Source organism: Streptomyces sp. TAA486 (assembly GCF_000426165.1).
This window is the reverse complement of the sequence record NZ_AUEV01000001.1, coordinates 629,550-686,446: the sequence shown is the minus strand read 5'-3', so window position 1 is coordinate 686,446 and position 56,897 is coordinate 629,550. Positions and strand designations below refer to the sequence as shown.

Genomic DNA, 56,897 nt, shown 5'->3' with positions numbered 1-56,897 from the left:
GCGTGGTGCGCAGATTCAGGTCACAGGGCAGACACACACCACCTCGGTCACGTATCGCTTCGATCAGTGGATTCACCACACCGATCAGAGCCACCTTGGCGCCCGGCTCAAGGTCGAGGAGTCCGGCGATGGCGGCGTCCCGCGCCCTCGCCCGTATCTCCGGCGTTCCCGTGGGCAGCGTGACCGGCTCGGCTTCACCGGCCTCCCGGTGCTGGCGAACCCGGGAGAGATAGGCGTCCAGTGCGGCGATGCGCACGGAGGCGGACTCGTTGCGTAGGAGCGTCTCCAGAGTGAAACCGGAGGCGTTCTCGCAGAACTCGGGGCTCAGCTCGCCCGCTTCGAAGGAGCAGGCGCCGAAGCTCTCTCCCACGCGCAGCAGGAGGTAGTGGTTGTGGTAAGTGACGTCGCCGCCCGCCAGCCGCGTCGTGTGATAGAGCCAGAAGGCGCTGGTGACGGTTATGTCCTTCGGATCCGGGCCATAGGCCCCCTCCAGTATTCCCTCGGTCAGTTCCGCGACAGTGTGCGGCTTCGGGTAGGGCATTCTCGGTTCTCTCGTCGAGTGGTGGATGTGATGCTGCTGCTCTGTGAGCCGGAGGCCGACCGTTGGAGGGGCCGGCCAGGTTCTTTGCGGGGCCGTGGCGTCAACTGCCGTGCGCCGGCTGGGATATGTCGCGCCAGGAAGCTGCCGACCAGGGGGGTTTCAGTTCGTCGAGGGAGGCGATCTCGTGCGGTCTCAGGGTCTCGATGCCCTTGGCACTGCGGTGCTGGGCGTAGGCGTCCTCGACGTAGCGGTGGCCGGAGTCGGCCGCGATGAAGACGTACGTGCGCGAGCTGTTCCCGCGCCGTTCCCAAAGACTGGTCAGGTACGCCGCCCCAGCGGACAGGCCCGCGAATATCCCGGTGCTGCGCAGCAGTTCAACGGATCCCGACAGGGCGCATTCGAAATTGACCCAGTGGATCCTGTCGTACAGCTCGTGCCGGACGTTCTTGAACTCGATGGCGCTGCCTATGCCGGCGATGATCATGTCCGGGTCCGGCACGTGCTCCGAACCGAACGTCACGCTGCCGAAAGGCTGCATACCCACCACGGACACGTCCCGGCTGGCTTCCCTGAGGTAGGTGCTGATGGCGCCGGTCGACGCCCCTGAGCCGACACCGCCGACCAAGGTGACCGGCCCCGCGGGGATTTCCCGGTCCATGACGTCGGCGACCTCGCGGTAGCCGTAGTAGTGGATCTCGTCGTGGTACTGCCGCATCCAGTGGTACGACGGATTCGACTCGAGGATTTCCGCGATCCGGCATACCCGCAGTTCCTGGTCGAGGCGGAGGTTCTTCGACGGCTCGACCTGTTCCAGGGTGGCGCCGAGAATCTCCAGTTGCACGCGGAGTGTCCGGTCCACGGTCGTGGAGCCCACGATGTGGCACTTGAGCCCGTAGCGGTGGCACGCGAGCGCGAGGGCCTGCGCGTAGATGCCGCTGGAGCTGTCGATGAGCGTGTCGCCCGGATTCACGGCCTCCGAATCGAGCAGATGGCGAACCGCTCCCAAGGCCGAGTAGACCTTCATCGTCTCGAAACGCAGGCAGATCAGATCCGGCTCGAGACGGATCAGGTCGGGCTGCTTGATCGCTTCCGCGATATGTGAGTGCATCCCCGGCGCCGTCAGACCGCTGCACTCGGGCGCAACTTGAACAAGAAGGTCTGCACGTCGTCCGTGTCCCACGTCTGATGGTGGATCACCTCCGGGAAGAACCCGGATTCGATCGCGTACGCAACGATGTTCCGCAGCTCGGAGGTGTTGGAGACGATGAAGTAGATCTCACCGTCCTTCGCCAGCAGGTTGCGCTGCACGACCTGGTCGAAGAACCGCCGCACAATGCCTATGCCCACGCACACGTTCCGCACGACGGCCGGGTCCTCGCTCACCGTCTCCCGCACGGCGGGCGGGTTGAAGGTGATCACGTCGAACCGTGCTCCGTCGGGCACGCTCTCGAACAGGTCCGAAACCCGGGGGTGGAAGAGGGTTCCGGGCCGGTCGCCCACGATCCGCTCGTAGGCATCCGTCATCGCCCGCACGCTCTCGGGGTCGATATCCATCGCGTGGATCTCCTTCGCCCCGCGGAGCCCGGCGACGACCGCCTCGACACCGAGGCCGACGCCCATGGCCCCGTAGCACCTCCCGCCGACGGGGATGGTCCCGTCCAGGATCCGGTCGTGGATCATCCGGCTCGTCTCCCCCGGCGTGAAGACGCCAGGGGGCATGTCGAACGTCCAGTCCCGGTAGGCGTACGTGCGCCACGTGTGCAGGTCCGCCTTGGGGGTGTTGAGGGCGATGATCTCGTCCGCGGGAAGCGTGTGCGGAAGGGTTCCGTGGAGGTCCCACGCCCCGGCCACTGCCGGGTCGTCGGCGGAGGGTGCTGTCCTCGTACGGTTCTGCTCGCCCATGGCTCCTCCTGCTGGGGTTCTTCCTGCGGGTCCCGTCCCCGCCGGCTGCACTGCTCCGTCATGACGCGCGCCTCCCGCAGGAGGTGAACTCCGAGACATCCCGCCGCAGTTCTCGCGGCCCGGAGCGGCGCACACCCCGATACGGCACGGCTGAATCCGGGCGGCTGCCTCGCGTCAGCGAGCATCAACCAAGTGGAAATGATTGTCAAGACCACTATTGGCCACCGCGCACCGCCGGCAGCGCAGCGAGGCCACTCGACCCCGAGGACACCAATGCGCACAGGCAACGCCGGCTTGCCTCATCGCATCCGGATGAGTTAGAACGATTATCAGTTTCATCTCCACCCACGACATCCGGCGTGGGCCCTCGATGCCGGCGTCGCAACAGCCGTCAACTGACCTCACGCGTACGCGAGAAGTCCCGTCCCACATGGCCCTTCAGCCGGGTCCCGTATCTGGTGCGGTCCCCTGAACCCTCAGCTGCCTTCACCGTGATGTGACATCGAGTCGGCCGCCGGCAGGTGTCCGGCGGATCTCGGACACACGCACTCGTGCGGTCGCAGAGCTACGGCTACGAGGAGGCGGCGCAGGAAAAGAGAGGAAACACGTGAAGCGCTCCCACGATGTGACCCCGCGACAGGGGCTGACGGGCACTGGCACGGCCTTCGGCACCTTCGGCGAACTGCTGCAGGGTGTGCTGCCGGGGGATGGTGGCGACTTCCTCGTGACCCTGCCGGTCGCCAGGTGGAGCATGGCGACATTCCGTCAGGACCCGGGGGCAGACGGGATCACCGTACGGCCCGTGCACAAGAAGAAAGCACTGCAGTTGGCGCACTTGATCGCCGAAGAGGAGCGCCGTCCCGTCAGGGGCGTACTGACCGTCAGCAGTGTGATCCCCGAGGGCAAGGGGCTGGCCAGTTCTTCGGCGGACCTCGTCGCCACGGCCCGAGCCGTGGCGAAGACCCTCACAACGCCGATGCCGCCCGGCCGGATCGAGCGATTGCTGGCCCGGATCGAACCGACGGACGGCGTGCTCTACCCGGGGATCGTCGCGTTCCACCACCGGGAGGTGCGGCTGCGCGCGGTCCTGGGATCCCTCCCGGCGATGACCGTGGTGGGGATCGACGAGGGCGGCGCCGTGGACACCGTCGCCTACAACCGCATACCCAAGTCCTACTCCACAGCGCAGGGTTATGAGTACGCCCGACTGCTGGACAGGCTCGCTGACGCCATCCCGCGTCACGATCTGGTGGAAGTGGGCAGGGTCGCGACCCGGAGCGCGCTGATGAACCAGCCGCTGCGGTACAAGCGGTCGCTGGAGCCGATGCGGGAGATCTGCCGTGAGGTGGGCGGTCTCGGTGTGGCCGTGGGGCACAGCGGCACGACTCTCGGAGTCCTCCTGGACTCCCGGGATCCCTCATGTACGCGCAGGGCCATGGAGGCGGCCCGGGCGTGCGCGGAACTGGCTGACGGTGTCGCCGTCTACCGCACGCTCAGCTTCTCCGGCGTGCGAGCCCCCACCGCCGAACCCCTGCTCACGGTCTGAGGAAAAGGGCCGGGGTGGGAGCGTCGCGTCGTTTCAGGGCAGTTCGAAGGGCAGTGTCATCCCCTGCGTCGCCCGTGCGCACGGCAGTTCCTGGACACTCTCGGGCAGGAGCTGTACGGCCTGGAGGACGATGCGGCGCAGTCGTTCGACGTTCTGGGCGAACAGCGCGAAGACATCCTCCTGGGCGACGCCGTCCTCGGGGCCGATACCGGCATCCAAGTCGGTCACCAGGGCCAACGACGCGTAGCACATATCCAGTTCACGAGCGAGCACGGCCTCAGGGTGACCGGTCATATTCACCAGCGACCAGCCCTGCGAAGCGAACCACCGGGACTCGGCGCGGGTGGAGAACCTCGGCCCCTCGACGACGACCATCGTCCCGCCGTCGACGGCTTCGCCGCCCATGACGGCAGCTGCCTTGAGGAGCGCCGAGCGTCCCGGCTCGTAGTAGGGGTCGGCGAACGAGACGTGCACGGCACCCTCGTCGTAGAAGGTCTGGACGCGGCCGCTCGTACGGTCCACGAGCTGGTCCGGCACCACGACCGTGCCCGGCCCCAGATCGCGGCGCAGTGACCCGGCGGCACAGGGGGCGAGTATCTGGCGGACGCCCACGGAGCGCAGTGCCCACATGTTCGCCCGATAGTTGATCTTGTGGGCGGGGAAACGGTGCCCCCGGCCGTGTCGCGGCAGGAACGCCACGCGACGTCCCCCGGCCGTCCCCACGGTGACCGCATCGGCCGGTTCACCGAACGGGGTGTCGACCCGGAGCTCTTCGGCCTCGGAGAGCAACTCGTAGAATCCGCTGCCGCCGATCACCCCTACGTCGGCCGCAGGGAGTCGGGGGTCGTCTGTCATCGCGGCCTCTCTGCAGGGGAGTTGGGGACGTCCGCTGTCCGGCGGACGGTTTCCGTGGTCCGGGAGCCGCTCAGCAACCGGAGCTCGTCCAGCGAGGAGACGACCCGGTGGCCGTCCACTCGGACTCCCCGGGGGTCACCGGGGCGCCGTACGGCCACCGTCTGCCAGCCGGCCGTCGCTGCGGCATCCAGCTCGCGGCACTCGTCGCTGAGGAAGAGGATTTCGCCCGGCGGTGTGCGAACGGCCTCGGCGATGTTCCGGTAGGACTCGGCATTGTGCTTGTTCCCTGCGTCGAGGAGGTCGAAGTGGTCGCATACGAGGCCGCTGAGGTCGCCGTGATTGCTGTGCGCGAACCAGTCGCGCTGGGCCGCGCGCGAGCCCGAGGAATAGATGAAGCAGTCAATGCCGGCGTGCCTCCAGAGGGCGAGCGCTGATGGCACGTCGTCGTAGACGTGGCCCGCCAGTTCGCCGCGTGCGTAGCCGTCGGCCCAGATCAGGCCCTGGGCCCTCTTCAGCGGTGGAGCCTTCAGGTCCTGGTCGGACCAGCGCTCCAGGGCCGTCACGGCCTCCTCCTCCCCGAGCGCGGCGTCGCCGGTGAAGTCCCGTATCTCTCGCAGGAGTTCCGCGTGGGCGCGCTCGCCGCGATGCGCCGCCAGCCAATCGGCAAAGCGCTTCCTGGCGTACGGGAAGAGCACGTCGTGCACGTGGGAGGCCGAGCCCGTGGTCCCCTCGATGTCGAGGACCACGGCCCGCACCGGCGTCGTCTCCGCCGTCATCATGCCGCCCCGGCCTTGAGAAGAGCGTCGAGGCGGGGGAAGCGCTGTCCGATCGGGTCGCCGGTGAAGTCGCCCACCCATCCGTCGGCCTTCTCGAAGAAGCGGATCGCGGTGAATTCGGGGCGCGGTCCCATGTCGAACCAGTGGCGTGTGCCGGCAGGTACGGAGAGAAGATCGCCCGCCGTGCACACGGTCGCGTAGACGCGTTCGCCGATGTGGAGGTAGAAGCAGCCGTTTCCGTGCGCGAAGAAGCGCACCTCGTCCTCGCCGTGCCTGTGCTCCTCGAGAAAGGCCGAACGAGCCTTGGCTGCCTGCGCCTTCCACTCCTCGGTGTCCTCGGGGTGCAGTTGGGCGACGTCGACGAGGCCGAGCCCTTCGTGCGCGCACAACTCGTCCACCTCGGTCCGGTAGCGGGAGAGGACTTGTTCCTGGCTTGTGCCACGGGTGACGGTGCCGCGCACGGGCCAGCGGCGCAGCGTCACGGAGGAATCGCCCAGCGCTTCGGTGATCCGCCCGTGGTCCTCGGTGCGCAGCAGCACGTTCTGCGGGTCGTCCTCTGGCATGACTTGCAGCAGTGTCATCAGATCACTCCCTCTTCCATGGTTCTGCGAAATCGGTTCCCGTGAGGAGGAGCAGCTGGCAGATCGACTCCAGGCACTCCAGACGGTTGCGGGCCTGCCGAAGCTCGTCCCCCCATGTGGTGATGCCGTGGTCGGTGATGAGGAGGCCGGGCGGCGCGTCGGCGGTGGCGCCCAGGTGACCGGCGACGTCCGCCGCGATCCGGGGCACCTCCCGCCAGTTGGGGAAGACGGGGAGATCGCAGGCGGCGGGGTGTTTCAGGCCGAGGCCCTTGAGCAGTTCGAAGCCGGTGAGGGGCAATGTCCGGGTCCGCGCCGGGTCACCCGCGCGGCAGGCGACAGCGGTGGCGTAAGGCGAGTGGACGTGCACGACGGCCCGTGCCCGGGTGGTGCGGTAGACCGCCGCGTGGATGGTGGTCTCCGCCGAAGCCCGTGGCAGGCCGGGACTCAGCTGCCCGCCCGTGCCGGTGTCCACGAGTGCCATGTCGTGCCGCGTGAGGGTGCCCTTGTCCCGGCCGCTGCCGGTGATCACGGCATGCCCGTCCGGCAGCCGTACGGAGAGGTTGCCGGCCGTGCCCGGCATCCACCCGCGTTCATACAACTGCCGTGAGAGCGCGGCGAGTTCGTCTGCGACCTCCGTCTGTTGCCCGTGGGCGAGGCCGCCGCTCACGGTGCCACCGGGCTCGGCAGGTCGGCTTGACTGGATCGGGGCCGGAAGTTGCGGTGTTCGGAGACGACGGCCGTGACCAGTTCAGCCGGGGTGACGTCGAAGGCCGGATTGTGGACCGCGGCGCCGGCGGGTGCGACGCCGGTGCCTGCCAGCGATGTCACCTCGGTCGCGTCACGTTCCTCGATCACGATCTGCGAGCCGTCGGCCAGTTCCTCGTCCCATGTGGACCGCGGCGCGACTACCACGAAAGGGATGCCGTGGTGTGCCGCGGACACGGCCAGTCCGTAGGTACCGATCTTGTTGGCGACGTCGCCGTTTGCCGCGATGCGGTCCGCGCCCACCAGTACGCAGTCCACCATTCCGCGCGCCATGGCCGCGGCGGCGGCAGAATCGACGCACAGCCGATAAGGGACGCCGGCCTCGCCGAGTTCCCATGCGGTGAGCCGGGCGCCCTGCAGCAGCGGTCGGGTCTCGCCGACGAGCACTTCGCTGACCCGGCCGCGTCCGTGCAGGGCCACGATCGCACCGAGGGCAGTGCCGACGGCGGCCGTGGCAAGTCGCCCTGTATTGCAGTGTGTGAGAAGACGCAGGGGCCCGTGTGGTACCAGCGATTCCACGAAATCGGCGCCCCGTTGCGCCGTGGCCGCGTTTGTTGCCGCGTCCTCATCCAGCATGGCAAGAGCTTCGGCCAGCACGGCGCCGGGCCCGCCGTCGAGACGCGCCGCGGCCCTCCGCACGCCCCAGGCCAGATTGACGGCCGTGGGGCGAACCGCGCTCAAGCGTGCGGCATCGGCCCGGACGGCCGCGTCGTCGACCCTCCCGCCTGCAGAGTTCCGGTGGGCGGACAGCGCCACGCCGAGGGCTGCCGCCAGCCCGATGGCTGGGGCACCGCGGATCGCCAACGCCCTGATGGCTTCCAGAAGTTGGTCAACTGTGCTCAGGCGGAGCAGGCGGTGTTCATGCGGCAGCGCCCGCTGGTCGACGGCGAGGACAACCCCGTCCTCCCAGCCCAGGGAGTGGTCCGGTTGAGGTGATTGCACCAGGTCACACCCCCGTCATATCGCCACGGCCGACGGGTGGGCCGGAACCGGGGCCGTGCTCGTGCGGCGGGGCGGGTCGTGCGCGTACTGGCAGACAGGCAGAAGGCGGAACATGGATCTCCTGTACGTGAACCGGTGGGTGTCAGCGAGGCGATGGTGGGCGAGTGGCATCACCGGGACGCGTCCTGCCGAGCGCTGAGCCGGCATCATCGGCGCGTACGGCGGATGTGACGCGGCACAACGTGCCGGTGCCGATGAGGACGGTGACCTCGAAGGTCTCCCTCCGTTCGGCGAGCAGCACCTGAGCGAACCGCCGCCGCACGCACGCCGTGGCCGCCGGAGACAGTCCATCGAGCAGCCCCTTCAGGCGTGTCCGGAGCAGTAGCGGCCAGAGCAGATCCGGGTCGGCGGGCAAGGTCAGACGGTGAGTGCGGACGTCAGGGAAGGACAGCGAGCGCGCGGCCAGCCACTCCCTCAACTCGGCGGGCGTCCCCGTGGGGCCGTCCACCGCGGTGGGCCACGAGACCGAACCGGGCAGCGCCTCCGCCAGACTGATTGCCTGCAGGAGCGTTTCAGCGAGCGGTTCGAGCACTGCCTCGGCCCAGACGCTCACCGTCAGCCGCCCACCAGGGCGCAGCAGTTGGAGCAGCCGCTCTGTCGCCGAGACCGGATCACGGAAGACGTCCGTGCCTCCTGCGCAGAGGATGGAGTCGTAACCACCTCTGCGCGGGGGCCATGCAAGGACATCGCCCTGCACGAATTGCACGTTGCCCAGCCTGCGCGCGGCGGCCTCGCCACGTGCCCTGACGATGAGAGGGCCTGAGGGGTCGACAGCGTCGACCGTGCCCACCGGGCCCGTCCGTTCGGCGGCGGCCAGGGCGGTGGCTCCCGATCCGCAGCGCAGGGCGAGGACGTGGGCTCCCATGCGCAGTTGCGCCGCGTCCGCGGTAGCCGCGCCGACCGGCGTCCAGAAGAACTCGCGCAGCCGTTCATCAGCCGCTGTTTCGCAGCCCACTTGCTCAGGCGCCAGTTCGTGCGTCTCCGTCTCCATGCACCGTCCTCCCAATCGAGCGACGAACCGGAAGCGTATATGAAAATGAAAATCAATCCAAGGTCGGCTGTTCATAGGTACTGTTGCGACGGCGGCCGACTGGACCGACCAGGCCACCTGAGGTCGGTGGGGACGGCTCCGCCCGCGGATCTGCGGACCCACGGACGGCGAAGACCCGGTACTGCTTGAAGGGATACGAACAGCAATGCAGGAGATGCTCGCGGCCCCGGCCGAAGCCGGACTGGTCCCCGAACGGCTCGACATGGGGTGCGCCGACGCGGTCTCGCGCTGCCTCGCGCGGGACGGGGCCGTCATCCTGACGGGGCAGGCTCCGTCGCCGCGGGCCCTCACCGTCGCCGCAGCCTTCGCCCTCGGCGAGCAGCTGCGGCAGCTCTTTCCGCAGCGTCAGCGGCCCTCGTCCGAAGGTTCGCCGGTGCACCTGCACGCGGACAGCTTCGACGTAGTGGTGGACGTGGCCGGAGTGCCCACGAGGCGGCGCCACCCCGATGAGGACTACGCCCTCGTGCAGCTCACACGGCCGCCGCTGTCGGGGGGAGAGTCGTTCGTGGCCGACGCTTACCGTTTCGTGGACGCTCTGCGAACCGCGGACCCGGAGTTGTGGGAGTTCCTGACGGGCACCGACGTCGACTTCTACGGAGCCTGGGCCGGCTTGCGGGGCCTGCCCTCAACTCCTCGCGCCGGCAGGCATGTCGAGTACACCCGAGGGGGACGTCGGATCGTGCGCCGCAGTGACGGCACCGTGCCCCTGCACCGGGACCCGGACATGGAGCACATCGAGGCCATGCTGCGGCACTTCGAGGAGAAGGTGCGCGAACTGGAGAGCACGCTCCCCCGGTTCTCACTTGAGGAGGGGGACATCCTCATTCTCGACAACTACCGCTGCTGGCACGGCAGGGACGCGCACACGGGCGACCGCACGACCCGCATCCTCACCCTGCTCAGCGCCGAGGCACGCTGACCTCCCGGCGACCCCTCCTCAGCGAGCTGCGATACCCCCCGAACAAACATTGCTAATGGAACCCATTTTCATCTAACCTGCGGGGACACCCACTCGTCACGGAGGTGCCTCATGGCCGTCCCCAAGCGGAAGATGTCCCGCAGCAACACCCGCCACCGCCGCGCCCAGTGGAAGGCCACCACGCCGCAGCTCGTGCCCGTCGTGATCGACGGAACCACGTACCAGGTGCCGCAGCGGCTGGTACGTGCGTACGAGCGCGGACTCCTGCGCCCCGAGGGCTGAACCGGCATGGCAGGCACGGCACATGACCGTCTGCCGGTCACCGTGCTCTCCGGGTTCCTCGGCGCCGGCAAGACCACGCTGCTCAACCATGTCCTGGGCAACCGAGAAGGGCTGCGCGTCGCGGTCATCGTCAACGACATGAGCGAGGTCAACATCGACGCCGCGCTCGTGCGCGGCGGTGAGGCGGCCCTGTCGCGCACCGAGGAGCGTCTGGTCGAGATGACCAACGGCTGCATCTGCTGCACGCTGCGCGACGATCTCCTCGAAGAGGTCGACCGGCTGGCTCGTGAGGGACGCTTCGACCATCTCCTCATCGAGTCCAGCGGAATCTCCGAACCGATGCCGGTGGCAGCCACGTTCGCCTTCCCCCGCGACGACGGGGCCGTGCTCGGGGATCTCGCACGCCTCGACACCATGGTCACGGTCGTCGACGCCGCGAACTTCCTGCCGGAGCTGACGGGCGGGGACGGACTGGCCGAGCGCGGGCTCGATCAGTACGAGAATGACGAGCGCACCGTAAGCGACCTGTTGATGGACCAGATCGAGTTCGCCGACGTCATCGTGCTCAACAAGCTCGACCTGGTGGACGACGGCGCTGCCGCCCGCCTCCGGGCGGCCCTCACGCGGCTCAACCCCGCAGCCCGGATCCTGCCCGTCTCTCATGGCCGCGTGAACCTCGAGGACGTGCTGGGCACCGGCCTGTTCGACCTGGAACGTGCCCAGCAGGCTCCGGGCTGGGTCATGGAGCTCAACGGCGACCATGCCCCGGAGACCGAGGAGTACGGAATCTCCTCGACCGTCTTCCGCTCCGAAGTGCCGTTCCACCCATACCGGTTGTGGCAGTTCGTGACGGAACAGCTCGACGACGGCTCCTTCGGACAGGTCCTTCGGTCAAAGGGGTTCTTCCGGCTGGCAAGCCGCCCCCAGGTGACCGGTCTTTGGTCGCAGGCCGGCGCCGTGGCCCGGTTCGAACCCTCCGGCGCCCACGACCCCGTCGCCCCTCAAGGGCAGGAACTGGTCTTCATCGGCTGCGACTTGCGGCCCGTGGCACTGCACGAAGCCTTGTCCGGCTGCCTCATGACCAGCCACGAGCGCGCCCCGTCCGTCGACCCCTTCCCGGAGTGGGACACCTTCGGCATCGACGACGACTGCGAACACGACCACCCGGAGCAGGTACCTGCCGTGCACAGGTGAAGTCGCCGGGCTGGACAGTGGCCGTGGGGGCCCTCCTGTCCAGCCCGGTCTCCACCGGACCGGAAGCTCCGGCTGAGTTCCCGTCACCCGGTATGCCAGGCGCGAGAGAGGGAGAACCAGTGACGAAGCACAGTGTGCGGTTGGGGACGGTTCAAGAGACGCTGCTGATCCCTCTGTACGGCCGGGCGGTGGAGAATCGCAAGGCGGAGGCCATCCTGCGGGACCCGCGAGCGGAGGAGATCGTCGCCGCGATCGACTACGACTTCTCACGCTTCGATGACCTGCCGAGCCTGACCGGCGCGGTACTGCGCACCGCCTTGTTCGACCGGTGGGTGACGGACTTCCTCACCGCAAACCCCTCGGGCACGGTGGTGGAACTCGGCTCCGGCCTCAACACGCGTCACGAACGCGTCGACGACACACAGGCACGCTGGTTCGACCTCGACCTTCCCGATGTGGTCGGCCTGCGACGCAACTTCTTCACCGACACCGCGCGGCGAACGACGATCGCGACGTCCGTGACGGACGATTCCTGGCCCGCGATGGTCGAAGCGGATGCGGTGGGCCCGTACCTCTTCTGCGCCGAGGCCGTACTCCCCTTCCTGAACGAGACAGACGTCCGCCACGTCCTCGGCATGATCGCCGAGCGCTTCCCGGGCTCCCTGCTGGCCCTGGACACCGCCGGCCCAGGGATCGTCGGCACGCAGGACACCCACGACGCGCTGAGCAAGGTCGAGGCCCGCATGCAGTGGTCCTGCACAGGGCCGGCCGAGCTCGCGGCGTGGCAGCCGGGCACGGACGTGCTCGCCTCGCACACGCTCAGCAGCCTGCCGCCCCGCATGTACGAGCAACTGCCGGTCACCTACCAGGACATGCTCAGCCGCCTCGCTGAACAGGGCCTCCCCCAGGTCGAGGAATACCGGCTCAACCTCGTCCGGCTGCCGTAGTCGCGCGTGTGGGTGCGGGTCATGTGGGATCAGTGCCCCCGAGGAGCGAGTCCGGGACAGACGCCCAGAACTCCCTTCCCTGGGCCAGTTCTTCGTCGGTGAGCAGGACGGCGTCCAGCACCGCGTGGATCCGTCGCTGATCGAGATCGACGCCCGTGAAGGCGATCTCGTTGCGTCGCTCACCGTAGTAGTCGTGCCAGAACCATGAGGCGAGCGCACGCCGTTGCGGCGGGGCAGCCTCCCATGCACGGTCATCCTCCGCCTCCAGCCAGCCTCCCGCCTCTCTCAACTCCAAGTGGGCGCCTGCCGAGTGCCAGGTCACCACGGCGTCGGGGCGGCTGGAGAGCCACAGATGGCCGCGGCTTCGTACGACGCCGGACATGACGTCGGCCAGCGCGTCGGCCAGCCTTCCGGCATGTACGGGGCGGCGGGTTCGCCACAGTACGGTCCGCACCCCGTTCTCGACGCCACGGTGCGCACTCGGCACGGTCACGGGCTCCAGGCGGGCGCGCCGCTCATCGACGGCTCCAGGGGGCAAGCGGCATACGAGCGACGGGCGGGACTCTGTCCCTGGTGTGCCTGCCCGGGTGAACGGCATCTGATGGGCTCGCGTGTTGAGATGCCGGATCAGCGATGCGACGCCCGCGGTCCTGGGGCCGTCACTCTCGTCCGATGTGGAGGACACGACCAGGATGTCGGCTGCCTCGACCTGACGGGCCGCGGCTTCGGCGACCGTCAGAGGGTCGGCGTGCTCCGTCCCGTTCCGCAGACGTACGGCGCGGTGAATACAGCTCATCTCCGCCAGGAACGAGGCGGGGTCGATCCCCACCACGACAGGCCCCGGATCGAAGTGGTCCGCCAGCGAGCTGCCGCCGACCGGAACCTCCCACAGCTCCACCACGAAGGGCAGAACATCGAGGTCCTCCGGAAGAGCAAGGACGATGTGGGGGCATCGGGCGGCGTGACGGATGGAGAGAAGAGCCTGGCGGAGGATCACCACCGGGTCGCCGGTGGCTGCAAGGGAAGCCGACTCCCGCAGGGTCGGGTCCACGCCGGAGAGAAGACGCTGCACCACCGGATACTTCGCGTCCCGAACCTGGATGGAGACCGCCAGAACGGCGGCGTCCGGGGACGCGCTCAGCAACTCGTCGACGACGGCACCCCGCACGGCAGGGCTGTTCCCCACCACCACAGTCAGCAGACACTTGGACACGGTGCAGGCGCCCGTCAGTTGAGGTGGGCGCTGTGATGCGGCGACGGGCCCGCCCGGAGGAGCCCTGGCAAGGTGTCATCGTCCGGCATCCCGGCCAGCAACCACGCGACTACCGCCTCCGCATCCGCCTCGGTCCGAATCGGCCCAAGCCGCGTCACGACACCTCTCGGCTCGCGGTCCTCCGAGCACGGCTGGACAGCGGCGTGCAGCCCGTGTGAACTGCGGCAGCGCAGCAGACCGCGCAGGCAGCGAGTGGCAACCATCACCCCATGAGGACAGCGGCTGACTCCCTGACGCAGCCGGTGCACCACTTGCTCATCAGCGCAATCTCGGCAGTCGGTACAAGCGACGAGTGTGAAAGGACGGTTCCTGGGGGCGGGCGCCGGGCCGTTCATGGATCAGCCTCGCGATCTTGACGGAAGTGTTCCCCGTTCGGACGGCATGCCGCACCGGACCGCATGACCCAAGACTGGGCATGTGTGGTGCCGGTGCATCCGTTCTGCGACCGAGCGGAGTTCGTCCGACGGACGTTGTCCGTCGGGTCCACGGGCGTTATTCTACAGAAACGACATCCATTTTCATTAGGGGGTCCGCGCTATTGCAGTCACCTGCACCTGTCAGGCGTGCGCAGGCCCAGTTAGAGACGCCCGCCCCGCAGGGAGGCTGGGCCTCGGCCGGGCACGTTTTGACGGTGAGAGGCGACTGCATCGCTGACAGCGCCACCCGGGACCACTGCACGCAGGACTCGACATCCCCTGGCCCCGCAGTGATTACCCACCGGCTTCCTCGCTGGCGTCCGCCCCCATCACCTCGACACGAGGAGGGCTGCGTCCACCGTGAGTGAGACCCGCGACAAGACTCCGCTCGGTGCCCGGCGCACCCGGCAACGCCTCGACATCCTTCAACACCTCTCGTCCTCCCCCGACTTCATCTCCGCCCAGGGACTGCATGCGCGCCTCGCGCAGGCCGGGACGCTTGTGGGACTGAGCACCGTGTACCGCGCACTGAGAGACCTGGAGAGAACAGAGCAGGTCGACGTCGTACGGAACGAAGCCTCCGGTGAGCGCCTCTACAGGAAGCGCTCCACGGAAGAGCATCAGCACTATGTGATCTGCCGCCTATGCGGACGAAGCGAAGCCGTCGACGCGCACACCGTCGAACAATGGGCCGCTCACCTCGACCAGCTCACCGGCTTCTCCAACGTGACGCACACGCTGGAGCTCAGCGGTGAATGCAGGGACTGTCACCTCGGAGGCGCGGCCCACCAGCGCCCGGTTGGCGCCTCCGCAGGGCAGCCTGCCGACGGCCGATGAACGGGTGGAGCCAGAAGTGCACACAGGCGCAAGCCTTCGAGCGGCTGCACCGCCGGACCACAGAGCGGGCACGAGTTCCCCTTCCCACTCCTTGCGGAGCCCTGCCCGACGACAGCGGTGAGCAAGGGCCCGTGTCCGCAAGGGGCTTGGCAAGGGTGTAACGACAATCGTTGTCGGATACAGTTGCGTTCATTATCCAGTTGCACTTGATATGCAATAGACGGAGGACCATGTCCAAGGGCATAGGCATCACGATCGTGCTGGCACTTGCCCTGGGGGCGACGGCGTGTTCGGACGCGTCTCACCCCTCGGCCGGCAAGAAGAAGGCGGGCACGGTCGTACGTAGCTGCGGGCAGTCACTTGCGGTGCCCGAAGCGCCCCGCCGGGCCGTCACCCTCGACCAGTCCTCGACCGAGACCTTGCTCGCGCTCGGCATGGCAGAACGTATGGCAGGGACCTCGTATCTGAAGACGAGCATCGCGCCCCGGTACCGGGCCGACTACAAGAAGGTGCCGGTGCTCAGTCCCAAGGCCCTCACCAGCGAGCAGCTCCGAGCAGCCAATCCCGATCTGGCGGTTGCTTCCTTCGCCGAGCTCTACAGCAAGGACCGGGTCGGCACGCGCGAGGAGTTGAAGGAATCGGGCCTGCCCACGTACGTGAGTGCCGTGGACTGTCCCCGGCACAACAGGCCGGGCATGACTCCCTTCGATCTTCTCTTCAAGGACTACGAGAACCTCGGTCGCATGTTCCGGACGGAGAATCGCGCTCAAGAGCTGATCGACAGGCAGAAGAAGGAGGTTCAACAGGCAGCGTCCGTCCGGAAGAACGTGAAGGACAAGCCATCCGTCGTATGGATCTACTCGGTGTTCGAGGGGGCTCCGTATGTCGCGGGCAAGGGAGGTCTGCCGAGTGAGATGAGCAGGCTCGTGGGCGCCGAGAACGCGTTCGACGACGTCAACGAGCAGTGGCCCGAGGTGTCGTGGGAAGCGGTGGCCGACCGTGACCCGGATCTGATCGTGCTCGGCGACCTCTCCGAACTGGGACAAGCGGGCGACAGCGCCGGTGACAAGCTGCGCATGCTGCGCGAGGACCCTGTGACGTCGAAGCTCTCAGCGGTACGGAACAAGCGGGTCCTTACCGTGCCGGGCATCGAAATGGATCCGTCGGTACGCAGCACCCATACCCTCGGCCTGCTCGCGGACGAAATGAAGGACCGTGGGTATGCCCGCTGACCGTGTCGATCAGGGGGAAGCCGCACCGGATTCCACAGCCGCGTCGAAGACCGCCCACATCACCGCGTCACTGCTCCACCCGTCCCACCGCGATGCCCCGGTCCGAGGCGGGACCTACCACGGCCATCGACCCCGACGGGCGGAGGTCGGCCTCGGGGTGCTCCGGCCTGCGCTCTTCCTCAGCGGCATCGCTCTCCTCGTGATTTCGATGGCGGTCTCCGTACGCATTGGCATCAGCGACATCGGATACGCCGACCTCGGCAGGGTGCTGGGCAGCCGGCTCGGTCTGGCTGTCGAACCGCTGCCCCCGCTCGTCGACTCCCTCATCTGGGATCTGCGCATACCCCGCGTCCTTCTGGCGGCTTTCGTGGGCGCGACTCTGGCGTCCTGCGGAGCGGTCCTCCAAGCCGTGACCGGCAACGCCCTGGCCGATCCCTATCTGCTGGGGGTCTCCTCGGGCGCCTCCAGCGGCGCGGTATCAGTAGTCGTTCTGGGCATCGGCGCCGGTTCGCTCGGGGTGACGGGCGGGGCCTTCGCGGGCGCACTCGTATCGTTCGGCCTGCTGATGCTTCTGCTGCGCCGCAGCGGTCTGGACTCCGTGCGGATTCTGCTCACGGGCGTCGCCGTGGGGCAGTTGTTCATGGCGCTCACCTCGCTGATCGTCATGGCGTCCGGTGATGCGGAGACGACGCGGGCGGTGGCCCACTGGCTCCTCGGCTCTATGGCGTCCGCACGGTGGGACGGCGTGGCGATCAGCGCAACCGTCACAACGGCCGGACTGTTCGTCCTGTGGTCATGCTCCACCGCACTGGACGGCTTCGCCTTCGGTCAGGACACCGCCTCGTCGCTCGGCATCAACGTACGGGCGATGCAGAACGTGCTGCTCGTGGCGACCGCGCTGCTCACGGCGGTGGCCGTCGCGTTCGTCGGTGCGATCGGGTTCGTGGGGCTCATCGTCCCGCACTGCGTACGGTTCCTGGTCGGGCCTCTGCACCGGTCCCTGCTGCCGTTCTCGGCCCTCGGGGGTGCGGTATTCCTGGTGGCCACGGACGCGGTGGCAAGAGTCGCGTTCGCCCCCCAGGAAGTACCGGTCGGCGTCTTTACGGCTCTCATCGGTGCCCCGGTCTTCGCCGTCATCCTCCGTAAGCGGGGAGGACTATGAGAATCGACGTTGCACAAGTCGGCTGGACCGTCCGGAACAAGACCATCATCGAGGGGGTCGACGTCACGGTCACGTCCGGGGAGACAGTCGGGCTCATCGGCCCCAACGGCTCCGGAAAGTCGTCGCTGCTGCGATGCGCCGCGGGGCTGCTCAAGCCGACGCATGGTGCAGTCCGCTACGACGGGCACGACATCCGGACATACGGCCCTCGCAGGATCGCCCAGCACATCGCCTTCGTCGGGCAGACCTCCCACACCGCGGGCGAACTGCGGGTCGCGGACGTGGTCGCTCTGGGACGCACACCCTTCCGCGACCGGTGGCGTGGCCTCAACTCCAAGGACCACCTCATCATCGACGCCGCCCTCGCACGTATGGGCCTGACCGGTCTCGCAGCCCGTACATGGCGGACCCTCTCCGGCGGAGAACAACAACGAACCCACGTCGCGCGTGCGCTGGCTCAACAGCCCTGGGGAATTCTGCTGGACGAACCTCTCAACCACCTGGACATCCGGTACCAGTTGGAACTCATGGAGATGCTGGCCGCCACCGACCAGACCGTTATGGTCGCCGTCCACGACCTGGCTCTCGCTGCCCGATTCTGCGACAGGCTTATCCTGCTGGACGAAGGCGGGGTCACCGCGGCAGGAATACCGCACGACGTACTCACGGCCGAGAACCTGAGGAACGTCTTCGGAACCGACACAGAAGTCACCCGCGACAGCCGGGGACGACTCACCATCAGCCACCGAGGTGTCGCACCCGGGCCCGAATCTCCCTCCCACTGCTGACCTGTGCAAAGCGCAGGCCTCCGTGCGTACTCGTCGGCGCAACTGTGCCCCTCGCGAAGTGGGTGAACGGCGCACCCGGTCGACGATGAATGGGCGGGAGAATTCCACATCCTTTCCGGTTGGGCGCCGGGAAGCAGAAGGTGATTCCGATACTCACTGTCGAGTTTTCGACACGTTTGCAAATTGTTGTTTCCGGAGCAGCTGCGTGGCACGCTTCCGTGAAATCCCCTCGCGGGATTCACCCTCTGCCCGCCAGCCCATTCAAGCTGGCTCCAACCTCAACGTCGGGAAAACCGACGGGAGTTGAGAAAAATGACAACAACCCAGCATCGAATCCACGACAGTCACAGCCACATGCACGGCGAAGGATGCGGACACGTCGCCGTGCCACACGGCGACCACGTGGACTACGCACACGACGGCCACCTGCACCGCCCCCACGAAGATCACACCGACGAATGCGAAACGCAGGAGCACCGGGAACACCCCGGCCATGACCACATGCACGGCGAAGGATGCGGACACGTCGCCGTGCCACACGGCGACCACGTGGACTACGCGCACGACGGTCACCGGCACGCCGAACACCAGGGCCACTGGGACGACCACTGACATCGGGACCCACACATCCGAAGAGTCGGCGATTCACGCTTCGACTGGACGCAACCCGGGGGCGGGGCTCACCAAAGCCGTAGTACTGGTCCGGTGAGCCCCGCTTCCGGTCTGGATCAGGTGCACGAAATGGATATCGCCAGCGGAACATACTGACGCCGGCCCAGGGTCACCAGGAGGACTTGGTCACTCCTGGCAGGTACCCCTGGTGGGCGAGCTGACGCACGCGTACGCGTGAGAGCCCGAAGGTCCGCAGATGACCGCGTGGCCGTCCGTCCACCGCGTCACGGTTACGGACCCTGGTGGCGCTGGCGTCGCGGGGCTGACGACGCAACTCACGCAGCGCGGCTTCCTTCTCCGTCTCCGTCGAGGAGGGACGGCGAAGGATCTCCTTCAACTCGGCCCGTCGGGCCGCGTACCGCTCCACAACGGACTTTCGCTTCTCGTTCTTGGCGATCTTGCTCTTCTTCGCCATCAGACCTTCCCTCCCCGGGCTCGGATCCTCGCGACGGCCTTTTCGATGCCGATCGCGTCGAGCGTCTTGATCCCCTTCGTGCTGAGGGTGAGCCGCACATGGCGGACCTCGCTCGGCAGCCAGTAGCGCCTGCGCTGGATGTTGGGGTCGAAGCGCCGGCGGGAGCGTCGGTGCGAGTGGGAGACGGTGTTGCCGAACCGGGGCTCGGCGCCGGTCAGTTGGCAGCGGGCGGACAAACGGTGACCTGCCTCTCGGAGTCAGCGGTTTTGTTAATGGAAATCATTTCCATATACTACACGCATGCCAAGGAACGACCTACGCCCGATCGTCAAGCTCCGCTCCACGGCCGGCACCGGCTACACCTACGTGACCCGCAAGAACCGTCGGAACGACCCCGACCGCCTGACCCTGCGCAAGTACGACCCCGTGGCCCGCCGCCACGTCGACTTCCGCGAAACCCGCTGACCCCGCCAACGCAAAGGACACCGCCATGCAGCCGGGCATACACCCCGCCTACGGTCCCGTCGTCTTCCGGGACAAGGCCGCGGGATTCGCCTTCCTCACCCGCTCGACCGCCACCAGTGACACGACGATCGACTGGGAGGACGGCAACAGCTACCCCGTCATCGATGTCGAGATCTCCTCCAAGAGCCACCCCTTCTACACCGGCACGGCCCGCGTCCTGGACACAGCAGGCCGGGTCGAGCGCTTCGAGCGCCGCTACGGCCGTCGTGAGGCCGGCTGATGGAGGGCCTGCCGAAGCTTCCCGTCGTCATCGTCTGCGGGCTGCACGCCGAGGCCCGGACCGAGGTCGTCCAGCGGCTGCTGCGGTCCGTACCCGGCAGCGTCGCACTCCACCACGACCACTCGACCGCCGCCCGGGGAACGGTACGCCGGACCATACGCAGCGACTCCGGCGAACTGAGCGCCGCGGAAGCCCCGTTGGTGAACGACTGCGCCTGCTGTGCCCTGCGTGAGGACCTGGTCCCCGAGCTGGAGAGGCTGGCCGCGGACGGCCTGACACGGCTCGCCGTCGTGGAGCTGTGGGACTCGGTCGAGCCCCAGGCCATGGCCGAAGTCGTGGCCGTGCACGGCGAAGACGTGGTCCTCGCCAATGTCGTCACGGCCGTCGATCCCGCGCTGGTTCTGCCCTGCCTCGGCAACGGCGACGACCTGGCCGACGCGGGACTCGCCGCCGCCCCCACCGACCAGCGGACCGTCGCCGACACCTTCGCCCGGCAGCTGGAGTACGCCCCCGTACTCGCCCTCGTCGACAGCGAGGACGCGGACGAGGAGGACGCCGCCCTGCTCAACCAACTCCACCCCACCGCCTGGCACATACACCCCGCTTCGCAGGAACTGGCAGCCGCCGCCTTCGCCGGATTCGACGTACGGGCTGCCGCCGCGGCCCAGGAACCCGCTTGCGCCCTGCTGCCGCAGGAGGCCGACGAAAGCGGAGTGACCACCTACGTCTGGCACCGCGACCGCCCGTTCCACCCCGAACGGCTCTACCAGGCGCTGGAAGACCTGACGTGCGCCGCTGCCCGCAGCCGGGGACGCTTCTGGCTCGCCGACCGCCCCGACACCCTGCTGGCCTGGGACGCCGCCGGCGGCGCACTCAGCGTCGAGAACGCGGGCCCCTGGCTGGCCGCACTCCCGGACGCCGCCTGGGAGATGGTGCCACCGGAGCGCAGAGCCGCCGCCGCACTCGACTGGCACCCCGGACACGGGGACCGCTGCCAGCACCTGGTCTTCACCTCACCGGCCCTCGACCGCGACGGACTCGAGGAAGTCCTGGAGTCCTGCCTGCTGACCGACGCCGAATACGCCGAAGGCCCCGAAGGATGGCGACGACTGCCGCGCGCCTTCGCTCCGCTCCTCGATCACGCGACCTGACCCCACCCGAACAACCCGGCGCCCGCACCCCACCCCTGGAGATCCCGTGCCCCGTCCCAACTCCCCCCGCAAGCCCGCCAAGCCCCGCCGCAACCCGCTGGACGCAGCCGGCATCACCTACATCGACTACAAGGACACCGACCTCCTGCGGAAGTTCATCTCCGACAGGGGAAAGATCCGAAGCCGCCGCGTGACCCGGATCAACGCACAACAGCAGCGGCAGATGGCACGGGCGATCAAGAACGCTCGCGAAATGGCACTGCTGCCTTACGGGAGCCGGTGAACGCGACTGCGCCGACGGCCGGAGGAGTAGTGCCCGCCGCAACAGCAAGCCTTCTGGCTTGTAACAACCGCCCCGCTTGTCGTGAGCATTGCCTGCGAGAAGCGGGGCGGTGGGCTGGATCGCCCGGTACGTGCGTGCCTCGGGCAGTCGGCTCACCAGTCCTCGGACGATGCTGCATTCTTCGGCATGCGGCATCACTCAGGACGCGCACTACAGTGAGACGGCGGCGGAACAGTCGTGGACGACGAGATCGGTCGTTCCAGGGCCGCGTCCGTTCCGGCGTGGCCAGGGCGATCCTGTGCGGGACGTGTACTCATGGCGGAGACAATCCGGCGCCGCACTCCTGAAAGCGTTGGGAGGATCAGGGGGTGACCAGAACTCCTCCGTTCCTCAACGGCAGGCAGGCTCCGGGCTCAGCGGGCTCCCAGCGGGTTCCGGGCTACGGCCATGCCCAGGAGCGTCGTGAGGAGCCCCCCGCACCGGGCCACGCACTGGAGCACGGACATGCGCACGGTCATGGGCCTCCGGCTCCGGTGTCGCGCCGGCTGCGCAAGGTCATCGCGGCGGTCCTGATCCCCTTCGCCGTGGCCGTCCTCGCCGGGCTCGTCGCGCTGTGGCCCGGCGGGGTGCCCGAGAAGGGCGGACCCAGCGGCGTCGGATTCGACCGGCCCACCCTCCCGGCACGTGTCACGGCGGTCCGGGTCGTCGACTGCAAGGACGTGAACGCGCAGCCGTCCCCGGAGCAGCCGGGCCAGACGCAAGGGCAGTCCGCGGGCGCCGGTGGCGGCGCGGGCAAGGCCGGCGGAAAGTGCCGCAAGGCGACCGTCGAGGTCACCGGCGGCAAGGACAAGGGCAGCACGTTCACCGAGGTCATCACCCCCGACGCCACCCGCACCTACTCCGCCGGACAGGACGTCGTCGTCGCGTACGCCGCGAAGGCGCCGCGCGAACTGCGCTACAGCGTCATCGACGTCGACCGGAAGCTGCCGATGGTCCTGCTCGCGGGCGTCTTCGCGCTGTTCGTCGTGCTGGTGGGGCGGCTGCGCGGCGTGCGGGCGCTGGTCGGTCTCGCCCTGAGCTTCGCGGTGCTGAGCCTGTTCATCCTGCCCGCGATACTTCAGGGTTCGAATCCCCTGGTGGTGGCGGTCATCGGGGGCAGCGCCATCATGCTGGCCACGCTGTATCTGTGCCACGGCCTCTCCGCCCGTACGTCCGTGGCCGTCCTAGGCACCCTGATCTCACTGCTGCTGATCGGCGTGCTCGGCTCCCTCTTCATCGGCTGGGCGCATCTGACGGGCAACACCGACGACCAGACGGGACTGGTGCACGGCCTCTTCCCGGGCATCGGCATCCAGGGTCTGCTGCTGGCGGGTGTGCTGATCGGCTCGCTCGGCGTGCTCGACGACGTGACGGTCACGCAGACCTCGGCGGTGTGGGAGCTGAAGGAGGCCGATCCGGGCGCCGGCTGGCGCAAGTTGTACGGAGCGGCGATGCGCATCGGACGGGACCACATCGCCTCGGTGGTCAACACCCTCGTGCTGGCCTACGCGGGCGCCGCACTGCCGCTGATGCTGCTGTTCTCCATCGCGCGCAGCGGCGTGACGACGGTGGCCACGAGCGAGGTCGTCGCGGAGGAGATCGTCCGCACCCTCGTCGGCTCGATCGGGCTGGTCGCCTCGGTGCCGGTGACGACACTGCTGGCCGCCCTCGTCGTCGCCTCCGACCGCCGCCGTGCGCCCGCAGAGGGCGCCCCCACGGGCACCCCCGCACCGAGGGAAGCGATGAAGCCGGCCGTTGTCAGCCACCGCGGCGGGAAGAGGAGAAGGCCCAGGTGAGCCACAGGGCGGCAACAGACGCTTGACGCCCGATGCGCGGCACGTCAGGCGAGTTCCAGGACCCTTCTTCTGCCTCCGGACTTCCTGGTCCGGAGGGTGCCCGCCAAGCGGCAGACGACGTAGATCACGAACGAGATCGTGGTGACGTACGGGCTGATCGGAATGCTGCCACCGAGGGCGAGCAGGATGCCGCCTTCGATCGAGGCCATCGCGAAGACCACGCTCAACACGGGCAGCAGCACAGGTGAGGCGGTGATTCGGGCCGCGGCAGCCGCGGGGGTGACGACGAGTGTGAGGACCAGCAGCGCTCCCACGATCTGCACCGACAGGGCGACTGCGAGCCCCAGCACGATCATGAAGGCGAATGCCAGCGCCCGTACCGGCACGCCCCGGGCCTCGGCCACCTCGGGGTCGGCGCTGGCGAACGTCAGCGGTCGCCACATGACCGCCAGGGCGATGAGTACCAGGGCGGAGGTGCCGAGCAGCCATGACATCTGCGGGGTGTCGACGGCGACGATCTGTCCGGTGAGGATGCCGAACTTGTTTGCCGCCCGGCCCTTGTAGAGGGCGAGGAAGAGGACACCCAGACCGAGGCCGAAGGGCATCAGAGTGCCGATCAGGGAGTTGCGGTCGCGGGCGCGCGAGCCGAGCAGGCCGATCGTTCCGGACGCGATCAGTGATCCGACGATCGAGCCCGCCACGATGTTCGCCCCCAGCAGCAGTGCCGCCGAGGCGCCGGCGAACGACAGCTCGCTGATGCCGTGCACCGCGAACGGCAGGTCCCGCCTGATCACGAAGACACCCACAAGGCCACCGACCAGCCCCAGGACGGCACCGGCGATGAGCGAATTGCGTACCAGGACGAGCAGTTCTCCATAATTGTCGAAGTTGAAGATCTGCTGCCAGACGCCGTCAGCAATGATCAAGACCGTGCTCCGTCCGGCAGTTCGGGGTGATGCGACGAATCCGCCATCTCGTCAGGGGCTCCGACGACCATGACCCGGTCCCGGACGCGGATCACGTCGACTTCGGTGCCGTACAGCTGCGAAAGTGCGGCCGAGGTCAGCACCTCCTCCGGTGTGCCGGCCCGGTAGCCACCGCGGGCGAAGTAGACCACCCGGTCCGCCAGTTCCAGCACGGGGTTGATCTCGTGGGTCACGAACACCACGGCTGTGCCGTGTGACCGGCGCCTGCCATCGACGAGCCCGGTAACGGCCCGCTGGTGATGCAGATCGAGGGAGAGCAGCGGCTCGTCGCACAGCAAGATCCGCGGATCGGTTGCCAGAGCCTGGCCGACGCGTACGCGTTGCCGCTCCCCACCGGACAGAAGACCGACGGGGACGTCCGCGTAGGCGGCGGCCCCGACCGACTCGAGGGCGTCGTCCACCCGGCGGCGGACGGTGCCGGAGCGCAGCCGCGGTCCGAAGAGATGTCCGTCGATGCCGAGCCGGACCAAGTCCCGTGCGCGGAGCGTCGTGTGGGCGGGCAGTGTGGCCTGCTGCGGGATGTAACCGATGTGCCGACTGCCCCTGTGAGGTCGGCGGCCGAGGACCGCCAACTTCCCGGCGGACAGCTGCTGCTGGCCCAGCACGGTGCGGATGAAGCTGGTCTTCCCCGAGCCGTTGGGTCCGAGCACGGCCAGGAACTCCCCCGGCCGTATGTCGAGGTCCAGGCCCTGCCACAAGACGCGCTCCCCGTAGGACAGAGCAGCGTCGCGGAGGCTGATCACGGGGTCGTCAGCGGCATCCGCGCCGCGTCCCTCCGTCCTGCCCTGCCGTCGGCCGGGTATTGGCACCAAGGTTCCGCTACCTCACTTGTTCAGCGCGCTTGAGAGCGCGTCGACGTTTGCGGTCATCCAGGCGATGTAGCCCTTGCCCTCCGGGAGGGTCTCGGTCACGGGGACGACGGGAATCCCGGCGGTCTTGGCCGCCTGCTCGGCCTTCTTGGTCTGCGGGCCGGAAGTCTGCTCGTTGTAGACCAGGGCCTTGACCTTCTTGCCGGTGAACAGTGCCAGCGTGGCCTGCAGGGTCTTCGGGGAGACGTCGTCTCCCTCCTCGATGGCCTCGCTGAAGGCGGGGGGCGTCGCGTTCTTGAGCCCGCTCGCCTCGATGAGGTACAGCGGCACGGGCTCGGTGATGGCCACGGCCTTGCCGCCGTGGTCGGTCTTGATCCGGGCTTCCTTCGCCTGCAGCGGCTTCAGCTTCGCCTTGAAGGCTTTCGCGTTCTTGGTGAACGTGGCGGCGTGATCCGGGTCGGCCTTGGCCAGGGCGGCGGCAATACGGTCGGCGACCTTGCCGACCGTGGGGACGTCGTACCAGACGTGCTCGTTGAGTTCCCCGCCTGCCGGAGCGGACTTCCCGGAGACCTTGACTGCGTTGATCACCTCGGGGGACGCGTTCTTACCGCCCTTCAGCATCCGGTCGAGGAAGTCGTCGTAGCCGCCGCCGTTTTCGATGACGACCTTCGCCTTGGACAGTGCCAGCTGATTCCGGGTGTTGGCCTCGAAGGAGTGCGGGTCCTGGCTGGGGTCACTGACGATCGAAGTGACCTTCGCCCTCCCCGCACCTACCTCCTTGGCAATGTCGCCGTAGACGTTCGTGGAGGCCACCACCGGGACGGCAGATGAGGAAGCAGCATCCTGCGAGGCGCCGGAGTCGTTTCCGGAATCGGACGAACTGCTGCAGCCGGTCAGAACGGCCAAGGACGCGACGGCTATCAGCGCTGGATGCCGGGACCAGGACGTACGCATGGTTTTCCTCCGCAACAAGATGGCAGGTACGCCGAGCTGGACCTAGCCTCGGCCTCAGCACCGAAGCTAGATGGAAACGGATGTCAACACCATCTCCATGCCATCAAATATGAAAATCGTTGCCAAGTATTGACTGACGGGCCCCGGAGGCAGCCAGGATCAGGCGGTCCACGGAAGGGCAACCCGCTGCGAACCATCAGTAGGTTTACGGCGTCGATGACGGAGAGTTGGGCACGGTTGACGGGCCCTTGCCACCCATGAGGGGCCGGTGCGCGGAAACGACCAGGGCTGCCAGCAGTGTGGTGATGGGCACTGATGCGACCAGACCGATGCTCCCCACAAGCGTCCGCAGGATCTCCTCCGCCACGATCTCGCTGTTGGCGACTCTTCCCAGGCTGCTGCGCGCGACGGAAAAGAGAAGGAGGAGGGGCAGCGCTGCTCCTGCGTAGGCGAGCACCAGCGTGTTGACCACCGAGACGATGTGGTCTCTGCCGATCCTCATGGCGGCCTTGTAGAGCTGCCTGGCCGACATCGTGGTGTTTGCCTTTCTCAGCTCCCACACGGCCGAGGTCTGCGTGACGGTCACGTCGTCCAGGACACCGATTGCGCCGATCACCACACCGGCCAGCAGCAGACCGCGCATGTCGATCCCCGGGTAGAGATCGTGGATGAGTCCGGTCTCCTCCGAGGTATTGCCGCTGAGCACGGCCCAGTCGATGAACTGCGAGCCCAGCACTCCGATGAGCAGCAGCGACACGAGCGTGCCGAGCACGGCCACTGATGTGCGCGCGGTGATGCCGTGGCACCCGTAGAGCGCGACCAGCATGATGGCGCTGCTGCCGACAACTGCGACTGCCAGCGGATTCGAACCGTGCAAGATGGCCGGGAGGATGAAGAAGGAGAGGACTGCGAAACTGACGGCGAGAGTGGCCAGGGCCAGCAGCCCGCGCAGTCGACCGACGGCCACGACGACCAGGGCGAAGATCCCTGCCAGCAGGGTCATCGGCAGGCTGCGGTCAATGTCGGCGACCCGGAACTGCGCCTCACGCGGAGCACTCGGCTCGTAGGCGACCACGACATCCTGGCCGCGCTGAAGTTGCCGAGGTCCATCGGCCTGCACGTCCTCGGTGAACCTCCGTCCCTTGTGAGGGCCGGACGTGACCTCGACGGTTGCCCTCCTGCAGGTATCGCGACGTCTGTCTGTCTCTCCTCGTCCCAGGCCACTCGAGCCGCTGGACTCCGAGAGCGATGAGCCGGAATCCGGCTGCGCGCAGTCCCGGGTGTCGACGTTTACAACGCTGCCGCTCTCGGTCTGCTGATCGAATCCGACTCCGCTGCGCTTGCGATCAGGCACCCCGTCAGGCCAGAGCACGAGAATCCCGACCGCGACCGCCACGATGAACGGGATCACGACCGCCGCGATGACCTTGCCCAGGTGCCTTGGACCGGTTTCGGTAGGTCCATCGCCCGGCGAGTGCCCATGCGAGTGCGGTGCGGCCATCATGGCCTCGTCATCACAAGCGACCTTGCCCGACGGGCGGGAGAAGCAACGCACCAGATGGTGCGGCCGCCTCTGTTGTTCCGACTCCCGCTACCGAACCCGGAGTTTGATCTGATCAATTCACTTGGCAGCGTTCTGGACAAGACGCTCTTCTCACATGGATGACGTGTGATTCCGTTTCCGCAAGTATGCATTGGGCCGCGGACTCCAAATGGAACTACACGCACAACAGGCCGTCCTGGCGGCCTCACTGTGAGAACGAGGCTGAATGTATCTTGCCCTGAGCCTGGTCAGGGAAATTGATTCTGCGGTGACGTAACTCATCCACAGTCGCCGACCGGGCACTTCGGATTCCGTCGACCAACTAACTCCGCCTGCGCACGCTCCGGTAACTCATCGGGCACTGCGGTTCCCGCTACTCAAAGGGGGCCCGGGTCGTTGCCGACCGACACTTCCGGTGTCACGCCACGGTCCTTCAGGACCGGTGACTCAGGACGCGTCTTGCGGTGTGGAGTCGGAATACGGAGCCGCAGGGCGCGGAATGCGTTTGGTGCTCGCCACGTCGAGTGCGGGCTCGGTCGCGTGAGGACGCATGCGGCCGGTGACGGTCACCCAGGTGTCCGGGCGCGGGGCTGTTTCCCCGTGCATTCGGATCTTCACCGTGGTGGAGTCTGCGGCACAGCAGTTCACGATCATGCGCGTCAGGAACCACTCGCCGTGCTTGCCGGGTGTGGCGAAACCCGTCATCAGGACAGTGCGCCGTTCCAGCGACTCCCCACTGTCCTCACGTGCACGAAGGGCGAATTCGGTGAGGGAGAGTGGTGCCGGATTCTTCTTCGGCAGCGGAGACATCCGGGGATGCTGGTCTGCCGGCTTCGCCACTTCTCCGCTCTCCCGTGCGGCGGTGTACGAACCAAGCGCCGGCGGCGCGTACAGCAGCAAGGCCAGCACCGGAAGGAAGAGCAGCCAGGCAATACGGGGACCGCTGCTGTGATCATGCCCGTGCATGTCCTCGCCGGTACCTGTATCGGGAGCACGAGAAGACCCGGAAGGAGTGACGAGCGGGAAGCCGTCGAGCATGGCACCGAGCGTGCCGAGCAGCATGAGCAACACTCCTGAGCCGATCAGGAAGGGGCGCATGCCGTCCTTCACGTAACGCAAGGACAGATCGGTCATCAGGCACGCGTGCAGCAGCGCGACACCGGCGAGGACGAGCAGCAGCGCCTGGGTACTCCGCTTCACAGCAACACCCACCCGACCAGGAAACTGAATACAACGGTGGTCACCAGAGTGACCGCGGAGAAACGGACGGCGAACGACCGGCCGAAGGTACCCATCTGCAACGCGATGAGTTTGAGGTCGACCATCGGGCCCACCACCATGAAAGCCAGCCTTGCGGTAGGAGAGAAACCGGTCAGCGACGCGGCGACGAAAGCATCGGCCTCCGAGCACACCGCGATCACGACGGCAAGGACTGCAAGGAAAAACACGGACAGCCACGGCGAACCCGAGAACGTCTCGTGACCGACCGAGGCACCACGACATTGAAGGTCGCTGCCGCCATGGCGCCCAGGACGAGAAATCCGGCAGCGTGGAGGAAGTCATGCTGGACTCCCAGCCGGAACTCCTCCCAGCGACTCTGGCCCTCCTGATGCCCAGTGTGCCGGGAGGGCGCCCGCAACCACCGGTCCTTCCCCCATCTCAGCCACAGCCACCCCATGGTGGCTGACGCGGCGAGGGAGGCGACAAGACGGGCAGCCACCATCTCGGGCCTGCCCGGAAAGGCGACGGCCGTCGAGACGAGCACCACGGGGTTGACTGCCGGGGAGGACAGCAGGAACGCGAACGCTGCGGCCGGAGCAACACCGCGGCCGATCAGACTCCTCGCGACCGGCACGGAAGCGCACTCGCAGCCTGGCAGCACGACACCCGCAGCACTGGCGACGGGAATCGCGACAGCCGGTCTGCGGGGCAGCGCTTTGGTGAAGAACCCTGCGGGGACAAAGGCATTGACCGCGCCCGAGATGACAGTGCCAAAGAGCAGGAAGGGGACCGCCTGCATCGTGATGGCCACACAGATGGTCTGCCAAGCCCGGAATCCCGGATGTGTCAGCCAGCCGCCGGCGCCCAGGGCGGCAGCCGCGAGAGCCACAAGCAGAAGGCCCGAGAGCCAACGAGCAATGCGTTCGCCCTTGGGAGTTGGTTCAGTGGGCACGCCTGAGGTCGCCGAGCCGGTGGTCGCGCTTCCCAGCGTCTGCATGCCCACTCCGTCCTTGCACAGCGTCTCATCACAGGAAACGCTGCAGTCTCCTGAGGTCCAGCGAACCTGCTGTGCAGACGCTCCAATGCCCGGGCCCCGCGTACGTCCCCCGACCTCGACCACATCGACTGAACTACGGCCAGCGGATCAACACGGTGTCCCTATGTGTACCGCAGCGACGCGCTTGGCGCAGGCAGCACTCATACAGCACACACGGCCGGGTCTGCTGCCGGTTCGGGTGACATGTTCGGTCACGACCTTGACGTGCTTGTTTGGCCGTGACGGTTTCGTATTCGGCCGGTGCCCAGCGCCCAAACGTGGGCTTCCAGTGCTAATACAGGTGAGCCCGGATGTGCTCCCGCCGGTGACTCTCGACAGCGCACGCTCGACAGGAGCTCCATGGCAAGGAGTTGACGAAGGATTGACCGGCCGAAGGGAAACGTCCACGAAGGGGAGCCTTAGGTTCTCCCGCATGCCCCCACAATCTTCGAAACTCCCGGTCTTGCCTTACCGGAAACCCACACGCGGACGCGATTATTGGTTGCTGGACAACGCCCTTCCGAACATCGACGACGTCCGCACCCGTTGCCTCGCCAAGGAAGACTGGATCGAGGGTTACCCACACAGGCGTGAGAGCTGGCCGGGTTTGCGCACGATGCCCGGACTCGAGCCGGCTGAACTCGCCCGCATCGAAGGCCTGGTGAGGAAGGCGACGGGCGCGAAGAAGTTGTGGCAGGAAGTCGCACCGGGTGGTGGCACTCTCAACCACAATTGCATCCAGGTCGTAGGCAAGGACGAGTGCGAGCCCCGGCCGCATACCGATTCGCGTAATCTGTGCCGTTACGCGGCAGTGCTCTACCTGAGCCCTGAGACGCCGAAGGACTGCGGGACGAGTTTCTACCGGCAGAGTCTTCCGGGTGGCCTCCTCGGCGGCAATATGGTGACGGCGCCGCACAACAACATGGTTGACGCCCTGGGCACGCGCTTCGTTCCGCCCGACTCCTTCACCGAGGACGTGCGCGTACCGCACCGCTACAACCGGCTGCTCCTCTACACGGCGAACATGATGCACACGGCCACCGGCTACTGCGGCAGCACCCTGGCAGACAAACGCATGACGGCCGTCTTCTTCTGGATGGCGTGACCGCTTCATTCGCCTCGGAGTCACCTTGCGCAACGCCGAGATCCACACCCACTTGACCACTTCGCCGAACGCGGCCACATGATCGTCCCGAGCCTCCACTGCCCGCCGCCGGCCACTATGACCGCAGGCAAGGTGACGATCGGCATCACGGCGTGGACTGGAGGGTCGAGCGCAGTGTGTCCGCAGGGACGAGCCTGCACGACGATCGGCTCGTGGCGGCACTGACCGATCGTGTCGTCGGCCTCGGTCTGCGGGTCCTCAAGCAAAAGTGCGCGCCGGAGTGCTGCACCGTGCAGCTGGTGCCGGGCGCGGACCACGACGACTGGGCCGGCACGGCAAACTCCTTTGCGAAGAGGCCCGACTCGAGGCCCCTCAGTCCACGGAGCGTCAGGTCCGTCGCCGGAGCACGTGACGCATTTGGGACGCCATTGGCTCGACAGGCCGTCAGGGAAGACGCTGACCTGCAACTACGGCTGGGAACCCAACGGCCTCCGGAGCCGTGTGCGCAGGTTCGAATCCTGCCGGGGGTACTTCCGATCAAGGCTCTGACCAGCAGTAGTACAGGTCAGGGCCTATTGTGTCCATGCCAAAAGGCAAACGGTTCTTGGACCGTTTGCCTTTTGGCGGCGCGCGTAAGTCGCGGCCCGGCGGCGACGTTTCCTCGTGGCATCCGTCCAGCTCAGAGCGGTCGATGACGCCAGCAGAAAGCAGCCACTGTCCGGCAGCCGCGAGGATTACGCATCAGCTGCTCGAAAAGCCATCAGTGGCTTGACCAGCGCATCTTCGTCGGCTCTGCGGGAAACGCGCACGGTTTGGCGGGTCACTGCTCAGACGGAGCAGCGACTATTTCGTCGTCCGGAGAAGGCGGATCGTAGGCGCGTAGGAGGTGCTCGATGCGCTGGTTGGTGATGGACTGCCGGCCGTAGAGGCACTTCGCGTAGCGGGTGAGGAGGACCTCGACACTGTCGCCGACGCGCTGGGCCACCTCAGCTGGATCTGCTCCTGAACACAGCCACGTGGACATGGCCGAGTGCCGCACATCGTAAGGCTTCGCGGCGAGCGGGGACGTCACGAGTTGCGGCGGTAGTGCGAGCGTTCGGGCTTCGCTCCAGACCTTGTAGTACGAGGTGGGGCCGATGATGTCCCCGCGCTCGGTGAAGAACAGGCGGCCGTCCTCAGCGACCCCGAAGGTGTTGATGCTCTCGCGCCACAGGGCGACGAGGTGCGGTGGAAGGGGCACGACCCTGGTCTCGCCTGCCGGGCGGTTCTTCAGTCCCCGTTCGTCGTGGCGGCGCCCGTTGTCGGTCCACTTCTTGCCCACCTGCGGCAGGGCCCGGTTGACGACCAGCCGGCCCCAACCGCTGGTGGGCAGCACGCAGTCGGTCACGACCACCCCCGCTGCCTCTTCCGGACGCAGTCCGGCGTAGTACATGCCGGCGAAGAAGCCGACGAGCCGGCGACCACGGGCCCGGTGATAGGTGCAGACGTAGAGACGGCGGTGATCAGTGTTCGCGCCTGCTGAGGATTGACAACAACACGGGGATCGACGGTGGTTACTTGCCGCGAAATTCCTGCCCGGATGTTATCGAGCGGATGACTGCCCAACTCGCCCTGTTCGACGGCGTAATACAAAGCGCTCACCAGCACCTTCCGTTTGCGCCGCCAGGTCTCCCGCGCCGCGGCGGTGCCGTCGCGCTTGCGGCGGAGTGCATCAAGTACGCCGCGGGCCACCGCCGGGTCATGCAGGTCGATCAACGGCCGGGATGCCTTCGCCACCCAGTACCAACCGTGCCTGTGCGGGGACTTCGCGTTCCTGGGGCCCAGGTACAACGAATGCCCGCCCCTGCAGCGAACGGTGCTAGAGCGACTCCTCGGGCGACCCGGCAGGTCAAGCAACATCGCCCGCGTGATGGCCGCCAGCGCCTCGCTGTTCTCCCGCCGGGTGTGTGCCGCCCGCCCCAACCAGTGCGCCTGAGCGTAGTTCACGGCGAACGCGTACCAACTCGGCCGCGACGGCCCGCGCGAACCGTATGCACCGGCTCGGCCAGGTGCCAGCCCCGCACGCCAAGCCCGCACAAGCTCCGCCCCGAACTCCCCAGCCAATGTCGCCGCCTACCACCAGAGCGCCGATGTCGCGCCAGAGCGGTATACGCCGAGCGCCTTGGGCCGCGAGGTCACGCGGCACTTGATAAGGCCGACGGCGGCGAAGGCGAGACCCTGGTCGGTGAACAGCAGTGAGGTCGACCAGTTCCACTGGGCCCTCTCATCAGCTGCGGAGGCCGGGAGCCGAGGGTGAGCGGGATCACCTTCGTGGGTGCGCTGGCGCTCCAGCGTCACGGTGTGGATGATCAGGATCTCGCTGGAGGTGGAGGATCATGCGTGCTGTGTGGAATGGTGCGGTGCTTGCGAAGGCGGAGCGGACAGTGGTGGTGGAGGGCAACCACTGCTCTCCGCCCGAGTCGCTCAACCGCGGGTACGTCTCTGGGAACCGCAGGCGGTCGCTGTGCCTGAGGAAGGGGATCGCCCGCTATTACGGGGTGACCGTCGACGGGCAGGATTTCGCGAACGCCGCGTGCTGCTATCCGCATCCCGTCCCGTTCGCCATGAAGATCAAGAGCCATGTCGCCTTCCCGTACGGCGGCACCGTGCAAGCCGTACCGGAAGCCGGACGATGACCGGCGCACGCCTGGCACGGATCGCCGCGTGGGCCGTCGGCATCGGAGGTGTCCTGGGCGGTACCTACCTGGGGCTGGTGACCGGAGCGGTGCCCGTCGACGTGGGCGCGGGCCGCCGCACCCGGCCATTGGGCCCGCAGACCGTGGACATCGCAGCGTCCCGGGAGGTGGTCTTCGACGTGGTGGCGCAACCGTACCTGGGCCGCACCCCGCGAGCCATGCGCGAGAAACTCAGCGTGCTGGAGCGGGGCAGTGACCTGGTGCTGGCCGAACACTTCACGCCCGTCGCGGGCGGGAGGCTCAGGGCCGTCACGGTGGAGACGGTGCGATTCTCCCGGCCCGAGCGCATCGACTTCCGGCTGGTGCGGGGCCCGGTTCCGCAGGTGACCGAGTCCTTCGTGCTGAGCGGGCACGCTTCAGGGACACGACTGGTGTACGAGGGGCAGATGGGCACGGACCTGTGGCGGCTCGGACAGTGGTGGGGCTCTGCGGTTGCCGCCCGCTGGGAGGCGACCGTCGCGGCGTCGCTCACCTCTGTCAAGGAGGAAGCGGAGCGCAGAGCCCGGAGTTGAGGCCGCGTGCCGGTGCGCCGGATCGCATGGATCACACCGTCGACCCGCCGAGCGCGTCGAGCGCTGAGGTCACTGTCTTCCTGAGGCGGCGTGCGTCCGCGCCGGCGCGCGATCGCAGATTCACCCCGTGTGCGAGCAGCGCCAGCACCTCGGCCGCGGCGGCGGGATCGCTGCCCAGGGCCAGTTGACCGCGCTCCTGGGCCGCGAGGAGGGCCCCGTGCAGCGCGTCGCGCAGGCGATCGTGCTGCCGGTCGAGGATCGACCGCACCTCGGGGTCGCCGTTCTCGGCGCCCGCGTGCGCGTTGGAGACCATGCAGCCCCACTGGGCGAACTCGCCCCGGCAGCGCGTCTCGATCAGCCGGGTGAAGAAGTCGGCGACGGCGGGCAGTCCCCGCTGGTCCTCCGTGAGGCGGTCGAGGACCGGCCGCGTGCGGCTCTCGGCATAGCGCTCCAGAGCGGCGTGGTAGAGCTCCGTCTTGCCGCCGAACGTGGCGTACAGGCTGGAGCGATTGAGTCCGGTCGCGTTCACGATGTCCTGGATGCCGGTCGCGGCCACGCCCTGACGCCAGAACAGGCGGACCACCGTGTCCAGGGCCGCGTCCGGATCGAAGTGCTTGATGTCCGGCATGGTCGTCCCGTCATCTTGAACTGAGAATTCCAAGATACCGCTCCCGATGGTGACGGAGCTCGCTCGTGAGACTATCTTGGAACAGTCATTTCAAGTTCTAGGTCTGTGAGGGGTCCCGATGAGCCTCAGCGCCGAACTGCGCGCCTTCTACGACGCCCGGCAGGAACAGATTCCCGCCGACATCCGGGAGATCATGAACCGCGCGGGACGGGGCCTGGCCGAATCCGGCCAGGCCGACCGCGCGCTGTCCGTGGGTGCCCAGGCGCCCGGCTTCAGCCTGCCGAGCGCAACCGGACGGACCGTCACGCTGGACGGGCCGCTGGCCGAAGGGCCTGCCGTGCTGACCTTCTATCGCGGCGCATGGTGCCCGTACTGCAACATCGCCCTGCGCTCCCTCCAGCAGCACCACGACGCTATCGCCGGGCGCGGGGCCCGGCTGGTGGCCGTCGCCCCGCAGATCCCCGACGAGTCCCTCTCCCTGACGGAGAAGCACGGGTTGGCCTTCGACGTCCTCAGCGACATCGGCGCCGACACGGCCAAGCAGTACGGACTCGCCTACGACCTGCCGGGCGACCTGGCCGGGGTCTACGACAGGCTCGGCTTCGACCTCCAGCGGGTGAACGGGGGCCACGCACGCACTCTGCCGTTGCCCGCCACCTACGTCATCGACGAGGCCGGCACCATCCAATGGGCCTTTGTCGACACCGACTACACCAGGCGCGCCGAACCGGCCGACATCATCGCCGCGCTCGACTCGCTGGGCTGACCTCAAGTCGCATGGAGGGCTTTTCGGTGAGCGTGCTTACAGTTCCGGCCGCTCTCGCGGGCCTAGCGTGCGGGACATGACGCTGCGGATCGCGTTCGGTGCGCTGTATGCCGCGATGGCGGCCGGGCAGCTCGCTTCCTTCGGGCAGATGCCCGCGATCGTAACGGCCTACGGGCTGGTCACCGATATGGGTGCCACCGCGCTCGCAGTGGCGCTGATCGCGGGCGAACTGGTCAGTGGACTCTGGCTGCTGGCCCGTCCGCGTTCGCGAGCGATCACGCCGGTGTGGGTGTTCACAGCGGTCGCGGTGGTCTGGGCGCTGCTGGCCGTCCAGGCCTATGCACGCGGTCTCACCGTCACGAACTGCGGCTGCTTCGGGATCTACCTGGCCCAGAGCCTGAACTGGGTCGTCCTCATCCAGGACGGGCTCCTGCTGCTCTATGCGGGGTTGCTGCTCCGCGCGGCGCGGCGCCCGGGAGAAACCAGGTCGCAGGAGGCGGTGAGTGAAGCCCGCCGTAGGTGATCGCTCCGAGGAGGGAACGCCCACTTCGATGACCACTGCTGTGGTGATGGAGCCGTGCCGAGTGGCCGGACGCGCGCATCCGACACGCCGCTCCCCAATTGAGCCGCCCGCTGATGCCCTACTGCTCCCGCTGCTGACGACCAGGAAGGCCCGCGCATGACTGAGACGCCCCAACGACCCCGGCAGGACGAGACACGGCGCAAGGCCGATCGCGACGAGGTGTTCCTCGAGTTCACCAAGTCGATCTGCCCGCTGTGCAAGACGCCGGTCGACGCACAGGTCAACATCCGTGACGGCAAGGTCTACCTGCGTAAACGCTGCCGCGAGCACGGAGAGTTCGAGGCCCTGGTCTACGGGGACGCCGAGGAATACCTCTCCTCGGCCCGGTTCAACAAACCCGGCACAATTCCCCTCGCCTTCCAGACCGAGGTGAGGGAGGGCTGCCCGAGCGACTGCGGACTGTGCCCGGAGCACAAGCAGCACGCCTGTTTGGGGATCATCGAGGTCAACACCGGCTGCAATCTCGACTGTCCGATCTGCTTCGCCGACTCCGGACACCACAGCGACGGCTACTCCATCACGCATGAGCAATGCGAGCGGATGCTGGATGTGTTCGTGGAGTCCGAAGGCGAGGCCGAGGTGGTGATGTTCTCCGGCGGCGAACCGACCATCCACAAGCACATCCTCGACTTCATCGACCTCGCTCAGAGCCGCCCGATCAAGAACGTCACCCTCAACACCAACGGCATCCGCCTCGCCTCCGACCAGCGGTTCGTCGCCGAACTCGGCCGGCGGAACCAGGTCCCCGGCAAGTCGGTGAACATCTACCTCCAATTCGACGGCTTCGATGAACGCACCCACGTGGAGATCCGCGGCCGGGACCTGCGTACCTTCAAGCAGCGGGCGCTGGACAACTGCGCGGAGGCCGGCCTGACCGTCACCCTGGTCGCCGCCGTCGAGCGGGGTCTGAACGAGCACGAACTCGGCGCGATCATCGAATTCGGCATCGACCACCCGGCCGTCCGTTCCGTGGCCTTACAGCCGGTCACCCACTCCGGACGGCACGTGCCCTTCGACCCGCTGGAGCGGCTCACCAACCCCGACGTCATCCAGCTGATCAACGCCCAGCGCCCGCAGTGGTTTCAGAAGGGTGACTTCTTCCCCGTGCCCTGCTGCTTTCCTACCTGCCGCTCCGTTACCTACCTGCTGGTGGACGGCGAGCCCGGGGACCGCACCGTCGTCCCGATCCCGCGTCTGCTGAACGTGGAGGACCACCTCGACTACGTCACCAACCGGGTCATGCCCGAGGCGGGCATCCGCGAAGCACTGGAAAAGCTGTGGTCCGCCTCGGCCTTCATGGGCACCGAGACGACCGAGGAGAAGCTGCGAGCGACCGCCGAAGCCCTGGACTGCGCGGACAACTGCGGCATCGACCTGCCGGGGGCGGTCAAGGACCTGCGCGAGAAGGCCTTCATGATCGTCGTACAGGATTTCCAAGACGCCTACACCCTCAACGTCAAGCAGCTGATGAAGTGCTGCGTGGAGGAGATCACTCCGGACGGCCGGCTGATCCCCTTCTGCGCGTACAACTCCGTGGGCTACCGCGAGCAGATCCGCGCACAGATGTCCGGTGTCGCCGTCGCCGATGTGGTGCCCAACGCTCTGCCGCTGGCAGCACAGCTCACCGACACCGCCTACGGCTCCAAGACCGCCCGTCACACATTCGCGACCGCCGGCGAGGAGGACACGGAATGACCGACCAGAGCCCCGGCCCTTCCGCCGTATCCGGTGACGGGCTCAAGGACTGTTGCGCGGCCGCATACTCCTCCGACGTGGTCGCCCTGCTCCTCGGCGACTCCTACCACCCCGGCGGCACCGCCCTCACCCGGCGCCTTGCCGAGGGCCTTCGGCTCACGAAGTCGAGCCGCGTACTCGACGTGGCCTCAGGCCGCGGCACCACAGCTCTGCTCCTCGCCGACTCCTACGGCGTGCGGGTGGACGCCGTGGACTACTCCCCGGCCAATACCGCCCTCGCCCAGGGCGCCGCCTCCGCCTTCGGACTCGGCGACCGCGCCACCTTCATCACGGGTGACGCCGAGGGCCTGCCCCATCCGGACGGGGTCTTCGAGGCAGTGGTGTGCGAGTGCGCTCTGTGCACCTTTCCCGACAAGGCCCAGGCCGCCGCCGAGTTCGCCCGCGTGCTGGTCCCTGGCGGCCGGGTCGGAATCACTGACGTCACCGCCGTCCCCGACCGGCTCCCGCCGGAACTGACCGGTCTCGCCGCGCGGATCGCCTGCATCGCTGACGCCCGCCCGCTGTCCGAATACTCACAGATCCTGGCCGCCGCGGGATTGCGTACGGTGAGTACCGAACGCCACGACCAGGCGATGACCCGCATGATCGACCAGATCGAGGCGCGGCTGAACCTGCTGCGGATGACCGCCTCGACAAGCCTCACCGCCGCGGGCGTCGACCTGGACGCGGCACCAGCCGTCCTGGCCGCCGCCCGCACCGCCGTCGCCGACGGCACCCTCGGCTACGCCCTGCTGATCACCGAGAAGTCCCCCTGAGCGGCAAGGCAAAGCAGGGAATCACTCGGGACTCCTCGCCCGGTCATGCACCCGACGGCCTCCCTCGAAGACCCGGTGCAGTGCTGTCTGACAGTGGAATTTGACGCCCCGCCAGTCCGGAATGGGACGCCGCACACCCGCCCCGGGCCCTGGGCGACGCGAGGAGAGCATCCACATGATCGAACCCGACGACGCAGGGCTGACCTTGTGCATATCCGAAGTCGACATCTTCCGCGACCTGTCCGAGCCGGAGACGGCCGCGATCGCGGCCGCAGCACCGATGAAGACCTACGCCGTCGGTAAGATCCTCCACTTCTCGCAGCAACCCGTGAAGTGCTGTTCATCCTCAAACGCGGCCGGGTCCGCATCTTCCGCGTCTCCGCCGACGGATAGCGCTGACCTGCGCCATCATCAGCCCCGGCACGATCTTCGGCGAGGTGGCCCTGCTCGGCCAGCGCATGTACGACAATTTCGCCGAGGCCCTCGACGACGTCACCGTCTGCGTGATGAGCCGTGCCGAGGTGCACAAGCTCCTGCTGTCCGATGCGTGCATCGCAGTCCGGATCACCGAGATCCTCGGCCACCGCCTCGCCGACCTCGACCAGCGCCTGTCCGACAGCGTCTTCAAGTCCGTCCCCCAGCGCATCGCCACCACGCTGAGTTCCTTGACCAACCGCACCGAGAGCCCGGCGGGCAGACTCCGCGCCGGCTCCCACCATCCGCAGATCGTCCTCACCCACGAGCAACTTGCTGCCCTCGCCGGCACCTCTCGGGAGACCACCACCAAGGTTCTGCGCGAATTCGCCGACCGCGGCCTGCTTCGTCTGGCCCGGAGGCGCATCACCGTCCTGGACCCGGCACGCCTTCAGGGGGAAACCGGATAGCCATAGGTGCGGACTGAGGCGCAGACCGACGCGACTCCCTTCCCGCAAGTAGTTCGGGGTCTCCTTGCCGCCGTGCGAAGGGCGATCAGCAGCCAGCACCGAGGGCACGGTGCAGCTGGTCCCGCTCCGGGAGCCCGGCGAGCCCGTGCGACGTCCGGTAGACGCGGCAGGCCAGCCCTGGCGCGAGACCGGGTTCAGCGAACGGATCGCGACCGTCGAGCAGGAACGTCGGCGAGCCGGCGCGACCGAGCCGCTCCGCCTCAGGCAGATCAGCGATCACACGCGTGACGACCTGGGTGTCGTGCAGCCCGACGTCGTCCACTGCCCGGCACATCAGCTCGACCGCTCCCTAGTGTTCGGACAATCCTGCACCATCCGAATCTCGATCCTCATGACTCCAGCATCGCTCCTGACCGCAGCGGCGTTCCGCGTACGCCCGTCACCACGTCCACGGCTGCGCGCACGCTGATGTGAAAGCCGGGGGTCGTAGATCCGAACCCGTCGGCGAGGCGCCTCGCACACTCTCGAGCAGGCCTCGGGGGATCTCCCGATGACGCGCTCTGCTGGGCGGAGGGGCTGTGCTCCTCGCGGATTCAGGCCCGCAGCACACGCCGCACCCAGCGTCCGAGTATCTCGACGGTGAGGCTGACCAGCAGCGAGGCCAGCGGGGAGTCAGACCTTACGGAACGATGACGACACCTTGCGACCACCCGGGCCGGACCCCACCGGCCTACCATGGGAAGACATGACCGACAACGGTGCAGTACGCCCCGAGGACCCAGCGTCCCGAACTGAGTTCTGGGAAGGCGTCCACCACAGCAAGGACGTCGACGGCGTCTCCTGGTGGCAGTCGGTCCCGGGACTCTCCCTCGACCTCGTCGACGACGCCGGGCTCGGTCCCGACGAGCCGATCATTGACGTAGGTGCCGGCTGGTCGACGCTCGTGGACCACCTGCTCGAACGGGGTTACCGCGACCTGACGGCCATCGACCTGTCGGTTACCGCGCTCCAGACGGTCCGCGACCGGCTCGGCCCCGCGGGCAAGGACGTCCAGCTCACGATGGCTGACGTACTCGACCTGGACATGGGACGGCGGTACGCGCTGTGGCACGACCGCGCCGTCTACCACTTCCTCACCGAGCCCGAGGAACGCGACGACTACCGCGCCTCGTTGGAGCGTTCGCTGAGACCGGGCGGTTGGCTCGTCGTGGCAACCTTCGGCCCGGACGGCCCGACCACCTGCAGCGGACTGCCGATCGTCCGCTACGCCCACACCCAACTCGCCGCCGAATTCCCTGACTACGAACTCATCGACACCGCCGGAGAAGATCACCTCACCCCGTGGGGCAGCTCCCAGCAATTCACTGCGGTTCTGCTACGCCGCCCCTGGACCACTCGCTTGTCGAGGCGCGGTACAACTGGCTGATCCTGATCAACCCAGTCGTGATCGGCCCCGGTCACCGAGTCATGAGCCCGATGCTGTCGTCACCAGGCAGAGGGCTGCGAGGACCAATCGGGCCGGGCGTCGCCGCTCGCGACGAGGAGCGGCGCACACCGGTGACGAAGTGGCCGGACGGGCAGCGCCCTTCGCCGCGGCGGCCAGGACCATCGAAAGGGGCCAGCAACCCGCACTGAATGACGAGAAGAGCATTCGGTGCGGGGCGTGCCCCGCGCTTGACAGCGGCAGCCCGGTGAGGCCGAGCAGCCTGGAGCCGACCTGCATCCAGGCGCCGACTCCTCCCACGACCGTTGGCCCCAGGGAACTCAGGGCCCATCAGGGAAACGGCACTTGATCCGAAACTCGTGGTCCACTGAAGGACCACCAAGGCCAGCCGATCTCTGCCTCACCACCTGCCCCGACACAAGACACTCATTCGAGACACGCAGTCCACGAGGAACACCAGTGATCGCCACGAGGTGGGTGAACGCGTACTGCGCCGGGACTACTCGCTCATCAAGTGCCTAAACGCCCTGTGACCAGCGTGGATGCTGGGAGCGGGGCGTTGTTGCGTGCGGGTCAACCCCTTGGACACACCAGGTCCCGTACCCGCTCATCACGAGCGGGTACGGGACCTGGGTGTTCACAGCCGATGGATCGGCGGCAGGTCAGTCCCTGGCCGCGTTCCTGCGGCGCAGCCACCACACCTGGGCGCTACCGGCAGCCACGATTGCCGCGGCGATCCCGACGATCAGGCCGATCGGGGTGTTGGAGCCGGTACCGGCGAGGTCACTGTCCTGCTTCTTCGCCAGCTGGGTCGAACGGTCCGGTGCCGACTCCGGGTTGTCCCGGTTCACGGCCTCCGGTGTGGCGTTGCCCAACGCCTCGTCCGACGCAGCGGAGGACTTGTCCTGCTTCCCGTCCGACGCGGCGGAGTCGTCCGACTTCGAGCCCGAATCAGCGTCCGGCTTCGAGTCCGGCTTGTCCCTGTTCACATCTGACGGGGCAGAGTTGTCGGAATTCGAGTCCGGCTTGTCCTGCTTACCGTCCGACGCGGTGGAGTCGTCCGAATTCGAGTCCGGCTTCGAGCCCGAGTCGCCGTTCGAGCCCGAGTCGCCCTTCGAGTCCGACGGCTTCGAGCCGTCCGAATTCGAGTCCGGCTTGTCCTTGTCCGAGTCCGACGGAGTGGAGTCGTCCGGCTTCGACGGCGCAGGCTTCGAGTCCGTGCCCTTTCCGCTGTCGGAGTCCTCGGCCTTGCCCGGGCACTCCTCGTTCTCGTTGATGCAGTCCACGGCTTCCTTCATCAGCTTCTTGGGCATGACGTTGATGAAGTCGCTGTGGTCGGTGATGGCCTTGTGCAGCTGCTCCGGGAAGGAGTCCACCGCGAACGGCGTGTCAGTGTTGAGCAAGTTCTGCTGCGGGATGTCGTACTTGATCGTCTGCTGCACCTGCGGGATGTTCTGGAATCCCTCGGGGCAGTTGCCCTGGTCGTCCGAGAACTTCATGTGGTCGCGGTGGTTGCCGCTGTCCGTGTTCTGACCGTCCCAGCAGTTCTGGAACTTGAACGTACGGATCATCTTCGTGCCCTCGGGGCAGAGCGGGTACTTGTCCGTCAGCTGACGGTCCTCGAAGCCCTCGCAGCTCCACGAAGCGTTGGCGTTCTCGTCGCCGTTGGTGAAGGACTTGGCGTCACCGGTGATGATGCGCAGGAAGCGCGGCATCTCGATGACCTGGTCCGCACCGCCGGAGGTCAGCTTGATCGTGGGATCGGGAGTGAGGATGGTGCCGATGTTGAGGTCGTTGGCACCGCCGTCACCGGGCTGGGCCTCGGCGCCTTGGCCGCCGCCGACCTGGTCTTCCTCGCCCTCACCCTGACCCTGGTCCTGGCCCTGGTCCTGACCCTGGTCCTGACCCTCGGCCGGGGGCTCTTCCTCGGCCGGGGGCTGCTCCTGACCCTGGTCCTCCTCCTCAGCCGGAGGCTGCTCCTGGCCCTGGTCCTGACCCTGGTCCTGACCCTCGGCAGGGGGCTCCTCCTCAGCCGGAGGCTGCTCCTGACCCTGGTCCTCCTCCTCAGCCGGAGGCTGCTCCTGACCCTGGTCCTGGCCGGCGTCATCACCGGTCCGCTGGCCCTGGGGCTGTGCCTGCTCCTTCGAAACGTCGCCTTCCTGCACGGCGCCCCGCTGGTCCTCGTTGCCGTCCAGCGAACGGATCACGGGCCAGTAGTGCGTCGACTGGTCACCCTTGGCGCACGTGGTGTTGGCGGCGGCGAGGGATTCGTCGCTGGACGCCTGGTTGGTGTCCTCGTTGCCCACGTAGTCGTGCACGTGGTGGGCACCGTTCAGAACACCGGGAGCGGCGATGACGTTGTCCGAGTTGAAGTGCTCGTTCTCGTTGTTGCCGCACTTCGTCTCGAAGCTGCCGCCCGGGTCCTCCTCCTTCGAGGCGTTGGGCTGGACGTCTTCGATGTTGACGAAGTCGGCGGCGACCGGGCCCTGGACCTGCTGACCGTCTTCGGCCCCGCCGTCCTGGCCTTCCTGGGTCGCCTGATCCTGCATCATCTGGCACTGGGCCATGGACTCCACGTCACCGGGGGCCTGGCCGCCGGCGTTCTGGATGTCCTCCCCCATGCTCCGGATGGTCTCGGCGCGCTGCTGCTTCAACTGGCCGAGGGCCTCTTGGGAGCTCTGCTCCTGGGAGTTCCACTGGCCGTAAGCCTGCGCGACCTGCTGGTCCAGAGTGGCGAGCTTCTGACCGACGGGCTCCTTGGCGCCCTTGGGTATCTGGCCCAGTGCAAGGCTCACATCAGGACAGTCGATCGTGCTCGCGGCAGGAGCGGGGGCTTCGTTCGACCCCGCGAAGGCGCTCACACCTATCGCCGCTGCGCCACCACCCCCAACCACCAGCGCTGCGACGACAGCTATCGTTCTGTTCGCCTTGCGCGAGCGTCTGTGGCCTTTGCTTCTCATATTGACTTCACTCCACTCATTTCGCGTCATTCAGCGCCTCGCATTTCACGAGCCCGGTCTCCTCCAGGGCTGTGAGATGATCAAGGGAAATGGTGTTGGCCCTGGTCGTTGCGAATGACAACACCATTGAATTGCGGGTCTGATCGCGTACAAGGCCTAGACCTACGAGGCCTAAAGACGGCGCTGAGCCTAGCGCAGGCGGTCCGCAAGGATGGCGTTCTCGTGCTTATGGAACAAGTTTGTCGTGGGCGCGAACGCTCCCCTGCGGCCGTCCTCCATTCTTCTGAGTGCACCACGAGTGGATTGAATGGTGTCGCGGCAGATTTGCGGCGAATTGTTGAGAGATTCCCACGAGATGACGTTCTGGCCCTTCCCAGCGCGTCGATGCGCTGGTAGTCGGCCGCGCCGCCGCCGGGAGCGCACAGCAGGATGACTCCGGTCCACGAGAACGCTTCGGGACGAAGCGCTCGACGTACCCCCGAATCCCACGTACGGGCTCCGCACACGACGCCCGTCCCGGCGGCAGCGCACCCGCAACAGGTGGGACACGAAAGACGTTTGGCCGTATGGACCCGGCGGGCCTTGCGGACCGGCCACCGGGTTCGCAGGCTTTGCCTGGGCGTACCTGGCGCGCGTGCGCGGCCTTGGGCGCAGGCGATTGCAAGCACCAGGAGCGCCGATCATGATCCTTCCGAAGGTCCGGGACCCTCGCTTCGTGACGATCCGCCGCGGTGGGACTCTCACGGACTCGGATCACCACCTCCTCGCTCTTTGGGCGGCATCCTGCGCGGAGCACGTCCTTGACCTCTTCGAGTCGGCTCGGCCGGAGGACCCGCGGCCGCGCCAAGCGATCGAGCATGCCCGCGCCTGGGTGCGCGGCGAGGTCACGATGATGGAGGCTCGCGCGGCGGGCGGCCATGCTATGGGTGCGGCCAGGGACCTGCACGGGGCGGCACGGCATGCCGCATACGCCGCCGGCCAGGCCGCGGTGGTCGCGCACGTCGCCGCGCACGAGCTCGGTGCGGCCGCCTATGCGATCAAGGCCGCACGTGCTGCCGTGCCGGAAGGTAAGGACGAGGCCGCGGGGCGAGTCGAGTGCCAGTGGCAGCGCGACCAGCTCCCCGAGGCGATTCGCGAACTCGTCCTTGACGACCAGCGGTTGCGGAACGATATCTGCTGGTCGGTGTTCAACTGCTGAGCGTGTGTCGCGGCGCCGGTCTCCGGGAGGCAGCGGGAAGAGCAACGTCCTCTGGACTCGGCAGAGTTGACGATCACGTCGGTGTAATCTCTCCGGCCATGACAACTCCAGTACGCAGCGCCGGGTCCGTCGCCTGCATCGTTCTCGCAACGCTCAGCATGCTCGCGGCGCTGATCACGGCCATTGTCGCTCTGACCGCGACCTCTCATGTGTCGGACAAGCTGGAGCCCACCGTCTCGCAGGGCTACTACAAGAGCGTCACCGAATACGAGCCTTTCGAGGACTCGGCCTGCCCCTACCAGTCCGAGGACGACCCGCCCGATCAGGGCTTCTGGAACTGCATCCAGAAGGATTCCGTGGCGTGGTCCGCTCAGGTCGCGGCGCGGCAGGCGGACGTCCAGGCGAAGGGCAACTTGGCGCTCATTTTCGGCTTGTCCGGGCTGACCTTCGCGGTCTGCGCCGTGGCGTTGAACCCGCGCTGGAGGTCCGCGCCACAAGCCGCTGCCCCGTCGAATGACGTGCTTCCTCCCGGCGGAGGTCAGGCTCCGGTGCCGGCCCAGTCACGGCCCTCGCCCGGTGAACAGCGGCCCGGGATACCCGGTGAGCAGCAGCCCGAGCCGCCCGAGTCCCTCTGATCGATCAAGGACGCGCGGCAACTCCCCTGGAACCACGCCTACTTCACTGCGCGTCTACGGCAGGATCTCGACGTAGCCGTTTGTTCCGTTCACGCGGATCCGCTGCCGGTCCCGGATCAGCCGGGTGGCATTGTCCACGCCCACGACGGCCGGCAGGCCGTACTCCCGGGCGATCACTGCGCCATGCGTCATCTGGCCACCCACCTCCGTCACAAGGCCTTTGATCGCGACGAACAGGGGTGACCAGCTGGGGTCCGTGTAGGCCGTGACCAGGATGTCGTCCCCCTGGAGATCGGCCTCGGCCATGTCCAGGATGACGCGGGCACGCCCCTCAACGCTCCCGCTCGAGACCGGCAGGCCGACCAGCGCGCCTGCCGGCATGTCTTCCCGTCGGTACGTCCCGGCGATCGCCTCGCCGTCCGACGTGAGCACCCGGGGCGGCGTGAGGGCCTGATACGCCCTGAACGCCTCCCTGCGCTCCCGGATGAGCTCGTCGTCCACCTGTCCCGTGCGTACAACATCGTGGAGTTCCTGGAACCTGAGGTAGTAGATGTCCTCCCTCTCACGAAGCAGCCCGGCCCGCACGAGACGCCCGGCCTCTTCCAGCAGAGCTTGCTTGTAGACGAAGTAGCGGCTGACCATGCCGTACTTCGGGTACTCCCGGTACCCGGCGAAGGTGCGGAGGCGGTCGATCATCCCCTTCGTTTCTTCGGCCTTCTGCTCTCCGTCCGGCAGGGACCGCAGGCGCTCCAGCAGTTCCTGCTCCTTTCTGCGAGCCTCCTCCCGCCCCTGTTCGAAGCGCCGCTCCCCGGCGCCCGGCTCGAAGTTCTCGATGTTGCTGAGAATCATCGGCACGAGCGTGGTGGGGAGTTCGCTCCACCGCGGCCTCGTGATGTCGATCTCGCCGACGCAGCGCACGCCGTATTTGTCGAGGTAGGCCCGGATCGCGTCTCGTGCCTCCCGGCCACCGGCAAGGTCTGCCATCTCGTCCAGGAAGCCTTCGTCCTCGACGTCCTGCAGAAAGGCGACCACCTCGGGATGCGGGCGGATCACATCTGCGACGTCCAGGAGCGCGAGCCCCATCTCCGAAGTGACGTTGTTCGGGGCGGACTGCGTGAGTGTGTCGGCGGCGTTCTCCTCGCCCAGCCACGTGTTCAGCTGCTCGTTGAGCCACCAGGCCGCGTCCATCCCCGCCATGATCGCCGGAAGGCTCTGCGGATCGAACAGGAGCCGCCGCAGCTCCTGAAGGTCCTCCCGGATGAAGTCGAACAGCTCCGGTCCGGACTTCGTCCGGATGTCGCGCTTGGCTGCGGCGATGGACTTCTGGGTGCCCGCGATCAGCCCGGTGACAAGGTCCGGGTCGGTCCCGATGGGAGCCGGCGGGCCGCCGGGAGGCGCCCCGCCGGGACTCTTCTCCGGGAGCGACGGGACGAAGTCGCCGAGGTCAAGGACGGTTTGGAGTGCGTCCCTGACCAGCGGATCGGACTTCCCCGACACCTCCAGGAGTTGGTCGCGGCTCGCCGGCGATCCCAGGCTCTTGGTGACATCGACGAACAGTCTCCCGGCCGCCTCGGCCATGGGCCGTGGGGTTGTCAACTGCCAGAAGGAGAGACCCAAGGGCTTCATCGGGTCGGTCATCATCTGCTGATGACCGACGGAGATGTAGACGTGGTTGTCCCCGTCCTCCGTCACCGGGACGGGGAACAGCGTCGTGATCGGCCGGCTCTGGACGATCTGGAAGTCGCCGTCGACCAGGCACCATTCGATGTCCTGGGGGCGGCCGAAGTGCATCTCGATCCGCCGGCCCAGCTCCTCCAGCCGCACGACCTGCACGTCGGTCAGCGCCGGCTGCTCCTGCAACTCGGGCTCGATCGCCCGTTGTTGCGTCCCGCCTTGTGGCAATCCGTGGATGGCCAGCTGCTTCTTGGCGACTGTCTTTTCGACGACTTCGCCGTCCCGGACCTTGTAGACGTCCGCGTTCACCAGACCGGAGACCAGGGCCTCGCCGAGGCCGAAGCCGGCCTCCACGGTGGTGACCTTCCGGTTCGACGTGACGGGGTCGGCCGTGAACAGGATGCCTGCGGCTTCGGAGGAGACCATCTGCTGCACCACGACGGCCATGTGGACCTTGCGGTGGTCGAAGCCGTTGCGCAGACGGTAGGTCACGGCTCGCGCGGTGAAGAGCGAGGCCCAGCATCGGCTGACGTGCTCGAGGATCGCCGCCCGCCCGACGACATTCAGGTACGTGTCCTGCTGGCCCGCAAAGGAGGCCGTCGGCAGGTCCTCCGCCGTCGCGCTTGATCGGACGGCGTAGGCGGCTTCCCCGTCGGGCCCGGCGAGCGGACGTGTGATGGCTGCTGCCAGATCGTCCGGGATGAGCACCCGTTTGATGCTGCTGCGGATCTCCGCGCTGAGCACGCGGATCGCGTCCCGGTCGTCCGGGTTCAGCTGCGAAAGATGGGCGAGTTGATCGTCGATCGATGGCGCCTGCGCCATGACCCGCCGGAAGGCGTCAGTCGTCACGCAGTAGCCGGCCGGAACGTGGATGCCCTCGACCCGTGAAAGCTCCCCCAGGTGCGCGCCCTTGCCCCCGGCCAACGCGACCTGCGTCTGGTCGATCTCCTGGAGATCGAGCACGTAGCAGTCGGACGCGAAAGGCCTCGCCGCATTGCTGTCGGTATCAAGCATTCGCTGGTTCCCCCATGTGTCGGTTTTGGCTGCGACCGGAGGATTCTGCAGTACGATCCGGGTCTTGCCGCAATCCCCCCTGTCTGCTATACATTCAGCATGGCAGGGAGTGAACGACTCCTTGCCATTGTTGTTTTCTCGCCCCTGGACGGGCGATTCCCACCGCGAAGTCGCACGAGCGCTGAACTCGACCGAGGCTGCCGCGAATTGCTGGCAGGGTGCCACGAGCGTGCCGGAACGCAGACAGGAGGGCCGGGAGATCCGGCCCTCCTGCTCGAACTGCTTGGGGACGTAGGTGAGTTATCGAACCCGCTCACTCACGGCATTGTCAGAACCCGCCGCCGAAGTCACCCCCGCCGCCGCCGGAACCCAGATCGCCACCGCCACCGAAGTCACCGCCGCCACCGCCGGAACCGAAGTCGCCACCGCCACCGAAGTCACCGCCGCCGGAACCCAGATCGCCACCGCCACCGAAGTCAGCAGGAGCTTCAGGCGCGGGAATCTCAGGCGCAGGAGCCTCAGGCGCAGGAGCCTCAGGCGCAGGAACCTCAGGCGCAGGAGCCTCAGGCGCAGGAACCTCAGGCGCAGGAGCCTCAGGCGCGGGAACCTCAGGCGCAGGAGCCTCAACTCCGCCAGGAGCCTGGGCAGTCGGCGTACCGGTGGCGTTGTCCGGAGGGACAGGACCGTCGGTCAGACCGGGTACCTGAGTGCCTGGGGTGGTACCTGGGGTGGTACCTGGGGTGTTCTGGGCGTCGTCCAACGGGACGTTGGCCGTCACATCGGCCTCGATCCGCCCCTCCACCTTGAAAGCCCTGTCGTCGGCCGGTCCGCCCTGGAGGCCGAATCGGAATGAGGGCGGGGACTGGCTTCCGTCACTGGACGGCTGTGAGGCATCGACGCTGAGCTTGCGGCCACCGAGATCGACTGCACCGCCGTTGGTGTCGGTGAACTTGACTTCGCCGTCGGGCTTGACGTCCAGGGACACCTTCCTCGAAACCGCGTCTCCACCTGGGGTGTTCGCCTGAATCTCTCCGGAACCACCGCCGGAGAATTCTCGGGTCACCGGATTGAAATTGACCCTCGCCTCCCCCTTCACGTTGGCGGCCGGAGATACGAGCGAGACATCGCCACGGAGGTTGATGCCGGTCGGGGATGCGGGGAACGAACCCACGAACGACCTGTTGCCGCCGGCACCGACACCGCCCCCACCAGAGATCGAGAGAATCTTCGAGTTGGCTCCTCCCTGAATGAAGACGAAGGAATTCGTCCCGGTGGGGATCTCGATCCTGCCGCCGACGATGGGCTCGGCCTGCTGCGGTGCCTTCGGCGCAGCGGACGGGGCCGCCGGTGCCGGTGCCGCGACCGGTGCGGAGACCGGTGCCGGTAGCGGCGCCGGAACTGGTGCCGGTCCTGGAGCTGGTGCCGTCTCCGGGGCGGGCGTCGGGGCTGGGGGCGCGCCCACCTGGCTCGGGCCGGCGGCGTCAGCCACACCGAACTGGTCCGCGCCCGGAGCCTCGGACACACCGAACTGGTCCGTACCCGGAACCCCACTCACGGGAAGCTGGGAACCCCCCGGGGTGGACTGATCGCCCGAGTTGCCGTCGACCAGCAGCTGGGGGTTGAAGTGCAGGTCCTGGGTCTGCGGGTCGAAGATCTGGAATCCGCGGTCCTGGAGCCCCAGGAAGGCAGCCGTGCGCGCATCTTGGCTGACACCACGATCCGGGCTCAGCCGATCGATCAAGTCCTGCGTGGACATCTCACGTGCTTCGCTGAGCCGCCACTCGGAAGCCACGGCAATCGGCTGGAAATACAGCTTGTTGGTCGTCGGATCGGAGACGAACGTCCCCCGGTTTCCGAGTTCCTGGGCCGCCGCCCTGCGCTCAGCTGTGCTGTTCCGGCACTCGGGGCCCAGCTCCTTGATCAGCTGCTGCGTGGACTTCGCACTTGTGTCGCACTGCTCCGCCGGTTGTGCCGCGTTCGCTGGTGCCGCAGTCGGTAGTGCCACTGCCCGTTGCGCCGCTGCCCGTTGCGCGGCTGCCCGTTGCGCCGCTGCCTCTGAGGACCCATCCGCCTGCACGGCCTGGGCAGCCACTCCATGGGGCGCGATGTCCGACGTTCTGTAGTCCGACGGCTCGCTGTCCTCCGCATACGCGAGATCGGCACGCGAGTGCTGAGTGCCGGACGCCTGGGTCTTCCCGGCCCCGTGCGTGAGGGCGGCACCCGCCGCGCCGGCCACGGCCACACCGGAAACCAGCCCGACAACGGCCTTGCGCACGGCCGTAGACCCTGTCGCCTGGGGCAACTTGACGCGTCTGTGCTTTCCCTTGGCCATATGCATTTGTCCTCATCTGCCCGGCCCTCATGCGGAGGGGAACGATGGTCCGCGAAGCCGCCGCACGGCAGGACGCCCGGCTCTCTCACGCCTGGGCCGTCTGAACCCATCCCACCCGCAACAGCGAAATGTTGGCATGAACGGTTCAAGCATTCGCAGATTTCTCACCAACCCGCCAAGAAATGCTCGATCCGGAGAGGTGGATCTTCCCGGGCCGCCGTCCCCGTGCGGGGGCGAACCCCTGCCGGACGGCTGCCGGTTCGCGCCGCGGGCTCAGGAGCTTTCCGGATACGAGGAGGGCGCGCCGATGTCCCGAGCCGGGGCCGTTCGCGGGCGCCGCACATGTCCTGGACATCCGGGGGACGAGAGGTGAAGGGGGTGTGCCTGAGGGGCACTCCGCCCGCGTGTATCGGGACGAAGCAGGGGTAACCGGGGGCCTATGGAGGCCACTTGAATCAGAAGGACTCGGATCCGAAAGACTCGGACCGTAAGACGCGAATCACCGTCCTGGTGGCGCTCGCTGCCAATCTGGTCATCGTCGTCGCCAAAGCTGTGGGAGGCCTTCTCGCCGGATCGCCCGCCCTGTTGTCGGAGGCCGCGCACTCGGTCGCCGACAGCCTCAACGAGGTGTTCCTGCTGGCGGCTCTGAAGCGCAGCAAGAAACCCGCCGACGAGCAGCACCCGTTCGGCTACGGCAAGGAGCGCTTCTTCTGGTCGCTGCTCGCCGCGGTCGGCATCTTCGTCATGGGCGGCTGCTTCTCCTTCTTCCAGGGATACGAGGCACTGACCAGCACCTCCGAGGAGTCCCACACCGGTTACGCCGTGGGGCTCGTGGTGCTCGCCGTCGCCCTCCTCGCCGAGGCGAGCTCCCTGATCAGGGCGGTCCACCAGGTGCGCAACGACCCCAGTTCGCAGGGGATGAAGGACCCGACGCTGCGTACGGTCGTCGCCGAGGACGGCACGGCTGTCGTCGGCGTCAGCTTCGCCATCGTCGGCATGGCGATGCACATGGCCACGGGGTCGGCGCTGTGGGAAGCGGGCGCCTCGTTCGCCATCGGGGCGCTGCTGGTGGTGATCGCGTTCCGCCTCGGGGCGGACACCCGCGCCCAGCTCATCGGCGAGGCCGCCGACCCGAAGACGCGGGAGCGGGTGGAGGCCGTGCTGGAGAAGCAGTCGGAGATCCACAACGTGGACATGCTGCTGACGATGCAACTCGGCATGGACTCCACGCTGGTGGCCGCCCGGGTCGACCTGGTTCCCGGCCTGGAGAGCGAACAGCTCGAACTCGTCTCGGAACGGATCAAGGCGTCCATCACGGAGGCCGTACCGGAGGCGGACCAGATCTTCCTCGACATCACCGAGGCCCCCGTCCCCAAGGGCGCGACCGAGACGCCGGAGACCAAGACCGCGGCAGGGCAGTAGCCCGCACGCGCGCACGCCACGAAGCGCCGCGGGGACCCCTGCGGAGAGGGTGGGAATCAGGTCAACTGACTCCCGCCCTCTCGCACTTCGCGTTCGTCGCCGCGCAGCTTCGCGAGGACCCGGGTCAGCCCACCGGCTCCAGGCGGACGCAACAGCGGCCGTCGCCGGCGCCAGGCATCCCTGATCCTGCGCACCGGTTCACGGTGGCGCCGATCCTGTTCGGGCTGGACAAGTTCACCGATCTGCTGAGGAGTCACAGCGTGCCCTGAACGCCCCCGGTCAGCAGGCACTGCTCCGCAGTTGTGGGAGGACACCTAATGCGAGGGGCCGGACCCGTTCCGCAGGGCCCGGCTCTTCGCCGTCGCGCAGCACGGATCGCGGTTGAGTGGCGGGTGAGTTGGGGGGACCGGTGCGTCCCGGAGAGGAAAAGCAGTTGCCCGGGCCCGGCCAGGTCCGGAAAGTGACCGCATGTCCTTCGACGTCCGTCCCGCCGCCCCCGAGGATGCGCCGGCCATATGCGCGCTGCTCAACGCCGTCGACATCGCAGAGGTCGGACGGCCGGAGTCGGACCTCGGCATGGTCGAGTCCGATCTGATCCATCCCGAGGCCGACCTCGTCCGCAACTCCTGGCTGGCCTTCCGCGACGGCGAGTTGGTCGCCTACGGTCTGCTGTGGGACGAGTCCGACGCCGAGCGCATCGACGTCGACCACTACGTTCTGCCCGGCCACCAGGACGACGGGGCCATACTCATCGAGCTGATGGAGGCGCGGGCCGCCGAACGCGCCGGGGAGAACGGCGCCGAGCGTGCAGTCGTCCATCTCGCACTCAACGTCCGGCCCGCTTTCGACACCGCCCTCCTGCGGAGCCGGGGCTGGCGGACCGTACGGCGGTACAACGTCCTGTCCCGCCCGTTGTCCGGGGCCGCGGACCCCGTGCCCGCACCGCCCGCCGGCCTGATCCTCCGCGACTGCGTGGACGAAGCGGACCGGCGGCGCGCACACGAACTGGTCGAGGAGACCTTCGCCCAGCACTACGACCACCACCGCCGCAGCTACCGGAGCTGGCTGGACGATCTCGGCGGCGGCATGGACTGGTCGCTCGTGTGGATCGCCTCACAGGAGGGCTCGGGCGACGTGGCGGTGTTGCTGAGCCGCGACGACCGCACGGCCATGGGCTGGATCCGCAACCTCGGCGTGCTCGAGAAGGCTCGCGGCCGGGGAATCGCCGGGCATCTGCTGCGCCACGCGTTCGGCGTCTACGCGGCACGGGGGCGCGACACGATGGGCCTCGGCGTGGACACCACGAACGCGACGGGTGCCCTGCGGCTCTACCTCGCGCACGGCATGACGCTCCATTTCGCCGTGGACACCTGGGAGTTGACACTTCCCGCCGTCGCGCCGGGGCCTCCGGCCGCGAGCGCGCCGAAGCCATGACCACCCGGCGTCCTCGGCCGGGCACAGCACGCACGCCCCTCACGACGGGCCCCGGGACCGATCGCAGTCACCTCCGCCGGACGGAAGACGGGGACTGTCCACGGAGCGTGTGCGCGGGTGGCCCGGGGTGCCCGCCGGTTGCCCGAAGGCCCCGTGACCAGTGCGGACGCTCGGCAACGGGCGATGCCGTGTGCGCGGCCGGACGCGGCGGGGAGCGGGCTCGGGCGCCTGTGATCACGCTGTGGCGAAGTAATGATCTTTGACGTTCTCCCCATGAGCCTCACCGGTCACGAAAACAGCTGCGGTCTCACACGGGATCTCGCGGTACCTCGTCGTCAGACCGGGGCATGGGCGCCGTACTCTCGGAAGCATGGTTGATCCTCAGAAGTCCGAGCCCGACGCCCTGTACGAGGACGCGAACCAGGGTGTGGAGGATGCACGCCAGCACGTTCGCGACGCTTCGGCCGGAACGGACACGGCCCGGCTCGAGACAGCACTCGACGAACTGGAAGCCGCGCTCGCCCACCGGGAAGCCGCCCGCCTCCGGCCGCAGGACGACGACTGGCTGCTCACAGCCCTCGGCGCGGCGAACGCGATCGACCCGGAATTCCACGGCGAGACCGCGGACCGCCCCACCGACACCCCGTCCCTTCCCAACGAGGAGGAGCCCGACTGAGCGGCACTCCGAGCAGAAGCTGACACCCGCAGCCCCCATCGCGTTCGGCAGCATTCCCGGGACCGGGAGTGGGGGGGCACTCGTGCCCGGCTGCTTCCGCCTTCCACATGCCCTGTGACCAGCCTTGATGCTGGCGGCGGGGCGTTCTTGTGCGTGCGGTGGGACGCGGCCGGACGCCGAGCGGCCGTCGCCGGGCGCGATCACCGTCGCGGACGTGACGGGTCACCGGAGGAACCAGAGCTCTTCGGCTTCAACTCCTGTCCGCGGCACGGGCTCGTCTCCCCCTGGGAGGACAGGAGGCGCGGCACCGCCACCGCGTGGCCGGCCTTCTGCCGCCGCTTCCCGACCGGGCATTCGGACGCCTCTCCCGCGAACAGCCGGACCCGAAACCTGTGAGGGCGGGCGCGCAGGCAGATTTGTCCAAGTTGAATGACGTACTCCACGTCACTTACGCCGGACGGTGTTCGAACGCTAGCGTGCCGTCATGACAGCGCGGGCCCCCGCTCCCGTGGCCTTGAACGGCCGGCACGTCGTACTGGAGCCGCTCAGGATCGACCATGTCCCGGACCTCTACTCCGCTCAGCGCGGCGTCGAAACGGACTGGGGCTGGCTACCCGTGCTCGCGCCCCGCTCACAGGCGGAGATGCGCCTCATAGTGGAGCAGCGTCTCGCTCAGCAGGCCGCCGGGGGCGCCTTCATCTTCGTGGTGCTGGACGCCCGTACCCGCCGCGCCGCGGGCTGGATCGCGTACCTGAACATCAACGTCATCGATCAGCGGGTGGACGTCGGCTGGCACTGGCTCGGGGAATCGCTCTCGGGTACGTACGCCACCGTGGAGATCCATCTGCTGCTCGTGCAGCACGCGTTCCACCTGGGATTCACGAGGGTCCAGTGGCAGCTCGACGACCTCGACCGTGCGGGCCACGACACGATGCTGCAGATCGGGGCGCTCCGCGAGGGGCTCATGCGCCGGCACCTGAAGAGGCCGGACGGCACATGGCGGGACACCGCCCTGTACGCGCTGCTCTCCCCCAACCGCGCCGCGCCCATCGGCCGGGCGCAGCTGCCCGCTCCCGCGCCCGCGGCACCCGCTCCCCCGGCTCCGGCGGCGATCTCCTGGCCGACGCCGGTGCCTCCGCAGGGCATCCGGCCCCGCGTCGGGCTTCCGAACGCGGGCAACCGGTACGGGCCGTGACGGACCGGCGCTGACCGCCCGGTTCGTTCCTCGACGCCTCTGACGCCGCTGCGACTCCCCTGGCGCCTCTGGCGCCTCGACGCGGTGATTTCCCCCTGACATTCCCCGCCCGAGAGGCGGACCGCCCGGGGCCGTGCGCGCACTCACCCATGCCTCCCGGCGTGACCTTCCCGGGCCGGCTTCGGCCGCGAACCGGGCCGCCAGCGGCTTCCCGAGCGGCTGACCATCAGGAACCGGCCTCGTGGATAGACGTGGTCTATCGACTGATCGGCAACAACTCTTTGACAGACCGGAGCGACCGAACAAGGCTGGTACTGCCGCGGACAGGACCATACGCAGACAAAGCGGCGATATCCGGCCAGTCTCCGCTACGTCTCTTGAAGACGCGGCTGCTCCGGCTGTGCCGGATCGCCTCCCTCGACGCAACGTCAGCGGCGCGGAGTTCGCGGTACGTGCCAGAAAGGGACCGAGCAGACCATGCGCAGCAACGAGGATCCGTACGACGATCTTTCCGTCACCCCGCCCAAGACCTGGGCGACGGGCGTGCCCGGCGTCACCCACGCCATTCAGTACTCGCTGGGCCAGACCTCAGTGCGGCGTACGGCACTGACGCTGCTGAACGTCAACCAGGACAAGGGCATCGACTGCCCGGGCTGTGCATGGCCGGAGCCCGCGCCGGGGAAGAGGCACCGGAACGAGTACTGCGAGAACGGTGCGAAGCACATCAACGACGAGGCCACCTCGCGCCGCGTCACCGCCGAGTTCTTCCGTGAGCACTCCGTCTCCGAGCTGGACCAGAAGTCCGACTACTGGCTCAACCAGCAGGGCCGTCTGACCGATCCGATGGTCAAGCGCCCCGGGTCGGCCCACTACGAGCCCATCGGCTGGGACGAGGCGATCGGCCTGCTCGCCGACGGGCTGCGCGGCCTCGGCTCCCCCGACGAGGCCCTCTTCTACACCTCGGGACGGGTTAGCAACGAGGCCGCGTTCCTGCTCCAGCTCTTCGCCCGTGCGTACGGCACGAACAACCTGCCGGACTGCTCCAACATGTGCCACGAGTCGAGCGGTTCGGCGCTCATGGAGACCCTGGGCACGGGCAAGGGCAGCGTGAGCCTGCAGGACATCCACGACGCCGACCTCGTCTTCGTCGTCGGCCAGAATCCGGGCACCAACCATCCGCGGATGCTCTCGGCGCTGGAGGAGACCAAGCGCAACGGCGGCCAGGTCGTCGCCGTGAACCCGCTGCCCGAGGCGGGGCTGATGCGGTTCAAGCACCCGCAGAAGGTGCGCGGCGTCATCGGACGCGGCACTGAGATCGCCGATCAGTTCCTCCAGATCCGTCCCGGTGGGGACCTGGCCCTCTTCCAGGCGCTCAACCGGCTGCTGCTGGAGGCGGAGGACGAGGCGCCCGGCGAGGTGCTCGACCACGGATTCATCGACGACCACAGCAGCGGCTTCGGCGAGTACGCGT

At 67.7% G+C, this 56,897-nt stretch carries 55 protein-coding genes, 1 tRNA gene and 1 pseudogene (2 of these 57 cut by a window edge); 32 read left to right on the top strand and 25 right to left on the bottom strand.

Translation table 11 applies throughout. The features are described from left to right. The 3 genes from I004_RS0103135 to I004_RS0103125 all read right to left on the bottom strand — a co-directional run. Positions 1-541: the 5' portion of a Rossmann-like domain-containing protein gene (locus tag I004_RS0103135; protein ID WP_028434296.1), read on the bottom strand. Its footprint begins 305 nt before the window's first position; only the first 541 of its 846 coding nucleotides appear in the window; it begins with the start codon at positions 539-541; its stop codon lies off the left edge, out of view. 100 nt (positions 542-641) lie between these two features. Continuing rightward, positions 642-1,649, bottom strand: coding sequence for a pyridoxal-phosphate dependent enzyme (locus tag I004_RS0103130; protein ID WP_028434295.1), 1,008 nt, complete (start codon positions 1,647-1,649; stop codon positions 642-644). 11 nt (positions 1,650-1,660) lie between these two features. Beyond that, entirely contained in the window at positions 1,661-2,443 is a 783-nt protein-coding gene (locus I004_RS0103125; protein WP_199779314.1) for a class I SAM-dependent methyltransferase, read from the bottom strand. A 607-nt stretch (positions 2,444-3,050) separates the two neighbouring features. Between I004_RS0103125 and I004_RS0103120 the strand changes: the two genes are divergently transcribed. Beyond that, positions 3,051-3,989, top strand: a complete 939-nt coding sequence (locus tag I004_RS0103120) for a GHMP family kinase ATP-binding protein (RefSeq protein ID WP_028434293.1) — start codon at positions 3,051-3,053, stop codon at positions 3,987-3,989. Between the two features lie 33 nt (positions 3,990-4,022). On the opposite strand, the gene I004_RS0103115 is transcribed toward I004_RS0103120, so the two are convergent. The 6 genes from I004_RS0103115 to I004_RS31835 form a co-directional block, all read right to left on the bottom strand. Next, positions 4,023-4,844 carry an S-methyl-5'-thioadenosine phosphorylase gene (locus tag I004_RS0103115; RefSeq protein ID WP_028434292.1) on the bottom strand — a complete coding sequence of 274 codons (822 nt, stop codon included), beginning with the start codon at positions 4,842-4,844 and terminating at the stop codon, positions 4,023-4,025. Then, positions 4,841-5,623, bottom strand: a complete 783-nt coding sequence (mtnC, locus tag I004_RS31845; protein WP_051344631.1) for an acireductone synthase — start codon at positions 5,621-5,623, stop codon at positions 4,841-4,843. The genes I004_RS0103115 and mtnC overlap by 4 nt, the downstream gene beginning before the upstream one ends. Further along, positions 5,620-6,201 (bottom strand): cupin, encoded by a 582-nt coding sequence (locus I004_RS0103105; RefSeq protein WP_028434291.1) that lies wholly within the window; start codon positions 6,199-6,201, stop codon positions 5,620-5,622. Before I004_RS0103105 ends, mtnC begins: the two co-directional genes overlap by 4 nt. Positions 6,202-6,205: 4 nt before the next feature. After that, positions 6,206-6,868: a methylthioribulose 1-phosphate dehydratase gene (gene mtnB, locus I004_RS39775; protein WP_051344630.1), complete on the bottom strand. Its 663-nt coding sequence runs from the start codon at positions 6,866-6,868 to the stop codon at positions 6,206-6,208. After that, on the bottom strand, positions 6,865-7,908 hold the full coding sequence (gene mtnA / locus I004_RS39770) for an S-methyl-5-thioribose-1-phosphate isomerase (protein ID WP_037974610.1): 1,044 nt from the start codon (positions 7,906-7,908) through the stop codon (positions 6,865-6,867). Before mtnA ends, mtnB begins: the two co-directional genes overlap by 4 nt. Positions 7,909-8,050: 142 nt before the next feature. Beyond that, a complete protein-coding gene (locus tag I004_RS31835; protein ID WP_051344629.1) occupies positions 8,051-8,959 on the bottom strand; it encodes a class I SAM-dependent methyltransferase in 909 nt (302 codons plus the stop codon). A gap of 205 nt (positions 8,960-9,164) precedes the next feature. Here I004_RS31835 and I004_RS0103085 point away from each other — a divergent pair, with 205 nt between their 5' ends. From I004_RS0103085 to I004_RS0103070, 4 genes are all read left to right on the top strand, one after another. Beyond that, complete coding sequence (locus I004_RS0103085) at positions 9,165-9,938, top strand: TauD/TfdA family dioxygenase (protein ID WP_028434289.1); 774 nt, start codon at positions 9,165-9,167, stop codon at positions 9,936-9,938. A gap of 111 nt (positions 9,939-10,049) precedes the next feature. Beyond that, positions 10,050-10,220, top strand: a complete 171-nt coding sequence (rpmF, locus tag I004_RS0103080; protein WP_028434288.1) for a 50S ribosomal protein L32 — start codon at positions 10,050-10,052, stop codon at positions 10,218-10,220. Positions 10,221-10,226: 6 nt separating this feature from the next. After that, entirely contained in the window at positions 10,227-11,414 is a 1,188-nt protein-coding gene (locus I004_RS0103075) for a CobW family GTP-binding protein (RefSeq protein ID WP_028434287.1), read from the top strand. A 119-nt stretch (positions 11,415-11,533) separates the two neighbouring features. Continuing rightward, a complete protein-coding gene (locus tag I004_RS0103070) occupies positions 11,534-12,361 on the top strand; it encodes a class I SAM-dependent methyltransferase (protein WP_028434286.1) in 828 nt (275 codons plus the stop codon). Positions 12,362-12,380: 19 nt separating this feature from the next. Here I004_RS0103070 and I004_RS0103065 read toward each other — a convergent pair whose 3' ends face one another. Continuing rightward, entirely contained in the window at positions 12,381-13,547 is a 1,167-nt protein-coding gene (locus tag I004_RS0103065) for a GTP-binding protein (RefSeq protein ID WP_486579704.1), read from the bottom strand. Positions 13,548-14,410: 863 nt separating this feature from the next. On the opposite strand from I004_RS0103065, the gene I004_RS31825 reads away from it, so the two are divergent. From I004_RS31825 to I004_RS40075, 5 genes are all read left to right on the top strand, one after another. Continuing rightward, on the top strand, positions 14,411-14,887 hold the full coding sequence (locus tag I004_RS31825; RefSeq protein ID WP_078510759.1) for a Fur family transcriptional regulator: 477 nt from the start codon (positions 14,411-14,413) through the stop codon (positions 14,885-14,887). A gap of 230 nt (positions 14,888-15,117) precedes the next feature. Continuing rightward, positions 15,118-16,119 (top strand): ABC transporter substrate-binding protein, encoded by a 1,002-nt coding sequence (locus I004_RS0103050; protein WP_037974606.1) that lies wholly within the window; start codon positions 15,118-15,120, stop codon positions 16,117-16,119. Then, a complete protein-coding gene (locus I004_RS0103045) occupies positions 16,109-17,281 on the top strand; it encodes an iron ABC transporter permease (protein ID WP_078510758.1) in 1,173 nt (390 codons plus the stop codon). The genes I004_RS0103050 and I004_RS0103045 overlap by 11 nt, the downstream gene beginning before the upstream one ends. Continuing rightward, a complete protein-coding gene (locus tag I004_RS0103040) occupies positions 17,278-18,069 on the top strand; it encodes an ABC transporter ATP-binding protein (RefSeq protein ID WP_028434281.1) in 792 nt (263 codons plus the stop codon). The genes I004_RS0103045 and I004_RS0103040 overlap by 4 nt, the downstream gene beginning before the upstream one ends. 312 nt (positions 18,070-18,381) lie before the next feature. Next, the gene (locus tag I004_RS40075) at positions 18,382-18,681 is read left to right on the top strand and encodes a hypothetical protein (protein ID WP_078510757.1); all 300 of its coding nucleotides are present in this window, start codon (positions 18,382-18,384) and stop codon (positions 18,679-18,681) included. 169 nt (positions 18,682-18,850) lie between these two features. Here the strand turns inward: I004_RS40075 and rpsN are convergent, their stop codons facing one another. Both rpsN and rpmB read right to left on the bottom strand, forming a co-directional pair. Then, on the bottom strand, positions 18,851-19,156 hold the full coding sequence (gene rpsN, locus I004_RS0103030; protein WP_028434280.1) for a 30S ribosomal protein S14: 306 nt from the start codon (positions 19,154-19,156) through the stop codon (positions 18,851-18,853). Continuing rightward, positions 19,156-19,392: a 50S ribosomal protein L28 gene (gene rpmB / locus I004_RS0103025; RefSeq protein ID WP_028434279.1), complete on the bottom strand. Its 237-nt coding sequence runs from the start codon at positions 19,390-19,392 to the stop codon at positions 19,156-19,158. The genes rpsN and rpmB overlap by 1 nt, the downstream gene beginning before the upstream one ends. Positions 19,393-19,456: 64 nt before the next feature. Here rpmB and rpmG point away from each other — a divergent pair, with 64 nt between their 5' ends. The 5 genes from rpmG (at position 19,457) to I004_RS31815 (ending at position 23,170) form a co-directional block, all read left to right on the top strand. Beyond that, entirely contained in the window at positions 19,457-19,621 is a 165-nt protein-coding gene (rpmG, locus tag I004_RS0103020) for a 50S ribosomal protein L33 (RefSeq protein ID WP_028434278.1), read from the top strand. Between the two features lie 25 nt (positions 19,622-19,646). Then, positions 19,647-19,901, top strand: coding sequence for a type B 50S ribosomal protein L31 (locus tag I004_RS0103015; protein ID WP_028434277.1), 255 nt, complete (start codon positions 19,647-19,649; stop codon positions 19,899-19,901). Further along, positions 19,901-21,052 (top strand): CobW family GTP-binding protein, encoded by a 1,152-nt coding sequence (locus I004_RS0103010; RefSeq protein WP_028434276.1) that lies wholly within the window; start codon positions 19,901-19,903, stop codon positions 21,050-21,052. Before I004_RS0103015 ends, I004_RS0103010 begins: the two co-directional genes overlap by 1 nt. 46 nt (positions 21,053-21,098) lie before the next feature. Then, positions 21,099-21,335 (top strand): 30S ribosomal protein S18, encoded by a 237-nt coding sequence (gene rpsR, locus I004_RS0103005; RefSeq protein WP_028434275.1) that lies wholly within the window; start codon positions 21,099-21,101, stop codon positions 21,333-21,335. A gap of 368 nt (positions 21,336-21,703) precedes the next feature. Next, complete coding sequence (locus tag I004_RS31815; RefSeq protein ID WP_078510756.1) at positions 21,704-23,170, top strand: YibE/F family protein; 1,467 nt, start codon at positions 21,704-21,706, stop codon at positions 23,168-23,170. Between the two features lie 44 nt (positions 23,171-23,214). On the opposite strand, the gene I004_RS0102995 is transcribed toward I004_RS31815, so the two are convergent. From I004_RS0102995 to I004_RS31805, 6 genes and pseudogenes are all read right to left on the bottom strand, one after another. Then, on the bottom strand, positions 23,215-24,096 hold the full coding sequence (locus tag I004_RS0102995) for a metal ABC transporter permease (protein WP_028434274.1): 882 nt from the start codon (positions 24,094-24,096) through the stop codon (positions 23,215-23,217). Then, positions 24,093-24,959, bottom strand: coding sequence for a metal ABC transporter ATP-binding protein (locus I004_RS0102990; protein WP_051344676.1), 867 nt, complete (start codon positions 24,957-24,959; stop codon positions 24,093-24,095). The genes I004_RS0102995 and I004_RS0102990 overlap by 4 nt, the downstream gene beginning before the upstream one ends. 21 nt (positions 24,960-24,980) lie before the next feature. Beyond that, the gene (locus tag I004_RS0102985; RefSeq protein ID WP_028434272.1) at positions 24,981-25,919 is read right to left on the bottom strand and encodes a metal ABC transporter solute-binding protein, Zn/Mn family; all 939 of its coding nucleotides are present in this window, start codon (positions 25,917-25,919) and stop codon (positions 24,981-24,983) included. 205 nt (positions 25,920-26,124) lie between these two features. Continuing rightward, positions 26,125-27,423, bottom strand: coding sequence for a YibE/F family protein (locus tag I004_RS31810; RefSeq protein WP_106965233.1), 1,299 nt, complete (start codon positions 27,421-27,423; stop codon positions 26,125-26,127). 486 nt (positions 27,424-27,909) lie between these two features. Beyond that, entirely contained in the window at positions 27,910-28,662 is a 753-nt protein-coding gene (locus tag I004_RS0102975; RefSeq protein ID WP_037974602.1) for a TIGR03943 family putative permease subunit, read from the bottom strand. After that, a pseudogene (locus I004_RS31805) lies at positions 28,659-29,680 on the bottom strand (permease). Before I004_RS31805 ends, I004_RS0102975 begins: the two are co-directional and overlap by 4 nt. Positions 29,681-30,152: 472 nt before the next feature. Between I004_RS31805 and I004_RS0102965 the strand changes: the two are divergent. After that, positions 30,153-30,824 carry a DUF6445 family protein gene (locus I004_RS0102965; RefSeq protein ID WP_028434270.1) on the top strand — a complete coding sequence of 224 codons (672 nt, stop codon included), beginning with the start codon at positions 30,153-30,155 and terminating at the stop codon, positions 30,822-30,824. Positions 30,825-31,270: 446 nt separating this feature from the next. Beyond that, positions 31,271-31,351: transfer RNA gene (locus I004_RS39330), tRNA-Arg, on the top strand. A gap of 293 nt (positions 31,352-31,644) precedes the next feature. Here I004_RS39330 and I004_RS40070 read toward each other — a convergent pair. Continuing rightward, entirely contained in the window at positions 31,645-32,256 is a 612-nt protein-coding gene (locus I004_RS40070; RefSeq protein ID WP_051344625.1) for a site-specific integrase, read from the bottom strand. Beyond that, positions 32,208-32,600, bottom strand: a complete 393-nt coding sequence (locus I004_RS40065) for a hypothetical protein (protein ID WP_486579703.1) — start codon at positions 32,598-32,600, stop codon at positions 32,208-32,210. Before I004_RS40065 ends, I004_RS40070 begins: the two co-directional genes overlap by 49 nt. A 599-nt stretch (positions 32,601-33,199) precedes the next feature. On the opposite strand from I004_RS40065, the gene I004_RS0102955 reads away from it, so the two are divergent. Both I004_RS0102955 and I004_RS0102950 read left to right on the top strand, forming a co-directional pair. After that, the gene (locus I004_RS0102955; RefSeq protein ID WP_486579702.1) at positions 33,200-33,499 is read left to right on the top strand and encodes a DUF427 domain-containing protein; all 300 of its coding nucleotides are present in this window, start codon (positions 33,200-33,202) and stop codon (positions 33,497-33,499) included. Continuing rightward, entirely contained in the window at positions 33,496-34,071 is a 576-nt protein-coding gene (locus I004_RS0102950) for an SRPBCC family protein (protein WP_486579701.1), read from the top strand. Before I004_RS0102955 ends, I004_RS0102950 begins: the two co-directional genes overlap by 4 nt. Before the next feature lie 31 nt (positions 34,072-34,102). Here I004_RS0102950 and I004_RS0102945 read toward each other — a convergent pair whose 3' ends face one another. Beyond that, positions 34,103-34,699 (bottom strand): TetR/AcrR family transcriptional regulator, encoded by a 597-nt coding sequence (locus I004_RS0102945; RefSeq protein WP_028434267.1) that lies wholly within the window; start codon positions 34,697-34,699, stop codon positions 34,103-34,105. A 118-nt stretch (positions 34,700-34,817) separates the two neighbouring features. Between I004_RS0102945 and I004_RS0102940 the strand changes: the two genes are divergently transcribed. The 5 genes from I004_RS0102940 to I004_RS40060 all read left to right on the top strand — a co-directional run bounded on the left by I004_RS0102940 (position 34,818) and on the right by I004_RS40060 (position 39,442). Beyond that, the gene (locus I004_RS0102940; RefSeq protein ID WP_028434266.1) at positions 34,818-35,465 is read left to right on the top strand and encodes a peroxiredoxin-like family protein; all 648 of its coding nucleotides are present in this window, start codon (positions 34,818-34,820) and stop codon (positions 35,463-35,465) included. A gap of 76 nt (positions 35,466-35,541) precedes the next feature. Beyond that, entirely contained in the window at positions 35,542-35,988 is a 447-nt protein-coding gene (locus I004_RS0102935; RefSeq protein WP_028434265.1) for a MauE/DoxX family redox-associated membrane protein, read from the top strand. A 156-nt stretch (positions 35,989-36,144) separates the two neighbouring features. Further along, positions 36,145-37,743, top strand: a complete 1,599-nt coding sequence (locus tag I004_RS0102930; protein ID WP_051344624.1) for a radical SAM protein — start codon at positions 36,145-36,147, stop codon at positions 37,741-37,743. After that, positions 37,740-38,558: a class I SAM-dependent methyltransferase gene (locus tag I004_RS0102925; protein ID WP_028434263.1), complete on the top strand. Its 819-nt coding sequence runs from the start codon at positions 37,740-37,742 to the stop codon at positions 38,556-38,558. Before I004_RS0102930 ends, I004_RS0102925 begins: the two co-directional genes overlap by 4 nt. A 437-nt stretch (positions 38,559-38,995) precedes the next feature. After that, on the top strand, positions 38,996-39,442 hold the full coding sequence (locus I004_RS40060) for a Crp/Fnr family transcriptional regulator (protein ID WP_486579700.1): 447 nt from the start codon (positions 38,996-38,998) through the stop codon (positions 39,440-39,442). A gap of 85 nt (positions 39,443-39,527) precedes the next feature. Here the strand turns inward: I004_RS40060 and I004_RS0102915 are convergent, their stop codons facing one another. Next, positions 39,528-39,776, bottom strand: coding sequence for a hypothetical protein (locus I004_RS0102915; RefSeq protein WP_037974597.1), 249 nt, complete (start codon positions 39,774-39,776; stop codon positions 39,528-39,530). Between the two features lie 411 nt (positions 39,777-40,187). Between I004_RS0102915 and I004_RS31790 the strand changes: the two genes are divergently transcribed. Beyond that, positions 40,188-40,868 carry a class I SAM-dependent methyltransferase gene (locus tag I004_RS31790; RefSeq protein WP_078510755.1) on the top strand — a complete coding sequence of 227 codons (681 nt, stop codon included), beginning with the start codon at positions 40,188-40,190 and terminating at the stop codon, positions 40,866-40,868. Between the two features lie 680 nt (positions 40,869-41,548). Here the strand turns inward: I004_RS31790 and I004_RS37345 are convergent. Beyond that, positions 41,549-43,681 (bottom strand): DUF1996 domain-containing protein, encoded by a 2,133-nt coding sequence (locus I004_RS37345; RefSeq protein ID WP_051344623.1) that lies wholly within the window; start codon positions 43,679-43,681, stop codon positions 41,549-41,551. Between the two features lie 847 nt (positions 43,682-44,528). Between I004_RS37345 and I004_RS0102900 the strand changes: the two genes are divergently transcribed. Both I004_RS0102900 and I004_RS0102895 read left to right on the top strand, forming a co-directional pair. Continuing rightward, positions 44,529-45,044, top strand: coding sequence for a putative immunity protein (locus tag I004_RS0102900; RefSeq protein ID WP_028434261.1), 516 nt, complete (start codon positions 44,529-44,531; stop codon positions 45,042-45,044). 98 nt (positions 45,045-45,142) lie between these two features. Next, entirely contained in the window at positions 45,143-45,679 is a 537-nt protein-coding gene (locus I004_RS0102895) for a hypothetical protein (protein ID WP_028434260.1), read from the top strand. Positions 45,680-45,733: 54 nt separating this feature from the next. On the opposite strand, the gene rph is transcribed toward I004_RS0102895, so the two are convergent. Next, on the bottom strand, positions 45,734-48,367 hold the full coding sequence (gene rph / locus I004_RS0102890; protein ID WP_051344622.1) for a rifamycin-inactivating phosphotransferase: 2,634 nt from the start codon (positions 48,365-48,367) through the stop codon (positions 45,734-45,736). 328 nt (positions 48,368-48,695) lie between these two features. After that, the gene (locus I004_RS39325) at positions 48,696-50,642 is read right to left on the bottom strand and encodes a hypothetical protein (RefSeq protein ID WP_158676981.1); all 1,947 of its coding nucleotides are present in this window, start codon (positions 50,640-50,642) and stop codon (positions 48,696-48,698) included. Between the two features lie 507 nt (positions 50,643-51,149). Between I004_RS39325 and I004_RS31780 the strand changes: the two genes are divergently transcribed. From I004_RS31780 to I004_RS0102860, 5 genes are all read left to right on the top strand, one after another. Further along, positions 51,150-52,121, top strand: a complete 972-nt coding sequence (locus tag I004_RS31780; RefSeq protein WP_051344621.1) for a cation diffusion facilitator family transporter — start codon at positions 51,150-51,152, stop codon at positions 52,119-52,121. Between the two features lie 468 nt (positions 52,122-52,589). Beyond that, entirely contained in the window at positions 52,590-53,555 is a 966-nt protein-coding gene (locus I004_RS31775) for a GNAT family N-acetyltransferase (RefSeq protein WP_037974594.1), read from the top strand. Between the two features lie 370 nt (positions 53,556-53,925). Then, a complete protein-coding gene (locus I004_RS31770) occupies positions 53,926-54,231 on the top strand; it encodes a hypothetical protein (RefSeq protein ID WP_051344620.1) in 306 nt (101 codons plus the stop codon). A gap of 484 nt (positions 54,232-54,715) precedes the next feature. After that, positions 54,716-55,426, top strand: coding sequence for a GNAT family N-acetyltransferase (locus I004_RS31765; protein WP_106965232.1), 711 nt, complete (start codon positions 54,716-54,718; stop codon positions 55,424-55,426). Between the two features lie 477 nt (positions 55,427-55,903). Continuing rightward, positions 55,904-56,897 carry the beginning of an FdhF/YdeP family oxidoreductase gene (locus I004_RS0102860; protein ID WP_028434257.1) on the top strand. 1,298 nt of this gene lie beyond the right edge of the window, so 994 of the gene's 2,292 nt are visible here — the first part of the coding sequence; it begins with the start codon at positions 55,904-55,906; the stop codon falls past the right edge of the window.

Bases quoted from the DNA above. Each gene is read 5' to 3' on its own strand.
- I004_RS0103075 (WP_028434287.1), top strand. From the start codon at position 10,227: ATGGCAGGCACGGCACATGACCGTCTGCCGGTCACCGTGCTCTCCGGG.
- mtnC (WP_051344631.1), bottom strand. From the start codon at position 5,623: ATGATGACGGCGGAGACGACGCCGGTGCGGGCCGTGGTCCTCGACATC.
- rph (WP_051344622.1), bottom strand. From the start codon at position 48,367: ATGCTTGATACCGACAGCAATGCGGCGAGGCCTTTCGCGTCCGACTGC.
- I004_RS0103085 (WP_028434289.1), top strand. From the start codon at position 9,165: ATGCAGGAGATGCTCGCGGCCCCGGCCGAAGCCGGACTGGTCCCCGAA.
- I004_RS0102895 (WP_028434260.1), top strand. From the start codon at position 45,143: ATGACAACTCCAGTACGCAGCGCCGGGTCCGTCGCCTGCATCGTTCTC.
- I004_RS31810 (WP_106965233.1), bottom strand. From the start codon at position 27,423: ATGATGGCCGCACCGCACTCGCATGGGCACTCGCCGGGCGATGGACCT.
- I004_RS0103105 (WP_028434291.1), bottom strand. From the start codon at position 6,201: ATGACACTGCTGCAAGTCATGCCAGAGGACGACCCGCAGAACGTGCTG.
- I004_RS0102940 (WP_028434266.1), top strand. From the start codon at position 34,818: ATGAGCCTCAGCGCCGAACTGCGCGCCTTCTACGACGCCCGGCAGGAA.
- I004_RS0103040 (WP_028434281.1), top strand. From the start codon at position 17,278: ATGAGAATCGACGTTGCACAAGTCGGCTGGACCGTCCGGAACAAGACC.
- I004_RS0102900 (WP_028434261.1), top strand. From the start codon at position 44,529: ATGATCCTTCCGAAGGTCCGGGACCCTCGCTTCGTGACGATCCGCCGC.
- I004_RS0102955 (WP_486579702.1), top strand. From the start codon at position 33,200: ATGCGTGCTGTGTGGAATGGTGCGGTGCTTGCGAAGGCGGAGCGGACA.
- I004_RS31775 (WP_037974594.1), top strand. From the start codon at position 52,590: ATGTCCTTCGACGTCCGTCCCGCCGCCCCCGAGGATGCGCCGGCCATA.
- I004_RS0103115 (WP_028434292.1), bottom strand. From the start codon at position 4,844: ATGACAGACGACCCCCGACTCCCTGCGGCCGACGTAGGGGTGATCGGC.
- I004_RS0102915 (WP_037974597.1), bottom strand. From the start codon at position 39,776: ATGTGCCGGGCAGTGGACGACGTCGGGCTGCACGACACCCAGGTCGTC.
- rpsN (WP_028434280.1), bottom strand. From the start codon at position 19,156: ATGGCGAAGAAGAGCAAGATCGCCAAGAACGAGAAGCGAAAGTCCGTT.
- I004_RS0102945 (WP_028434267.1), bottom strand. From the start codon at position 34,699: ATGCCGGACATCAAGCACTTCGATCCGGACGCGGCCCTGGACACGGTG.
- I004_RS0103015 (WP_028434277.1), top strand. From the start codon at position 19,647: ATGCAGCCGGGCATACACCCCGCCTACGGTCCCGTCGTCTTCCGGGAC.
- I004_RS31790 (WP_078510755.1), top strand. From the start codon at position 40,188: ATGACCGACAACGGTGCAGTACGCCCCGAGGACCCAGCGTCCCGAACT.
- I004_RS0102930 (WP_051344624.1), top strand. From the start codon at position 36,145: ATGACTGAGACGCCCCAACGACCCCGGCAGGACGAGACACGGCGCAAG.
- I004_RS0103050 (WP_037974606.1), top strand. From the start codon at position 15,118: ATGTCCAAGGGCATAGGCATCACGATCGTGCTGGCACTTGCCCTGGGG.
- I004_RS40075 (WP_078510757.1), top strand. From the start codon at position 18,382: ATGACAACAACCCAGCATCGAATCCACGACAGTCACAGCCACATGCAC.
- I004_RS0103045 (WP_078510758.1), top strand. From the start codon at position 16,109: ATGCCCGCTGACCGTGTCGATCAGGGGGAAGCCGCACCGGATTCCACA.
- I004_RS0103130 (WP_028434295.1), bottom strand. From the start codon at position 1,649: ATGCACTCACATATCGCGGAAGCGATCAAGCAGCCCGACCTGATCCGT.
- I004_RS40070 (WP_051344625.1), bottom strand. From the start codon at position 32,256: ATGTACTACGCCGGACTGCGTCCGGAAGAGGCAGCGGGGGTGGTCGTG.
- I004_RS0103010 (WP_028434276.1), top strand. From the start codon at position 19,901: ATGGAGGGCCTGCCGAAGCTTCCCGTCGTCATCGTCTGCGGGCTGCAC.
- I004_RS0103125 (WP_199779314.1), bottom strand. From the start codon at position 2,443: ATGGGCGAGCAGAACCGTACGAGGACAGCACCCTCCGCCGACGACCCG.
- I004_RS31835 (WP_051344629.1), bottom strand. From the start codon at position 8,959: ATGGAGACGGAGACGCACGAACTGGCGCCTGAGCAAGTGGGCTGCGAA.
- I004_RS0102950 (WP_486579701.1), top strand. From the start codon at position 33,496: ATGACCGGCGCACGCCTGGCACGGATCGCCGCGTGGGCCGTCGGCATC.
- I004_RS0102925 (WP_028434263.1), top strand. From the start codon at position 37,740: ATGACCGACCAGAGCCCCGGCCCTTCCGCCGTATCCGGTGACGGGCTC.
- I004_RS0102985 (WP_028434272.1), bottom strand. From the start codon at position 25,919: ATGCGTACGTCCTGGTCCCGGCATCCAGCGCTGATAGCCGTCGCGTCC.
- I004_RS31765 (WP_106965232.1), top strand. From the start codon at position 54,716: ATGACAGCGCGGGCCCCCGCTCCCGTGGCCTTGAACGGCCGGCACGTC.
- I004_RS0102965 (WP_028434270.1), top strand. From the start codon at position 30,153: ATGCCCCCACAATCTTCGAAACTCCCGGTCTTGCCTTACCGGAAACCC.
- I004_RS0102935 (WP_028434265.1), top strand. From the start codon at position 35,542: ATGACGCTGCGGATCGCGTTCGGTGCGCTGTATGCCGCGATGGCGGCC.
- rpmG (WP_028434278.1), top strand. From the start codon at position 19,457: ATGCCAAGGAACGACCTACGCCCGATCGTCAAGCTCCGCTCCACGGCC.
- I004_RS31770 (WP_051344620.1), top strand. From the start codon at position 53,926: ATGGTTGATCCTCAGAAGTCCGAGCCCGACGCCCTGTACGAGGACGCG.
- rpmF (WP_028434288.1), top strand. From the start codon at position 10,050: ATGGCCGTCCCCAAGCGGAAGATGTCCCGCAGCAACACCCGCCACCGC.